Origin of the sequence: Acinetobacter sp. YH12255 (assembly GCF_013417355.1) — a bacterium.
GTDB classification, from domain to species: domain Bacteria; phylum Pseudomonadota; class Gammaproteobacteria; order Pseudomonadales; family Moraxellaceae; genus Acinetobacter; species Acinetobacter pseudolwoffii.
Genome location: NZ_VPEC01000009.1, coordinates 1 through 56,637 on the forward strand (window position 1 = coordinate 1; position 56,637 = coordinate 56,637).

56 protein-coding genes, 2 tRNA genes, 1 other RNA gene and 5 pseudogenes (1 of these 64 only partly in view) are annotated in these 56,637 nt (G+C 42.9%); 36 read left to right on the forward strand and 28 right to left on the reverse strand.

Annotated elements, in window-relative coordinates; translation table 11 throughout:
* Positions 1-119: pseudogene (locus tag FTV30_RS05410) on the forward strand (IS30 family transposase); the annotation flags it as partial.
* On the opposite strand, the gene FTV30_RS05415 reads toward FTV30_RS05410, so the two are convergent.
* The 4 genes and pseudogenes from FTV30_RS05415 to FTV30_RS05430 form a co-directional block, all read right to left on the reverse strand.
* Positions 110-397, reverse strand: coding sequence for a hypothetical protein (locus tag FTV30_RS05415; RefSeq protein WP_257228904.1), 288 nt, complete (start codon positions 395-397; stop codon positions 110-112). The pseudogene FTV30_RS05410 and the gene FTV30_RS05415 overlap by 10 nt on opposite strands.
* A 546-nt stretch (positions 398-943) precedes the next feature.
* Positions 944-1,096 (reverse strand): annotated as a pseudogene (locus FTV30_RS05420) (band 7 protein); the annotation flags it as partial.
* 37 nt (positions 1,097-1,133) lie between these two features.
* A complete protein-coding gene (locus tag FTV30_RS05425) occupies positions 1,134-1,769 on the reverse strand; it encodes a YqiJ family protein (protein ID WP_005096292.1) in 636 nt (211 codons plus the stop codon).
* A 308-nt stretch (positions 1,770-2,077) separates the two neighbouring features.
* Positions 2,078-2,620, reverse strand: a complete 543-nt coding sequence (locus FTV30_RS05430) for a hypothetical protein (RefSeq protein ID WP_005096293.1) — start codon at positions 2,618-2,620, stop codon at positions 2,078-2,080.
* A 311-nt stretch (positions 2,621-2,931) separates the two neighbouring features.
* Here FTV30_RS05430 and cysD point away from each other — a divergent pair, with 311 nt between their 5' ends.
* From cysD to FTV30_RS05445, 3 genes are all read left to right on the forward strand, one after another.
* The gene (gene cysD, locus FTV30_RS05435) at positions 2,932-3,846 is read left to right on the forward strand and encodes a sulfate adenylyltransferase subunit CysD (RefSeq protein ID WP_005096294.1); all 915 of its coding nucleotides are present in this window, start codon (positions 2,932-2,934) and stop codon (positions 3,844-3,846) included.
* A 138-nt stretch (positions 3,847-3,984) separates the two neighbouring features.
* Positions 3,985-5,601 carry a sulfate adenylyltransferase subunit CysN gene (gene cysN / locus FTV30_RS05440; protein WP_180001156.1) on the forward strand — a complete coding sequence of 539 codons (1,617 nt, stop codon included), beginning with the start codon at positions 3,985-3,987 and terminating at the stop codon, positions 5,599-5,601.
* Positions 5,602-5,743: 142 nt separating this feature from the next.
* Positions 5,744-6,013, forward strand: coding sequence for a hypothetical protein (locus FTV30_RS05445; protein WP_005171942.1), 270 nt, complete (start codon positions 5,744-5,746; stop codon positions 6,011-6,013).
* Between the two features lie 76 nt (positions 6,014-6,089).
* Here FTV30_RS05445 and FTV30_RS05450 read toward each other — a convergent pair whose 3' ends face one another.
* Positions 6,090-6,434 (reverse strand): co-chaperone YbbN, encoded by a 345-nt coding sequence (locus FTV30_RS05450; RefSeq protein WP_005171940.1) that lies wholly within the window; start codon positions 6,432-6,434, stop codon positions 6,090-6,092.
* A 127-nt stretch (positions 6,435-6,561) separates the two neighbouring features.
* Between FTV30_RS05450 and FTV30_RS05455 the strand changes: the two genes are divergently transcribed.
* The 3 genes from FTV30_RS05455 to FTV30_RS05465 all read left to right on the forward strand — a co-directional run bounded on the left by FTV30_RS05455 (position 6,562) and on the right by FTV30_RS05465 (position 9,027).
* Positions 6,562-7,554 (forward strand): NAD(P)H-quinone oxidoreductase, encoded by a 993-nt coding sequence (locus tag FTV30_RS05455; protein WP_180001157.1) that lies wholly within the window; start codon positions 6,562-6,564, stop codon positions 7,552-7,554.
* A 213-nt stretch (positions 7,555-7,767) separates the two neighbouring features.
* Positions 7,768-7,971 carry a hypothetical protein gene (locus tag FTV30_RS05460; RefSeq protein ID WP_159516433.1) on the forward strand — a complete coding sequence of 68 codons (204 nt, stop codon included), beginning with the start codon at positions 7,768-7,770 and terminating at the stop codon, positions 7,969-7,971.
* A 153-nt stretch (positions 7,972-8,124) separates the two neighbouring features.
* Positions 8,125-9,027, forward strand: coding sequence for a YafY family protein (locus FTV30_RS05465; protein ID WP_180001158.1), 903 nt, complete (start codon positions 8,125-8,127; stop codon positions 9,025-9,027).
* 152 nt (positions 9,028-9,179) lie between these two features.
* Here the strand turns inward: FTV30_RS05465 and FTV30_RS05470 are convergent.
* Together FTV30_RS05470 and FTV30_RS05475 are read right to left on the reverse strand one after the other, a co-directional pair.
* A tRNA-Leu gene (locus tag FTV30_RS05470) sits at positions 9,180-9,265 on the reverse strand.
* 10 nt (positions 9,266-9,275) lie between these two features.
* Positions 9,276-9,349 (reverse strand) — tRNA-Cys (locus FTV30_RS05475).
* A gap of 153 nt (positions 9,350-9,502) precedes the next feature.
* On the opposite strand from FTV30_RS05475, the gene folD reads away from it, so the two are divergent.
* Together folD and FTV30_RS05485 are read left to right on the forward strand one after the other, a co-directional pair.
* Entirely contained in the window at positions 9,503-10,351 is an 849-nt protein-coding gene (gene folD, locus FTV30_RS05480) for a bifunctional methylenetetrahydrofolate dehydrogenase/methenyltetrahydrofolate cyclohydrolase FolD (protein WP_074383079.1), read from the forward strand.
* A gap of 167 nt (positions 10,352-10,518) precedes the next feature.
* Positions 10,519-11,187, forward strand: coding sequence for a methyltransferase (locus FTV30_RS05485; protein ID WP_180001159.1), 669 nt, complete (start codon positions 10,519-10,521; stop codon positions 11,185-11,187).
* A gap of 61 nt (positions 11,188-11,248) precedes the next feature.
* Here the strand turns inward: FTV30_RS05485 and FTV30_RS05490 are convergent, their stop codons facing one another.
* Positions 11,249-11,671 carry a hypothetical protein gene (locus tag FTV30_RS05490; protein WP_159138049.1) on the reverse strand — a complete coding sequence of 141 codons (423 nt, stop codon included), beginning with the start codon at positions 11,669-11,671 and terminating at the stop codon, positions 11,249-11,251.
* Between the two features lie 136 nt (positions 11,672-11,807).
* Positions 11,808-13,640: a phosphoenolpyruvate carboxykinase (GTP) gene (locus FTV30_RS05495; RefSeq protein ID WP_180001160.1), complete on the reverse strand. Its 1,833-nt coding sequence runs from the start codon at positions 13,638-13,640 to the stop codon at positions 11,808-11,810.
* Positions 13,641-14,055: 415 nt separating this feature from the next.
* On the opposite strand from FTV30_RS05495, the gene FTV30_RS05500 reads away from it, so the two are divergent.
* The 4 genes from FTV30_RS05500 to groL all read left to right on the forward strand — a co-directional run bounded on the left by FTV30_RS05500 (position 14,056) and on the right by groL (position 17,907).
* Positions 14,056-14,994, forward strand: coding sequence for a diacylglycerol kinase family protein (locus tag FTV30_RS05500; protein ID WP_180001161.1), 939 nt, complete (start codon positions 14,056-14,058; stop codon positions 14,992-14,994).
* Positions 14,975-15,751: a metallophosphoesterase gene (locus FTV30_RS05505; RefSeq protein ID WP_005096310.1), complete on the forward strand. Its 777-nt coding sequence runs from the start codon at positions 14,975-14,977 to the stop codon at positions 15,749-15,751. The genes FTV30_RS05500 and FTV30_RS05505 overlap by 20 nt, the downstream gene beginning before the upstream one ends.
* Positions 15,752-15,918: 167 nt before the next feature.
* Entirely contained in the window at positions 15,919-16,206 is a 288-nt protein-coding gene (gene groES / locus FTV30_RS05510; protein WP_005096311.1) for a co-chaperone GroES, read from the forward strand.
* Between the two features lie 66 nt (positions 16,207-16,272).
* A complete protein-coding gene (groL, locus tag FTV30_RS05515) occupies positions 16,273-17,907 on the forward strand; it encodes a chaperonin GroEL (RefSeq protein ID WP_005096312.1) in 1,635 nt (544 codons plus the stop codon).
* A 67-nt stretch (positions 17,908-17,974) separates the two neighbouring features.
* Here the strand turns inward: groL and FTV30_RS05520 are convergent, their stop codons facing one another.
* Positions 17,975-18,469, reverse strand: a complete 495-nt coding sequence (locus tag FTV30_RS05520) for a copper resistance protein NlpE (RefSeq protein WP_005096313.1) — start codon at positions 18,467-18,469, stop codon at positions 17,975-17,977.
* A 228-nt stretch (positions 18,470-18,697) separates the two neighbouring features.
* Between FTV30_RS05520 and FTV30_RS05525 the strand changes: the two are divergent.
* A pseudogene (locus FTV30_RS05525) lies at positions 18,698-19,853 on the forward strand (LuxR C-terminal-related transcriptional regulator).
* Between the two features lie 38 nt (positions 19,854-19,891).
* Here FTV30_RS05525 and FTV30_RS05530 read toward each other — a convergent pair.
* Positions 19,892-21,055 (reverse strand): lipocalin family protein, encoded by a 1,164-nt coding sequence (locus FTV30_RS05530; RefSeq protein ID WP_180001162.1) that lies wholly within the window; start codon positions 21,053-21,055, stop codon positions 19,892-19,894.
* A gap of 362 nt (positions 21,056-21,417) precedes the next feature.
* Here FTV30_RS05530 and FTV30_RS05535 point away from each other — a divergent pair, with 362 nt between their 5' ends.
* Positions 21,418-21,966, forward strand: coding sequence for a 1-acyl-sn-glycerol-3-phosphate acyltransferase (locus FTV30_RS05535; RefSeq protein WP_171294118.1), 549 nt, complete (start codon positions 21,418-21,420; stop codon positions 21,964-21,966).
* Positions 21,967-22,044: 78 nt separating this feature from the next.
* On the opposite strand, the gene FTV30_RS05540 is transcribed toward FTV30_RS05535, so the two are convergent.
* The 3 genes and pseudogenes from FTV30_RS05540 to FTV30_RS05550 form a co-directional block, all read right to left on the reverse strand.
* Complete coding sequence (locus FTV30_RS05540; protein WP_159516441.1) at positions 22,045-22,365, reverse strand: hypothetical protein; 321 nt, start codon at positions 22,363-22,365, stop codon at positions 22,045-22,047.
* 134 nt (positions 22,366-22,499) lie between these two features.
* Positions 22,500-23,261, reverse strand: a pseudogene (locus tag FTV30_RS05545) (3-oxoacyl-ACP reductase).
* Positions 23,262-23,360: 99 nt separating this feature from the next.
* Complete coding sequence (locus FTV30_RS05550) at positions 23,361-24,095, reverse strand: sulfite exporter TauE/SafE family protein (RefSeq protein ID WP_180001163.1); 735 nt, start codon at positions 24,093-24,095, stop codon at positions 23,361-23,363.
* A 245-nt stretch (positions 24,096-24,340) separates the two neighbouring features.
* On the opposite strand from FTV30_RS05550, the gene FTV30_RS05555 reads away from it, so the two are divergent.
* Complete coding sequence (locus tag FTV30_RS05555; RefSeq protein ID WP_005171910.1) at positions 24,341-24,559, forward strand: hypothetical protein; 219 nt, start codon at positions 24,341-24,343, stop codon at positions 24,557-24,559.
* A 92-nt stretch (positions 24,560-24,651) separates the two neighbouring features.
* On the opposite strand, the gene rsmD is transcribed toward FTV30_RS05555, so the two are convergent.
* Positions 24,652-25,209, reverse strand: coding sequence for a 16S rRNA (guanine(966)-N(2))-methyltransferase RsmD (gene rsmD, locus FTV30_RS05560; protein WP_005096323.1), 558 nt, complete (start codon positions 25,207-25,209; stop codon positions 24,652-24,654).
* A 1-nt stretch (position 25,210) separates the two neighbouring features.
* Entirely contained in the window at positions 25,211-27,262 is a 2,052-nt protein-coding gene (gene mrdA, locus FTV30_RS05565) for a penicillin-binding protein 2 (protein WP_005171906.1), read from the reverse strand.
* Between the two features lie 238 nt (positions 27,263-27,500).
* On the opposite strand from mrdA, the gene FTV30_RS05570 reads away from it, so the two are divergent.
* The 4 genes from FTV30_RS05570 (at position 27,501) to FTV30_RS05585 (ending at position 30,438) form a co-directional block, all read left to right on the forward strand.
* On the forward strand, positions 27,501-28,019 hold the full coding sequence (locus tag FTV30_RS05570; protein WP_180001164.1) for a hypothetical protein: 519 nt from the start codon (positions 27,501-27,503) through the stop codon (positions 28,017-28,019).
* Positions 28,020-28,084: 65 nt separating this feature from the next.
* Positions 28,085-29,401, forward strand: coding sequence for a hypothetical protein (locus FTV30_RS05575; protein WP_180001165.1), 1,317 nt, complete (start codon positions 28,085-28,087; stop codon positions 29,399-29,401).
* 75 nt (positions 29,402-29,476) lie between these two features.
* Positions 29,477-30,136, forward strand: a complete 660-nt coding sequence (adk, locus tag FTV30_RS05580) for an adenylate kinase (RefSeq protein ID WP_005096329.1) — start codon at positions 29,477-29,479, stop codon at positions 30,134-30,136.
* Positions 30,137-30,222: 86 nt separating this feature from the next.
* Positions 30,223-30,438: a hypothetical protein gene (locus FTV30_RS05585; protein ID WP_100534398.1), complete on the forward strand. Its 216-nt coding sequence runs from the start codon at positions 30,223-30,225 to the stop codon at positions 30,436-30,438.
* Positions 30,439-30,555: 117 nt separating this feature from the next.
* Here FTV30_RS05585 and nth read toward each other — a convergent pair whose 3' ends face one another.
* Together nth and FTV30_RS05595 are read right to left on the reverse strand one after the other, a co-directional pair.
* A complete protein-coding gene (gene nth / locus FTV30_RS05590) occupies positions 30,556-31,269 on the reverse strand; it encodes an endonuclease III (protein ID WP_100328794.1) in 714 nt (237 codons plus the stop codon).
* 4 nt (positions 31,270-31,273) lie between these two features.
* Entirely contained in the window at positions 31,274-32,065 is a 792-nt protein-coding gene (locus FTV30_RS05595; RefSeq protein ID WP_100328793.1) for an RnfABCDGE type electron transport complex subunit B, read from the reverse strand.
* A 347-nt stretch (positions 32,066-32,412) separates the two neighbouring features.
* On the opposite strand from FTV30_RS05595, the gene gdhA reads away from it, so the two are divergent.
* Entirely contained in the window at positions 32,413-33,756 is a 1,344-nt protein-coding gene (gdhA, locus tag FTV30_RS05600) for an NADP-specific glutamate dehydrogenase (RefSeq protein WP_074383062.1), read from the forward strand.
* A 64-nt stretch (positions 33,757-33,820) separates the two neighbouring features.
* Here gdhA and FTV30_RS05605 read toward each other — a convergent pair whose 3' ends face one another.
* From FTV30_RS05605 to rlmH, 3 genes are all read right to left on the reverse strand, one after another.
* Positions 33,821-34,594, reverse strand: coding sequence for an META and DUF4377 domain-containing protein (locus FTV30_RS05605; RefSeq protein ID WP_034609074.1), 774 nt, complete (start codon positions 34,592-34,594; stop codon positions 33,821-33,823).
* A 132-nt stretch (positions 34,595-34,726) separates the two neighbouring features.
* Positions 34,727-35,503, reverse strand: a complete 777-nt coding sequence (locus FTV30_RS05610) for a class III extradiol ring-cleavage dioxygenase (RefSeq protein ID WP_005096339.1) — start codon at positions 35,501-35,503, stop codon at positions 34,727-34,729.
* 110 nt (positions 35,504-35,613) lie between these two features.
* The gene (rlmH, locus tag FTV30_RS05615) at positions 35,614-36,096 is read right to left on the reverse strand and encodes a 23S rRNA (pseudouridine(1915)-N(3))-methyltransferase RlmH (RefSeq protein ID WP_005096341.1); all 483 of its coding nucleotides are present in this window, start codon (positions 36,094-36,096) and stop codon (positions 35,614-35,616) included.
* A gap of 151 nt (positions 36,097-36,247) precedes the next feature.
* Between rlmH and FTV30_RS05620 the strand changes: the two genes are divergently transcribed.
* On the forward strand, positions 36,248-37,195 hold the full coding sequence (locus FTV30_RS05620) for a M28 family peptidase (RefSeq protein ID WP_180001166.1): 948 nt from the start codon (positions 36,248-36,250) through the stop codon (positions 37,193-37,195).
* 60 nt (positions 37,196-37,255) lie between these two features.
* On the opposite strand, the gene lon is transcribed toward FTV30_RS05620, so the two are convergent.
* Both lon and FTV30_RS05630 read right to left on the reverse strand, forming a co-directional pair.
* Complete coding sequence (gene lon / locus FTV30_RS05625; protein ID WP_100328791.1) at positions 37,256-39,682, reverse strand: endopeptidase La; 2,427 nt, start codon at positions 39,680-39,682, stop codon at positions 37,256-37,258.
* Positions 39,683-39,828: 146 nt separating this feature from the next.
* The gene (locus FTV30_RS05630; protein ID WP_005171883.1) at positions 39,829-40,410 is read right to left on the reverse strand and encodes a 5-formyltetrahydrofolate cyclo-ligase; all 582 of its coding nucleotides are present in this window, start codon (positions 40,408-40,410) and stop codon (positions 39,829-39,831) included.
* A 419-nt stretch (positions 40,411-40,829) separates the two neighbouring features.
* On the opposite strand from FTV30_RS05630, the gene FTV30_RS05635 reads away from it, so the two are divergent.
* The 3 genes from FTV30_RS05635 to FTV30_RS05645 all read left to right on the forward strand — a co-directional run bounded on the left by FTV30_RS05635 (position 40,830) and on the right by FTV30_RS05645 (position 43,560).
* The gene (locus FTV30_RS05635) at positions 40,830-41,312 is read left to right on the forward strand and encodes a VOC family protein (RefSeq protein WP_171063357.1); all 483 of its coding nucleotides are present in this window, start codon (positions 40,830-40,832) and stop codon (positions 41,310-41,312) included.
* A 499-nt stretch (positions 41,313-41,811) separates the two neighbouring features.
* Positions 41,812-43,089, forward strand: a complete 1,278-nt coding sequence (locus FTV30_RS05640) for a sorbosone dehydrogenase family protein (RefSeq protein WP_227523622.1) — start codon at positions 41,812-41,814, stop codon at positions 43,087-43,089.
* Between the two features lie 309 nt (positions 43,090-43,398).
* Positions 43,399-43,560, forward strand: a complete 162-nt coding sequence (locus FTV30_RS05645) for a YqaE/Pmp3 family membrane protein (RefSeq protein WP_005096350.1) — start codon at positions 43,399-43,401, stop codon at positions 43,558-43,560.
* A 189-nt stretch (positions 43,561-43,749) separates the two neighbouring features.
* Here the strand turns inward: FTV30_RS05645 and ssrS are convergent.
* The 3 genes from ssrS to FTV30_RS05660 form a co-directional block, all read right to left on the reverse strand.
* Positions 43,750-43,930, reverse strand: a non-coding RNA gene (gene ssrS / locus FTV30_RS05650) — 6S RNA.
* Positions 43,931-44,027: 97 nt separating this feature from the next.
* The gene (locus FTV30_RS05655; RefSeq protein ID WP_004279505.1) at positions 44,028-44,315 is read right to left on the reverse strand and encodes a cell division protein ZapA; all 288 of its coding nucleotides are present in this window, start codon (positions 44,313-44,315) and stop codon (positions 44,028-44,030) included.
* On the reverse strand, positions 44,312-44,869 hold the full coding sequence (locus FTV30_RS05660; RefSeq protein ID WP_005096351.1) for a hypothetical protein: 558 nt from the start codon (positions 44,867-44,869) through the stop codon (positions 44,312-44,314). The genes FTV30_RS05655 and FTV30_RS05660 overlap by 4 nt, the downstream gene beginning before the upstream one ends.
* A gap of 64 nt (positions 44,870-44,933) precedes the next feature.
* Between FTV30_RS05660 and FTV30_RS05665 the strand changes: the two genes are divergently transcribed.
* The 7 genes and pseudogenes from FTV30_RS05665 to FTV30_RS05695 all read left to right on the forward strand — a co-directional run bounded on the left by FTV30_RS05665 (position 44,934) and on the right by FTV30_RS05695 (position 51,944).
* Positions 44,934-45,566, forward strand: a complete 633-nt coding sequence (locus FTV30_RS05665) for a UPF0149 family protein (RefSeq protein WP_005096352.1) — start codon at positions 44,934-44,936, stop codon at positions 45,564-45,566.
* Positions 45,567-45,694: 128 nt separating this feature from the next.
* A complete protein-coding gene (gene pepP / locus FTV30_RS05670) occupies positions 45,695-47,029 on the forward strand; it encodes a Xaa-Pro aminopeptidase (RefSeq protein ID WP_005096353.1) in 1,335 nt (444 codons plus the stop codon).
* A 292-nt stretch (positions 47,030-47,321) separates the two neighbouring features.
* Positions 47,322-47,560, forward strand: a pseudogene (locus FTV30_RS05675) (DUF378 domain-containing protein).
* 478 nt (positions 47,561-48,038) lie between these two features.
* A complete protein-coding gene (yddG, locus tag FTV30_RS05680; RefSeq protein WP_074383056.1) occupies positions 48,039-48,944 on the forward strand; it encodes an aromatic amino acid DMT transporter YddG in 906 nt (301 codons plus the stop codon).
* 117 nt (positions 48,945-49,061) lie between these two features.
* Positions 49,062-50,270 (forward strand): FAD-dependent monooxygenase, encoded by a 1,209-nt coding sequence (locus FTV30_RS05685; protein WP_180001167.1) that lies wholly within the window; start codon positions 49,062-49,064, stop codon positions 50,268-50,270.
* Positions 50,267-51,514, forward strand: a complete 1,248-nt coding sequence (locus tag FTV30_RS05690; RefSeq protein ID WP_180001168.1) for an FAD-dependent monooxygenase — start codon at positions 50,267-50,269, stop codon at positions 51,512-51,514. Before FTV30_RS05685 ends, FTV30_RS05690 begins: the two co-directional genes overlap by 4 nt.
* Before the next feature lie 175 nt (positions 51,515-51,689).
* Entirely contained in the window at positions 51,690-51,944 is a 255-nt protein-coding gene (locus FTV30_RS05695; protein ID WP_005171865.1) for a hypothetical protein, read from the forward strand.
* A gap of 89 nt (positions 51,945-52,033) precedes the next feature.
* Here the strand turns inward: FTV30_RS05695 and rsmI are convergent, their stop codons facing one another.
* On the reverse strand, positions 52,034-52,876 hold the full coding sequence (gene rsmI / locus FTV30_RS05700) for a 16S rRNA (cytidine(1402)-2'-O)-methyltransferase (RefSeq protein ID WP_100355256.1): 843 nt from the start codon (positions 52,874-52,876) through the stop codon (positions 52,034-52,036).
* Between the two features lie 10 nt (positions 52,877-52,886).
* Between rsmI and FTV30_RS05705 the strand changes: the two genes are divergently transcribed.
* The 4 genes from FTV30_RS05705 (at position 52,887) to FTV30_RS05720 (ending at position 55,972) form a co-directional block, all read left to right on the forward strand.
* On the forward strand, positions 52,887-53,846 hold the full coding sequence (locus FTV30_RS05705) for a penicillin-binding protein activator (RefSeq protein WP_180001169.1): 960 nt from the start codon (positions 52,887-52,889) through the stop codon (positions 53,844-53,846).
* Between the two features lie 15 nt (positions 53,847-53,861).
* Positions 53,862-54,275: a YraN family protein gene (locus tag FTV30_RS05710; protein WP_005096365.1), complete on the forward strand. Its 414-nt coding sequence runs from the start codon at positions 53,862-53,864 to the stop codon at positions 54,273-54,275.
* A gap of 133 nt (positions 54,276-54,408) precedes the next feature.
* Positions 54,409-55,095, forward strand: a complete 687-nt coding sequence (locus tag FTV30_RS05715; protein WP_005096366.1) for a BON domain-containing protein — start codon at positions 54,409-54,411, stop codon at positions 55,093-55,095.
* Positions 55,085-55,972, forward strand: coding sequence for an alpha/beta hydrolase (locus tag FTV30_RS05720; RefSeq protein ID WP_074383052.1), 888 nt, complete (start codon positions 55,085-55,087; stop codon positions 55,970-55,972). The genes FTV30_RS05715 and FTV30_RS05720 overlap by 11 nt, the downstream gene beginning before the upstream one ends.
* A gap of 103 nt (positions 55,973-56,075) precedes the next feature.
* Here FTV30_RS05720 and nudC read toward each other — a convergent pair whose 3' ends face one another.
* Positions 56,076-56,637: the 3' portion of an NAD(+) diphosphatase gene (gene nudC, locus FTV30_RS05725; RefSeq protein ID WP_005096369.1), read on the reverse strand. It continues 215 nt past the right edge of the window; the window shows 562 of its 777 coding nt (coding positions 216-777); its start codon lies off the right edge, out of view; its stop codon occupies positions 56,076-56,078.

Consider the following 56,637-nt stretch of genomic DNA (forward strand, 5'->3'; position numbering starts at 1 on the left):
TTGCCATGTCACTGAATACTCGCCCTAGAAAAGCGTTAGATTGGCTTACACCATTAGAGAAATTTGCTCAGCTTGTTGATTATCATAAGGCTTTTGAAACTGTCGCACCTCATGTTTGAATTCGCCAGGTTATTAAGCTATTTAATCTTAACTTTGTTATCTCTTTTTTTCTTTGTCTTTTATTAGGAGCGAAATCATTAAAGCGAAACTTTTCAATTAGGAATAAATTGAACTCAATACTTGTTTCAATATTGTCTAAATTTATAAGTTGGGGAAAGTTTGAATAATCTTCATGTTCAGGTCTTTGTTCTGACAAGATTTTAATATCGTCAGAACCCAATATTTCATACTGACAATCTTTTAAGAATATATTTAGAGAAATAGCCTTTGTTTTCATGAATTTAACATTACTTCTTTAAAGCATATCTCACATTTTAGATGTTTTAATAGCAATGTCAAATCGGAAGTGTTATGTTATATTTGTTAATTAATGTGCAAATTCAATAACTAATATACTTCTCCCATAAGTTCTCTGGCTTTATCATAAGCATCTGTATAAATCGCCCTCATGTTCCAAAGAATATTCTTAAAGGCGATCGAGTAGGACGTAAGCTACTAAAGACCAGAATTCGATTTGTCTACCAAGTCAAAGATGATTAAATTTTATCTTGCTCATTACTATTTGAATCCGAGCTGACAATCTAGTTTACGATGAAGCAAAAGTGGATTAAAGACCAAAAAATGGGAGCTATAAGCCCCCATTTTTAGCTTAGCATTATATGAACACAGCAATTCTAAAGGGTCTAAGTAAAATAGGAATATGCAACTGTTGCATTGAACTTTCTTGTTTTATGGATTTAATTGCTTTTAGTTGAATTTTAGGAGTTAACACTTTTTATACTATTTTGATATGACATTTTACTTAACACTATTGATATGACCTTATCACTTTTTCACCACCCCAACCGGTACGCACAAAGGAGATTTCTTTACTGGACCGGCGGTATAGGCGCGCAATGATGAGACCGAAGGTCACCAGTGCTGCAAAAACAATTCCAGAAATAATTAAAATATTATATAAATCAAAAGTTAACATTGTTATAAAGTCTCAGTTTGGTTCTGGCTGAATAAAATTAGAGTGCAGTGGCTTGAAAGCCATTTTTGGTTTTATGGGTCAGTACGACATTCTGACCTTGATTTAAAATTTGATTGGTTTCTGGTTCGACTAAAACATAATGGGTCTGGCCATGCTGATCCCGGACTTTGGCTTGTGCAGGAGAGTTGACTTTGGCATCACCCAGAATAATGATTGCGGTACGCCCAATAAGCTCGTCACTATAAATGGCAGAAGTTTCATCTTGAGGCATAAGCTTGCTGGCAGCCATGGCAAGCCAGCGCACTATCGGCATACACAGAAACAGACAGGCTGGGGAAATTAGCCATACATTGAAGAGCTGGCTGGTCAGGCGTTCAAATATTCCCTGAATCAATAAGCCACTCAGGCCATAACTGGTCAGAAAAATGATGAGCCAGATAAATAAAGGCAGACGTCCCAGATATAACCAGTCAAATACTTTGGTGAAAAAGCCGGGATGTTGATCTGGATTAATTTCTGGTTGCAGGGGGTCTTCAGGCAAAAACTGTTCTAACATATTCTGCGAGCCGCCACCGAGCAGCAGTAATATGCATTCCAGTGCAGCAAACATCAGCATCAGACTCAGGCTGATACTAAATACGATATTTGACGGATGAGTAAACAGTTCCCACATTTTTTATCTCTATAATTATGTTTTAGGAAAAGTGTAAGGAAGCCTCTGATGCTATAACGATAGCAGTAATTATTAATTTTGTATGCAAAAAAATAACAAAAAACCTTATAAACAAGGATTGAATATATTATGTATTTAATAATTATTGAACTATTAAAGTTAATAGTAAACTATAAGTTTATTTAGGATCTGCTAAAAAATTAATTATTTTCAATATGTTGTGTAAATTTTAAGGTTGTGTGGATTGGTTTTTCTGAGAAATATAGAAATACTGTGCCTTAGTATCTCTATATTTCTTTCTTAAAGACTTAGAGTAAGGCAGTCTGAATCCGGACTTTCATATCCAGAGTCTGTTGCAGAATATAGTTTTTTATCCATGTGATCTGTTCACCCATCGGGTTCACCTTGATCGCAGTATCCAGAAAATGCAGATCCGGCTGACTGAAAAGTTGCTGTCCCAAAGTCTGCTCCAGCATCTGGCTATTGCTGGTTAAAGGCAATGCCACCAGATAGAATGCTTTAGGGTAATTGTAAAATGCATAGAGTAAGTTAAAGGCTTTTTGATCACCTTTAAGATTACCCGCACCGATTTCATAAGCTGCATTCTGGTTGCTATACGTCACACCCAATAAGAATTCCCAATGACCTTCTTGCAAACGCAGACCAAACTGTAATCCGATCTGGTCGGCAGTCAATTCATGTTGCAAATAGATATTTAAAGGCTTGCCGTCTTCACTGAAAGGTTCTTGTAAGACTAAAATGTGTTGTTGATGCTGATAAATGTAACCTGCAAGCTCTGCTTGTTCCAGGCGAGTTTTTAGAGTGGAGAGATCAAAAGCGCTATAAGCCATAAGCAAAATATATCAAAGGGAGAATTTAGCCTACTCTATTAATTTTTCAGCATCTTGGAAACCACTACTTTAGATTATTTATCTATGCTTTTATGGATGAATTTAAAAATTAGTACAGCAAAAATAGTCAGATGTGGTGACGTTCATTATTGATTCATAAAAACTGATATTTGTTATTAGTGAATTTTTATATGAGCTTTTGATATATCAATATCATAAAACAAGCAATGGCTAAGATAAGTAAATCACTATAATGAATATAAATTTTCAAAAGTGTCATAAGTACACGTTTTTCTAAGCTGGTGTTGTCCATGTCGTTAAATGAGGAAAGACTTACTCATCTCAAACAGCTTGAAGCTGAGAGTATTCATATTATCCGTGAAGTAGCAGCTGAATTTGAAAATCCAGTCATGCTTTATTCCATTGGTAAAGATTCAGCAGTCATGCTGCATCTTGCACTGAAAGCATTTTATCCAGCCAAACTTCCATTCCCGCTACTGCATGTAGACACGGGTTGGAAATTTAAAGACATGATTGCTTTCCGTGACAACATGGCAAAAAAACATGGTTTTGATTTGATCGTGCATCAAAACAAAGAAGGAGTCGAGGCAGGCATCAATCCTTTCGATCATGGTAGTTCAAAATATACTGACATCATGAAGACCCAGGGTTTAAAACAAGCCTTAAATAAATACAAGTTTGATGCTGCTTTTGGTGGTGCGCGCCGTGATGAAGAAAAATCTCGTGCCAAAGAACGTGTCTATTCATTCCGTGATGATAAACATCGTTGGGATCCCAAAAACCAACGCCCTGAACTTTGGAACCTTTACAACGGTAAAGTAAATCAAGGTGAAAGTATTCGTGTATTCCCGTTATCAAACTGGACCGAGTTGGATATCTGGCAATACATCTATTTGGAAAGCATTCCACTTGTGCCACTTTACCTGGCTGCAGAACGTCCTGTGGTTGAGCGTAGCGGTACACTTATTATGGTGGATGACGAACGTATGCCTTTAAAAGAAGGTGAAGTTCCACAAATGAAATCGGTACGTTTCCGTACTTTAGGTTGTTATCCATTAACAGGTGCAGTTGAATCAACTGCAGATACCTTGCCGGAAATTATCCAAGAAATGCTCTTGGCAACCAGCTCTGAGCGTCAGGGTCGTATGATTGACCATGATGAAGCAGGCTCGATGGAGAAGAAGAAGCAGGAAGGCTACTTCTAATTTAATCTCCCCCTAAAAATCTCCCCAAACCCCTCTTTGAGAAAGAGGGGCTTAAAAGTGGAGGAAGTCTCCCTTTTATACAGGGAGATTTAGAGGGATTAAAAACCGATTTCTAAAGAATATGTGGAGCTTTGGGCAATGTCTCATCAATCAGAACTGATTAGCCAAGATATTTTGGGCTATTTGAAACAACATGAAAATAAAGACCTGTTGCGTTTCCTGACTTGCGGTAACGTAGATGATGGTAAATCGACTCTAATTGGTCGACTGCTTTACGATTCAAAATTGATTTATGAAGATCAATTGCAAGCCGTCACCCGTGACTCGAAAAAAGTCGGTACCACAGGCGATGCACCTGACTTGGCACTTCTGGTAGATGGTCTGCAGGCAGAACGTGAGCAGGGCATTACCATTGATGTCGCCTATCGTTATTTCTCGACTGAAAAGCGTAAGTTCATCATTGCCGATACTCCGGGACATGAGCAGTACACCCGTAACATGGCAACAGGTGCATCGACCTGCGACCTTGCGATTATCTTGATTGATGCGCGTTATGGTGTGCAAACTCAAACCCGTCGTCATACCTTTATTGCAAGCTTACTTGGTATTAAAAATATTGTTGTTGCGATCAACAAGATGGACCTGGTGGACTTCTCTGAAGCCCGCTTCAATGAAATTCAGGCAGAATATGCAGCATTCGTTGCGCAGTTGGGCGATCGCAAACCATCGAACATCATCTTTACGCCAATTTCTGCATTGAATGGCGATAACGTGGTGAACAAGTCCGCCAATACGCCGTGGTACACCGGTGAAACGTTAATGGGTACGCTTGAGTCGGTAGAAATTAACCGTACTTCGGCAAAAGCAGATTTTCGTTTCCCAGTGCAATATGTCAACCGTCCAAACCTCGATTTCCGTGGTTTCTGCGGCACGATCGCACTTGGTGATATCAACGTTGGCGATACCGTAACGGCTTTACCATCAGGTAAATCATCAACAGTAAAAGAAATCGTTACTTTTGATGGCAACCTTGAACGTGCTGTTGCAGGTCAAGCTGTGACTTTAACGCTCAACGATGAAATTGATATTTCACGTGGTAACGTATTAATTCGTGCCGATCAAGCGGTTCCAAATATTTCTCGTTCAGTTCAAGCGACTGTGGTGTGGATGGCAGATCAAGCGCTGGTGATTGGCAAGCTGTACAACATTAAGATTGGTACACAGACTGTTCCTGCAAAAGTGACAGCGATTCATTACCGTACCAACGTCAACACACTGGAGAAAGTTCAGGTCGAAAATCTTGAGCTGAATGCGATTGCCAATGTGACTGTTGAATTTGATGCGCCCGTGGTCTTTGACCGTTATCAAGACAGCCGTTATACCGGTTCATTTATCTTTATTGATCGTTTAAATAACGTGACGATTGGTGCAGGTATGGTGGAAGAATCAGTTGAATGGTCTGCACATGATGAGCCCGTGACTGCTGAAGTGCGTGCTGCGCGTTTGGGGCAAAAACCTGCTGCGCTGACTGTCTCGGCAAAAGCTTTGGAAAATGCTCAGGCACTTGAAAGTTTATTGATTCAGCAAGGCATCGTGGCAATTGTCAGAGCGGGTCTTGATGTTACACAAGTTGCATTGCTTCGTGAAACAGGTGTGGTGGTGATTACCGATACTGCTGAAGGTACGGACACCACTTTAATTATGGAAGCAGTCGAAGAGCTTGCTGATAAAATTGTAGAATTGGTTCGATTATAAGACTGAGTCGATTTAAAAAACCCGCTGTAAAGCGGGTTTTTTATTTGGATGCTTTTAAGTATGTAAGTAATGTGCAGCCGTGTGAATGTTGAACTTTCACTTAAATTTCTTCTCGATATAATACAAATATTGAGGGGTGTTTATGAAAAAAATATTTATTTTAATCGGGTTGTGTTTGGCTTTTGGGGTGGACGCTAAACAGGCGACCAGTACAGATGCAATTAAGCAAAAAATTATCCAGCAGTCGATTGATCGTTATCCGGGGAATTGTCCATGTCCTTACAATACGGCCAGTAATGGCAGTCGCTGTGGTAAACGTAGTGCATATAATCGGGCGGGTGGGCATGCACCTTTGTGTTATCCGGAAGATGTCAGTGATCGGATGGTCAAAGAGTATAAAAGCCGTGGTTAATTACCAAGTCCGGATTTTACCGAGGGGTAAAAACGAAATTTTCTCTACAGTTTATCTTCAGATATGTATGCTTCAATTATTCAGAAAAATCAGTTAGGGATTGAGATAGAATCGTCTTTATCTCCGTTAGACTTTTTGCGCCAGCAATCCTTTTAATGATTGTGCCATTTTTAAAAATCAGCGTAGAAGGTAGACCATAAACATGATAGCGCAAGGTTAATACTGGAGATTGGTCGATATTTACTTTGCCAAATTTGATTTCGGGCTTGCTTTCAGCATATTGCGCTGCCAGTTCATTAAAGACCGGAAAATTCTGAATACAAGGCTTACACCATTCGGCATAAAAGCGAATGACTGCAAAACCTTCGAACCATTCAAAATTACTATAATTATTTTCGTTATACTCAATGATCTCGCTCATATCCATCTCCTATCAATTTTTTGAATAGTGACTTGATTATACATAAGTCCGACTTGGCTTCATTCCTCAGCTTAACTATGTTCAAATAAAGCCAAGTATCTTGAATATTCAATAAGCAGGGAAATATATGTCACAAGCAAGCATGCAACAGGTCATTATTACAGAACCGGGCGATATCGATAAATTAGCTTATGAAACGGTTGCAATCCCCGAAGCCAAAGCAGATGAAGTTCTGGTGAAAGTCCATGCTTTCGGAATTAACCGTCCAGATATTTTGCAACGTCAAGGTTTGTATCCAATGCCAAAAGGCGTAACACCAGTCCCGGGTCTTGAAGTCGCGGGTGAAGTGATTGCAGTCGGTACTGAGGTAAGCCAGTTTAAAGTTGGTGATAAAGTCTGTGGCCTGACCAATGGTGGCGGTTATGCAGAATATTGTGTCGTACCAGAAAGCCAGACCTTGAATATTCCGGAAGGTGTAAGCTTTACACAGGCGGCAGCCATTCCTGAAACCTTTTTTACCGTGTGGGCCAATGTGTTCCAGATGGGGCAGGCCAAAGCAGGCGAAACCGTGCTGATTCATGGCGGGAGCAGCGGCATTGGCACTACTGCTTTAATGTTATGTAAAGCACTCGGAATCAAAAGCTTTGCGACTGTCGGTACGGATGACAAGGTTGCAGCTATTTCAGAGTTAACTTATGCGATTAACTATAAAACGCAAGACTTTGAGCAAGTGATTAATGAAGCAACTGACAATGGCGGAGTCGATGTCATTCTGGATATGGTGGGTGGGCCATATTTAGAGCGGAACCTGAATTTGCTGCGTCGTGATGGACGTCTGGTGTATATCGCCTTTTTGGGCGGTCGTAAAGCCAAAGAGGTTAATTTAGGTCCTATCATGATGAAACGTCTGACCATTACGGGTTCGACCATGCGTGCACGTACTAGGGCTGAAAAAGCTGAAATTGCACAAGGTCTCAAAGAACAAGTGGCACCGTTATGGGCGAAAGGTGAATGTCTGCCTATGATTTATAAAACTTTCAAGTTTGATCAAATCCAAGATGCACATGCCGCAATGGATACGGGAGAACATGTGGGTAAAGTTGTGGTTGAAATTATTTAATACGAGATAAATGATTTAAAAAAGCCAGTAATTTTACTGGCTTTTTTAATTTTGAGTAAAATCTTATTACAAATAAATATATAAAATTTTGAATAAAAATTAAAAAATGTTAACTGTTCGACACAACCTGTCAAGAATGCCACGTAAATTGCATCTATCGATAATTCCGACTAATTGGTTCAACATTCACATGAATGTGAGAGGGAAAATAAGATGAAAATTATTCCAATAGTATATAGTTCAAAACATAGTTTAAAAGCATTGCATCGTATTCATAAAATGATTATTCGCGGAAGCATGAGTTGGGCAGAGTTACATAAAATGTATCGAGCGATGCTGCATCTGGAACGTTATATGGAAAGATTAACGCTCCAGAATCGTCCTTTAAGCAAGAAAGCATCCAGAAAATCCAAATAAGGTCTTGTATTTTTGGGATGAATAAAGGGTCAAGATCTGAGGTAAAAGAATATCTTAGACTTTATCCTAATATGATTCACTTATTGGTATTTAGTATAATCATTAAGTATCTAGCGATAAATAAGTACATGTGAATGTATTAAGTGGGGATTTATGAAGCGCCCAGCTTCAATACATGAGCGTCTTGCAGAGCGTTTAGCCAGAATTTTGACCAAATTAAATGTCGGATATCAACTCCGGGCTGCAGAGCTAGCTGCAGAATTTCAGGTCAGTAGCCGCACCATTGAACGTGATTTTGACCGATTAAACTCTTATCTGCCTTTACGCCAAGATCAACAGAAACGATATTATCTGGATCCCTCTTATTTGGGGCGGTTCAAGTTGCAGGATATTCAGACCTTTGCCCAGCTTTCCGGGATCAGTGAGCTGTATCCCGCACTAGATATGTCCTTTTTACGTGAATTGCTGGATGATCGCGCCAATCTGGTTTTTTCTGCCAAAGGCTATCATTTTGAAGATGCCAAACAGTTTGCCGAGCATTTCAAGCTGCTGGCAGGTGCAATCTATAAACGTCAGCAGATTGAATTACTTTATGCCGATCAATTGCGGATCATTCAGCCTTATCGTTTGATTCACCATCATGGCATCTGGTATCTGGCGGGGGTAGATCACGACAAGCTGCGCACCTATCGCTTGAGCCAGTTGCAACAGCTCAACCTGGTTTCTGAGGAGGAGAGCTTTGAGCATGATCCTGAAGTGCTGAAAATGTTGGCAGATGAAGACAGCATCTGGTTTGGGCGGCAAAAACAGCAGGTTTTAATCAAGGTGCAACCTGAAGTTGCGGTATTTTTTAAAGAACGCCATTTATTTCCAGAACAGCAGATCGAGCAGGAAACCGAGGCTGGAGAGTTGTTCATCAGTTGCCAGATCCGTCACGAAATGCAGTTATTGCCTTTGGTGCGTTACTGGTTGCCTTATGTGAAAATTATTGAGCCGATTCATTTTCAGCAGAAACTGGAACAGGATTTGCAGGGATATTTGCGCACTGCTGGATGATATTGAGAAAGTAGAGCAGGGTAGCTTAATTAATGATCATGCTTTAAATGGAAATTTAATTTACTTATTTTTTTGATTTACTAAATTACAGGCATAAAAAAACCAGCTTTCGCTGGGTTCTTTATTTGCACCATCTTTCTATAGTAGAAGAATGGTGCCCGAGGCCAGACTCGAACTGGCACGCTTTGTGGGCGGGGGATTTTAAATCCCCTGTGTCTACCGATTTCACCACTCGGGCTTTAACAAGATGGAGGCGGAGGTCGGAATCGAACCGGCGTCCACGGAGTTGCAGTCCGCTGCATGACCACTCTGCCACCCCGCCGCGTCTTGTTGATGCGTATATTATCAAGCTCAGAAAAAAAAACAATAGTGTATTCATCTGTATGCGCATAAAAACATCATCTGGCGGAAAATATTTAAATTATTCATGTAGAATGTGCAAAATTGATTCATATCAACACTTGGGAGAAGTGCCGTGGCATTAGTTCTAGACGGTCGTGCATTGGCGAAGCAAATTGAAGCTGACTTGTTTACTCGCGTAGAAGCGCTGAAAGCAAAATCAGGTCGTACTCCAATTCTTGCGACGATTTTGGTAGGTGACGATGGCGCATCTGCAACTTATGTTCGCATGAAAGGTAATGCCTGCCGCCGTGTTGGTATGGATTCACTCAAAGTGGAACTTCCTAAAGAAACCACCACTGAAGAATTATTGGCTGAAATTGAAAAGTTAAATGCCAATCCAGATGTGCACGGGATTCTGCTTCAACACCCGGTTCCGGCTCAAATTGATGAACGTGCCTGTTTTGATGCAATTTCGCTTGAAAAAGACGTAGATGGTGTGACTTGTCTGGGCTACGGTCGTATGGCAATGGGCGAAGCAGCCTATGGTTCAGCGACGCCTGCTGGGATTATGACCATTTTGAAAGAAAACAACATCGAAATCGCTGGTAAACATGCGGTGGTTGTAGGTCGTTCTGCAATTTTGGGTAAACCAATGGCTGCGATGCTGCTAGAAGCGAATGCAACCGTAACCATTTGCCATTCACGTACTCAAGATCTTGCAAGCTTTGTTAAGCAAGCTGACATTATTGTCGGTGCAGTAGGTAAAGCTGAACTGATTCAAAAAGACTGGATCAAATCAGGCGCGGTGGTTGTTGATGCTGGTTTCCATCCACGTGATGGCGGTGGTGTAGGTGATATTCAATTGGTTGGCATCGAAGAAATTGCTTCTGCTTACACACCAGTTCCGGGCGGCGTAGGTCCAATGACCATCACCACTTTGATTCGTCAAACTGTTGAAGCTGCTGAGAAGGCTTTGGGTTAATTCCTACAGTGTTCCTTCTCCCTCAGGGAGAAGGCTAGGATGAGGGAGATTTTTTATAAATAATCCTCTCCCTAGCCCTCTCCTTTAATAAAGGAGAGGGAACTTTCTTTATTAATTCGGGTTTCGTGTTTGAAACTAAAATTCTGAATATTCAAAAATAAAAACCAATGAGCTGTACTTTCCAATTCCCTAAAGCCCCTGAGCATCTACTAAAAGCCTTGCATAATGTGATTCCATACTGTGAGCTGCATGCACAGCAATTGCCGGATACACCCATTTCCCTGTGGCTGATTCCGCCAGTATTTCCAACAGATAAACTGGATGATGAAGTGATTCGTCGCATCTGGAATGATACACCATACTGGATCTTTTGTTGGGCGTCTGGCTTGTCTATGGCGCAGTGGCTGCTGGCTGAACCACAGCATGTCAAAGACAAGGTGGTACTGGATTTTGGTGCGGGTTCGGGTGTAGTGGCGATCGCAGCGAAAATGGCAGGCGCAAAACGGGTGATTTGCTGTGATATCGACCAGATCAGTCTGGATGCATGTCGTGCCAATGCAGAGCTGAATAGTGTCGAGCTTGAATATTTGGATGATCTGTATAAGGCAGAGCAGCTAGATATTCTGTTAGCCGCAGATGTGCTCTATGATCAATGCAACCGTTTCTTCCTGGATGAATTTTTAAAATTCGCACCTGAAGTATGGGTAGCAGACAGTCGAGTCAAAAATTTTAGTCATCCAAAGTATATAAAGCTGGATGAACGTAGCGCGACGACCTGGCCAGACCTGGATGAATCACCAGAATTTCGTAATGTCAGTTTTTATAAAACACTTTGAATTTGAAAAATAAAAAGGGCAATAAGCCCTTTTTATTGTGTTGCTTTGAATATATCGGATATTAAGAACAAGTATAACGAATGACACGCATCGTGGTTGGGCGGGCGTCTAAGGCTTCGCGTGCACCGAGATTCTCGCTATTATATAGATCTGGGGTATTGCTTAAGCTGATTTGCGTGCGGCTATTACCTAATTGGCGGCCATATTGTTCCTGCTCCGCAAGTGGATTAGAAATTTCATTAGTGCTTAAAATCTGAATATTATAGGTTTTTGAACCGCCCAAAGTCTGTTGACAGGCTGCCTGCAATTTTCTTTCATCCTGATTAGGCCGTCCTGAAAGCGTATAGCTCAAGGTTGCTGTATTGCCTGAACGTTCCAGAATTTCATAGCCACTTTTTCCGTTGAACTGATGTGGTGCAGTCTGACACGCACTCAACATGAAGCTGCTTGCAGCCAGAGCTAAAATGACTGTTGTTCTTTTCATATTTATATTTCCTAAAGTCTTGCGCTAATTATGCCATAGTTTGCTTCAACTGCTGCTCTGGTCAATTGTGATCAATTGTTTATCCATTTAATAAAAAAGGCCGCTTACGCGACCTCTTTTAATTTTAAATCAGCAATTATGCAGATTTTTTAACAGCTTCAATCAGTTCAGCTTGACGTTTTTTCAACGCTTCTGGCAGACGGTCACCAAGTTTATTGAACAATTCAGTGTGGCTTTCAAGTTCTTTGATCCATTGATCTTTGTCTTGAGAAGTTACAAGGTCAAATTGTTCTTTAGTGAAGTCAGAACCAGTCCAGTTCAACTGTTCATAAGTTGGTACACGGCCAATTGGAGTTTCAACAGCATCAGCACGACCTTCACAACGGTCAATGATCCACTCAAGAACACGCATGTTTTGACCGAAACCAGGCCATACGAAATTGCCTTCAGCATCACGACGGAACCAGTTCACGTTGTAGATACCAGGAAGCTTGTTGCCAGCAGCCGCAGCTTTTGCACCAACTTTTTCGCCCATTTCTAACCAATGAGAGAAGTAGTCAGCCATGTTGTAACCAGCAAATGGGAGCATCGCAAATGGGTCGCGACGTACAACACCTTGTTGTCCAACAGCAGCAGCAGTTGTTTCAGAGCCCATAGTTGCAGCTTTATAAACGCCATCAACCCAGTCGAATGCTTCTGAAATTAGAGGCACTGTGTCTGCACGACGACCGCCGAAAATGAACGCAGAAATTGGAACACCTGCTGGATTTTCCCAGTCAGCGTCGATAGAAGGGCATTGACCAGCACCAACAGTGAAGCGAGCATTTGGATGCGCAGCTTTTTCTTCGCCAGTGTGTGGTTGACCTTTCCAGTTAGTTAGATTAGCAGGTGCTTCTTTAGTCAGACCTTCCCACCAAACTTCACCGTTGTCAGTCACAGCAACGTTGGTATAGATCACGTCTTTGTGAAGCGTTGCCATACAGTTCGGGTTGGTCTTGGTATTTGTACCAGGCGCTACACCGAAGAAACCAGCTTCAGGGTTGATTGCATATAGACGACCATCTTCACCTGGTTTGATCCAAGCAATATCATCACCTACAGTTTCAATTTTCCAACCTTCGTAACCCGCTGGTGGAATCAGCATTGCGAAGTTTGTTTTACCACAAGCAGATGGGAATGCAGCTGCGATGTAGTGTTTTTCGCCTTGTGGGTTAGTCACGCCAAGGATCAGCATGTGTTCAGCTAACCAGCCTTGTTGACGACCCATATAAGATGCAATACGTAATGCTAGGCATTTTTTACCAAGCAATGCATTACCGCCGTAACCAGAACCGTAAGACCAGATTTCACGAGTTTCTGGGTAATGCACGATGTATTTTTCAGGGTTGCAAGGCCATGCAACGTCCTTTTGACCTTCTTCTAATGGAGCGCCCACAGTGTGTACACATGGAACGAATTCGCCATCAGTACCTAGAACGTCATAAACCGCTTTACCCATACGTGCCATTTTAGACATGCTTACAGCAACGTAAGGAGAATCTGTTAATTCGATACCGATGTGTGCAATATGAGAACCTAAAGGACCCATAGAGAAAGGCACAACGTACAAAGTACGACCTTTCATAGAACCATCAAACAAACCGTTGAGGCGAGCGCGCATTTCAGCAGGTGCTTCCCAGTTGTTGGTTGCGCCAGCGTCTTCTTTGTTTTCAGAGCAAATGTAAGTACGACCTTCAACACGAGCAACGTCAGAAGGATCAGAATTCGCAAGATAAGAACCAGGATGAGTTTCTTGATTCAGTGCTTGCATTGTGCCGTTAGCGATCATCAAGTCGATATAACGTTGATATTCTTCTGCGCTACCGTCACACCATTCAATTTTTGCTGGTTTTGTTAATTTAGCAATCTCTTCCACCCAAGCAATAAGCTTAGGGTGACGAACGAATTCTGGTGCGTTCACTTGGGTCATGGTGAGGCCTATCTCAAATGTGTACAAAAAGGATGTACAAAGTACAATCCGAGCAATAAAAATGTTGCCCGGATGATATATGAAAAAAAGTGGCTGTATTAAAGCATAAAATGATAAAAAAAATAAGACCAAAGAAGCACTAGATTTCTTTTGGCATATAATGCTATTTTATTTGTAAATATAATGAAAACAATAAGATAAAACTAAATATTTGAATTACCTTGGTTATTTATTTTAATTATGGTTGGTATTTATTTTAAAAATTATTAATAAAATCAATTTATTAATTTTATAGCACGTCTCATATTCGTTATTGATTAAATAAATGGTTGCCATTTGAATTTTACATAAAGCTACTGTTAATTGTCTATGAATTGGACAAAATGCCAATAGGCTTCATAAAGTTGTGCGAAAAATGTCTAATCAATCTAAACCCTTATCGCTTATTTATAATCATAATGCTGGTTTTCGCATACAAGGGCCAGAAGGGATCTATGAACAATTGACTGAAATATTTTCAGCGCAAGGTTATCAGACTAAAGCTTATGAAATCAATGATTCACAGCAATTTGATCACGTTATGGCGGAGGTGTTGACACGACATTTAGCGTCGGATGAAGCAGGCATCGTGGTGGCAGCAGGTGGGGATGGTACTTTAAATACAGTCGCCAAACATTTATTGAATACGCAAATTTCTGTTGGAATTTTACCCTTGGGTACCTTTAATTATGTAGCCAGATTATTAGATATTCCCTTGGATTTAATTGAAGCCGCTAAAGTGATTGCCACGGGACAATCTAAACGTATCAATGTAGCCCAAATTAATCAGGATATTTATCTGAATAATGCCAGTTTGGGTCTGTATCCCTTATTTATCAAAAAACGTGAAGATTATAACCGGCGGTTTGGTCGATTGCCGTTACATGCCTATACTTCCGCACTGGATGTGCTGATTCGCGACCGTAAGGAACTGAAACTGGAAATCTGGGTAGATCACAAGAAATATCCGCTAAAAACACCGCTGATCTTTTTTGGCAACAATCCCTTGCAACTGGCAGATATGAAAATGCAGATTGCCAAAGCAGCAGAGCAGGGTAAAGTCGCAGGAGTGGTGGTTTCTAAAAGTGATAAGCTAACTTTATTTAAGCTTGTGTATCAGTTGGTTCGTGGCAAGATTGATCAGGCTTCGGATGTTTACAGTTTTGCTGCCGATCAAGTCCGTATCGAATCTAGATCCAAGAAATTGATGGTGGCGATTGATGGCGAAATCGTAGAAATGGCACCGCCCCTCAATATTTCTGTTTTAAAAAACAGCCTGAGTGTAAGGGTGTCGCATGATCCTGCATCTGTCTGATCTGCATTTTGGGACAGAAAAACCCGAGTGTTTAGAGGCAATTCGACAGTTCTGTCAGACTCATCCTCTGGAAGCGGTCGTCGTCAGTGGTGATCTGACCCAACGCGCACGTTTAAGCCAGTTTTTGGCCTGTAAACGGTTTTTAGATCAGCTTGAGACACCTTATCTGGTAATTCCGGGTAATCATGATATTCCGCTCTATCATTTATGGAATCGGCTGTTCAATCCATTTACCCGTTATCAGCTTTTTTTTGGTGAACTTGAACCCACACTTGAAACAGACAACTTTTATCTGGTGGGGGTGAACTCAATCCGGCGCCGCTATCACACCAAAGGGCATTTATCGCTTGAGCAGATTCAGCGTATTGATCGGAAATTAGGCCAAGCGCCTTCTTCCAAATTAAAAATTATTGTCAGCCATCAACCGTTCTATGTGCCTTTTCAAAATAAGCGCGGTTTTAAGGATAGTCCATTGATGGCCAAAATTGCTTTAGAAGCTTGGGCAGCACATGGCCTGTTTGCAGTCTTGCATGGACATCTGCATCAACCTGCGGTTTATGATTTGAACCTGATCTTTGAGTTAGGGGCAGATCATCCTGTTTATGATGTACATGCAGGTACTTCAGCCTCGCATCGGCTACATAAAAAAGAGCCAAATAGTTTTAATCTGATTGATGCATCAGGAAAAATTTCCCAGTATTTATTCGATGACGTGACCCAGTCCTTTCTGTTAAAGCCTGATATGTTGAATAAATAGACGAAAAATCAGTATTCGTTAAAAAAAAGCAATTTTTTTTCATTTTTGCCCTTGAAGCGTTTTATTCCATCTCCATAAAAGTGACATCAAAAATTTTTGATGATGACCCATGGAATAATTAAGTCGTCATCAGTGACCTAAAAAGACTTAGTCTGATGGAGTTAAATATGAGCAACATTCGTCCATTACATGACCGCGTTGTTATTCGTCGTGTTGAAGAAGAAACTAAAACAGCTGGCGGTATTTTACTTCCTGGTTCTGCTGCAGAAAAACCAGCTCAAGGTGAAATCATTGCTGTAGGTAATGGTCAAATCACTGACAATGGTGTACGTGCACTAGATGTAAAAGTTGGCGATAAAGTATTGTTCGGTACGTATGCGGGTACAACTGTGAAAGTTGACGGCGAAGAACTTCTTATTATGAAAGAATCTGATATTTTAGCGGTATTTGCTTAATTTCCGTTTAAAGTCGTCTTATGTTCATCAGAATTTAAAAGATATTAAAAGTATTTGGAGTCAAAAATGTCAGCTAAAGACGTAAAATTTGGTGATTCAGCGCGCAGCAAAATGATTGCTGGTGTGAACATCCTTGCAGATGCAGTGAAAGTAACACTAGGTCCTAAAGGCCGTAACGTTGTGATCGACCGTTCTTTCGGTGCGCCGCACATCACCAAAGATGGTGTAACGGTTGCCAAAGAAATCACCCTAAAAGATAAATTCGAAAATATGGGTGCTCAGCTGGTTCGTGAAGTGTCTTCTAAAACCAATGACATCGCAGGTGATGGTACAACCACTGCAACTGTATTGGCTCAAGCAATTTTGAACGAAGGCATCAAGTCAGTGACAGCGGGTATGAACCCAATGGACCTGAAACGCGGTATTGATATTGCAGTTAAATCTTTGGTTGCTGAAATTAAAGCAACTGCTCAACCTGCGTCTGATTCTAAAGCGATTGAACAAGTCGGTTCGATCTCTGCAAACTCTGACACCACTGTAGGTAAACTGATTGCGCAAGCAATGGAAAAAGTGGGCAAAGAAGGCGTCATCACTGTAGAAGAAGGTTCAGGCTTTGAAGATTCTCTAGATGTGGTAGAGGGTATGCAGTTTGACCGCGGTTACATCTCGCCATACTTCGCAAACAAGCAAGACACACTAACTGCGGAGCTTGAAAATCCGTTCATTCTTCTGGTTGACAAAAAAATCAGCAACATTCGTGAGTTGATCACAGTGCTTGAAGCAGTTGCGAAAACAGGTAAACCGCTTTTGATCATCGCTGAAGATGTTGAAGGCGAAGCGTTGGCAACTTTGGTTGTCAACAACATGCGCGGCATCATCAAAGTATGTGCAGTAAAAGCGCCTGGTTTTGGTGATCGTCGTAAAGCGATGCTGCAAGACATCGCGATCTTGACTGGCGGTACGGTGATTTCTGAAGAAATTGGCATGCAGCTAGATCAAACTGCACTTGAACATTTAGGTACTGCACATAAAGTGACTGTATCTAAAGAAAACACAGTGATTGTGGATGGTGCGGGTAATGCAGGTCAAATCTCTGAACGTGTTCAGCAAATCCGTGCGCAAATTGAAGAATCTACGTCTGAATATGACAAAGAAAAACTTCAAGAACGTGTTGCTAAATTGGCAGGCGGTGTTGCAGTGATCAAAATCGGTGCTGCGACTGAAGTTGAAATGAAAGAGAAGAAAGACCGTGTAGACGATGCCCTTCATGCAACGCGTGCTGCGGTTGAAGAAGGTGTGGTTGCAGGTGGTGGTGTTGCACTGGTACGTGCAGCGAAAGTATTGGATAACGTAACTGGCGCGAATGATGACCAAAATGTAGGTATCAACATTCTACGTCGTGCGATTGAAGCGCCGCTTCGTCAAATCGTATCGAATGCGGGTGATGAGCCTTCAGTGGTGATCAATGCTGTGAAAAATGGCGAAGGCAACTTCGGTTATAACGCGGCAACAGGTGTTTATGGCGATATGCTCGAAATGGGTATTCTTGACCCAGCAAAAGTAACGCGTTCTGCACTTGAGCATGCTGCTTCTGTTGCTGCATTAATGTTGACAACTGAATGTATGATTACGGATATTCCAGAAGACAAGCCTGCAATGCCTGATATGGGCGGCATGGGTGGTATGGGCGGCATGATGTAATTCATGTTGATCATCCGATCTTAAAAAAATCCCCGCAATAGCGGGGATTTTTTTATTCTTTACAAAATTATGATGAAGACTTTTTAACTAATTTATAATTTAAATTACTCTCAATTTTTTTACCTGATTCAACATCACGTGCTTCGATAAAATTTTCGCCAACAAAGAATTTACGGTTTTCAGCTTTGTTATCTAATGTGATGAGTGACGGATCCTGAGGATCAAAACTAAAACTGCCTTTGAGTTCAAATTCATTATTATTAGCTTTCCCTAAATATTCTTCACTCAGTTCATAAGTCTTATCTGAATTAAGCTGTAACTCGACTTTAATGCCTTCACAGTCGGCACAAGGAAATACACCTTCATATTCACCTGCCCAATCTAATGAGGTCTCTGCGCTATCAGCCCGAGTCAGATTGGTACCGGGGTTATTTTGCTCCGTCATCGCTGGGCTGGATGGTGCATTATGATTCATTGGCTCATTGTCATTCTGTTTTGAACATGCTGTCAACGTTGATGAAATAGCGACTGCCATCGCAGCGGTGAATATAAATTTCTTCATTGTTTTGATCCTATGGATTTATTTGTTAGCTAATTACATTAAAAGTAGTCAGTACAGATAAATAGGGCAATCTTGTTAAAGTTTGATTCATTAGGTGAATCAGGCCAGAGTTATTGATAAGTGAGCAGGACTTAAGAATTTTTAGTCAAGTTTAAAGTCACTTTATGCTGTTTCGTTAACTAATTCTGAACGCTATGATTAGAAAATAATGATAATGCGGAGGGGATAATGAAATTAGAACAAGAAAATAATCTGATTGCAAAAATTTATGATGCTGCTGTATTGCCATCTCTGTGGCTGGACGTGATCAAAGATATCGTGAGCTATACTAAAAGTAAGAGTGCAATTTTTACCGGTCTGGATCAGCTTAATCCAGGCTATGATTTTGTCTATACGCACAATATCCCGAATGAAAGTCTGGCCGCTTATCAAGATGAGCGTGTCAGAGTGATTGATATGAAACTGCATATGCCCTTATGGAATGCGATCGAGATGGGCGATGCACTGAGTCATAACTGTCAGCACTATGCAGAACAGCCGGGTACGGATCACTATGTTTTCTATGAGAAGTGTTTAAAGCCTGGCGGTGTATCTTATCTGGCAGGGGTATTGCTGGATCGGGGAAATTATCGTTGGGCGGTACTGGGTATTCATCGTGCACCTGAAGTACAGCCTTTTGAACAAGTTGAGCTGGATTTTCTAAGACGCATCAGTATTCATTTACGCCGGGCTTTGCAAATTCACCGGCAAATCAACTTGATTCAACAAGATAATTTAAGCTTGTATACCGTATTGGATAGTTTAAAAACCGGGATTGTACTGCTCGATCAAAACCTGTGTTTAAGTTATTCCAATCCTGTTGCGCAAAAGATGCTTGATCAGAGTTCATGTCTGGATCTCGATATACATAACCGTCTAAAAACCAATTATGCTCAGCAGGTACGTTTTGATCAGCTTCTGGAAAGTGCTTTGCTGGAAGATACGACCATTCAGACTGAAGTAGGTGGAGTCTTGGCGTTGAGTGATGGGGCAGGCTCACAATTCATGCTGACGGTGGTGCCATTTAAAAAATTAAGAAATATGCAACATTTACAGTCTGCTCAGCATCAGATTGCCTTATTTATGACAGAGAAAAAACCAGCATTATTCCCTGTCAAGAGCTTACCTACAACAGTGTTACCAGCTTTCCAAACGAGAGTTTGATTTATGCGAGTTGTTAATTAATGGTTATAAAATAGAAGATATTGCAGAACAGTGTGGCATTACGTTGAGTTCGGTACGGACGTATTTTAAAAATATTTATGAAAAAACCCAATGTTGTTCGCAAATCGAACTGATGCATTTATTGATGGGCTGTACCATTCATTTTGAGCATATTGATTAAACCGGCCTGAATTTCATATTCAAGCCGGTTTATATGGGTTATTTAACGCGTTGCAAGCTTACAGGACCTTCACCTTGCGGGTGGAGGACAAGGGTATTGCCAGAGATATTAATAGATGCAATCGTTTTGCTGCCATCCCAACTGTCTTGTAATCCGCCACACTCATTGGTGTCGAATAAGACTTCAGTGGTGGTGAGCGTGTTTGCCGACAAGGTGTATTTGCCATATTCAATGCCCGGCCAACCACAATCATCTCCGCCTTCAGTGTCTAGGAAGAAATAATAGTTATTGTCAAAGAAGGCAAACAGATGCGTATCGTTTAAACGCCAGCTACCGACCAGACCATTGGACTGTTGAATACGGCTTAAATAATAGGTCGCATTGGCGCCAGGTTCGTTCAGTACCAGACGCGTGCCATCAAAGTTTAATGTATAAAGTTTCTGATCTGCAGGATGTGAAAGCCCCCATTCGCCGTTAGTATCATGAAGGATTACAGGTTGGATTACGCTAGTCGTTGCATCCCACTTCAAGTGTCCTATTTCAATACCTGGTTCACCTGCATCATCTTTTTCCTCGGCTTCACCCAAGGCATAACGGCCATCTTCTAAGATGTGAAGCAATACCGCGCTACTGTCGGTACGGTTGATTTCCCAGGTGCCGGCAATATCTTTGTAGAAGGTCGCTTGAAAGTGTGCTTTAGCATCCTCTTCATTCACTAACTTTTCTTCAGGAATTACTGTTTTGACAATAGCTTCATTTTTAAAGTCATTATAAGGTTGGTCAAAATTAATACTCTGATTTTTTAAGGCATCTGTAGTGGCCGTACTAATTTGAAGTTTGTCATCGTTATCATCTCCATCTAAGGATTGTAAAAATACCAGTAAGTTAAGGCGAGCATTTTCAGTCTCAGCTAAATCCAAAGGGGTAACACGTTCTTTGGCTTCAATTTCATCACCGAGTTGAACATCACCAATATAAAATTTAACCGTTTCTCCTTCATTGAAGTTGAATTCACCATTGTCATTGGTAAAACCTGTAGCACCACTACTTGTGACATAGCGTACTCCAGAAATCACAGCATCCGTCAGCACCCCTGTCTGGGTTCCAATATTACTTGCAGGAGGTGTACTTGAGTTATCATCCGAACCGCCGCAGGCACTAAGTAACCCCGCTAAAGCAAGGCAAAGTAAAGTTTTTTTCATTAGAATCTTCCTGAAATTTATAATGTGGATTCAGTATAAAAAGACCCTCATATTTGCCATATCCCAAAATTAGGAGGTTAAGAGCTTTTTAATGTATGAATCCTTTATATTGGAAAGAAATTCCTATTTATATGGGGAAGCAATCTGAACTATCCGTAAATTGATGTATGAGATAAGTTGAAGGTGGAAAAAATAATCAACTATTCATTTAAAAATTCTAATTATACAAATATAGATTAATTGTTTATTTATTGATCATAGAGCACTATCTATATTTGCCGAGGTTGCTAAAATTCGCGCAGATTTGAATAGAACTGGTGCATAAGGTGTTTGAGAAGTTAGCAGAACAAAGTCTGAATATGATGGGTTGGGAAATTGATAATCACTGGCCACTAGATTTAGAGCAATGTGTCATGATTGCTGCTCCTCATACCAGTAACTGGGATGCACTCTATGCGCGTCTGGCTTTGAAAGCGTTAGGTGTGAATGTTCGCTTAACCATTAAAGACAGTTATATGAAATTTCCATTGGGGCCTTTTGTACGGGCGATGGGCGGAATCGGGATTGACCGTCGACCTAAGCAGCCGGGTGAACCGCGTCCGAGCATGGTACAGGTGATGACGGATTTATTTAAGACCCATCCCAAACTGGTCATGCTGGTCACACCAGAAGCAACGCGTGCCAAACAGGAACAGTGGAAAACCGGTTTTTATCATGTTGCCATCAATGCGGGTGTACCGATTGCTTTGGCTTATATGGACTATGCCAAGAAAAAAACTGGTGTAGGTAAAATTGTTTATCCGACAGGGGATTATGAAAAAGATATGGCGGAAATTATGGCATTTTATGCAGATATTCAGCCAAAATTCCCTGAATGTTTCAGTGTCGATCAGCGTTATTATCAGAATTAAAATTGCATTGTAAAAAAAGCAGGGTATTTTCCCTGCTTTTTTATTGCCTAAGAATTAAGAATATCAGACAAATACTACTTAGTTTTCAGAAGCGGGTAAAATTCCACCGAGGCTTTGACAGGCACTTTTATACAGCTCATATTGCTGTTGCACAACTTCCGATAAGGGAATATCAAATAACTTTTCACCTTGGTGATAATGCTCGATATACGCTTCGGCCTTGGATTTTGTGCTATAGAGCGAATGCTGATAATAATCGGTCATGCTGGTATGCGACATCTGTGACATCTCGATCTGGGAGCACTGGAAATTTTGCAGCAGCTGTTCCGATTTTTTCAGATCGCTAGACATACAACTTGCCAGCAATAAGGTACTGAGCAATGTCGTGATAAATTTCATAGAAAATAGACAAAAGGTTTTATGGGAACACCGTATTGTAGAAGTAAAACCCGGTCACAAAACCTTTTTAATCTACCAGATGGTCAAAAAATAGAACAATAGAATCTAAAAATCCCGGTCTATTCTCTGGTCAGTTAACCTTTAACCAAGCCACCATCCACAATCAGGTTTTGTCCGGTTACTGCACGTGAATAAGGCGATAAAAACATCAGGATTGCAGCAGCAAACTCTTCTGGTGTAATCACGCGGCGTAAAGGAGTTGATTGAGCAATCAGGTCAAAGACAATGTCAGGTGTGGCCTTACTGGCATCTGTGGTTTGTAACAGGCCACCAGAGAGCATATTCACATTGATGCCATATTGTCCCAAGTCCTGCGCCGTGGTGCGGGTAAAGGCCAATAATGCAGCTTTGGCGGTGGTATAGTCATGATAAGGAACCACCGGATTTTGCACCAGGTTTGTACCAATATTCACGATCCGGCCAAAACCCGCGTGCTTCATATCATCTAGTGCGGCTTGTGTGGTATTGAGGGCGGCCTGTACTGCACCACTGAATTGACGTGACATGGTCTCCCAAGTCAAATCTTCAACCTTAGGACGATCATCCCCATTAAATTCAAACTGAATCAGCGCATTATTGACGACCGCATGAATCGCTTCCCCGAAATGGTTTTTTGCCGCAGCAAATAAAGTCCGTACCTGATCAGCCTGAGTGACATCGGCCTGATAAATAAAGACCTGCTCGAAATACTGCTGCGCGAGCTATTCGGCGGTTTGCTGACTGCTATGATAATTGACGACGACGCGAGCACCTTCTGCCAATAGGGCTTGAGTAATCGCCAAGCCCAAGCCACGTGCTCCGCCGGTAACGAGAACAATCTGATCACGAATCTGCATAATGATGATCTATATTACGAAATATTGGCCCTAACATAGCAGTTATGTCAGCGGATTCAAGCCTGAGGCAAAGTAAACCAACTCTGCATGAGATTGGGCTTAAATGAATTGGGACGCTATAAGAAAACAGCCGGCGCTGAACAGCAAACTTAGGATAATACGTTTAAACAGCAGTTCAGAAATTTTATAGAAGAGTTTTGCCCCTAAAATGGCCGGAATACTGACAAAAACTATTAACACTGCCATATAGGGTAAATGACTTTGATCGATCATACCTTGCCATAGATAGGTACCGAGTGCGAAGACCTGAACTGCAAAATTAAAATGCCTCAAGATATAGCGTTGCTGGGCTTTCGGGAGTTGTTTCAACATCACCCATGCTGAAGGGACGGCTCCACAAAAACCACCAAGTCCGCCTAATATTCCACCCATCAATCCGATACTACTGTCGGCTATCTTTCCCGAGCGCTGAATGGTTTTGATTTGTGGATTGAGCAGCATCAGCGGAGACCAGAGCACCAGAAAAATGCCCAAAACCAGTTTAAATGTATCAGCTTGGATGATGTGCAACAGATAAGTACCCAGCGGCACGCCAATCAGACCAGCAATCAGATAAGGCAGCACCAACTGCCTGGATAAAACTAGCTGCTTTTTTTCCTGACTGAGTGAAATCACATGACTCCAGATCGAGGCAAATACCAGCAAGGGCGCGGCCAGTTGCGGAGGCAGCACCCAGACCCAGAAAGACATGGCGATCAGGGCAAAGGCAAAACCGGTCAGCCCCTGTACGAAACCAGCGACTATTGCACCAAGAATAAATAACAGCCAGGTCATAAAGGTAAGGTCAGAAGGAAAGGCAGCAGTATTCTAAAGATCAGGGAAAAAGCCAAGCTTTTAGTTAGCTGTATTTATGCAAATTAAAGTTCAAATGTGCGTAAAATATTAAAACGAAAATAAGGAATGAGTTTTTTATTCCTGCATAAAAAATGCATAAATCACTACAACAGAGCAACAATGAGTTCGTTTAGTCTCCATGAACTCGCCTGATACTGATAGGGTGCAGTAAAGAGATTAGGGACATGATTAAAAAAGCGATTTTACTTTCTGTATTGGCAGTGTCATTAACTGGTTGTGTGGTTGATCCATGGGATGATGGTTCTCGTGATCACCGGGATCGCAACGGACATTATGATCGAGACCACAAGGATCGTGACTGGAAAAATCGGGAGCATAGAGATCATCGGGATTGGAAGCGTGACAGAGGTGACAACCGTGATTGGCGCCGTGATCGTGACTAAAATGATTCTCGCATCTTTCAGTTTGACTATTATTGACAAAAAAGGATTCCGCGGTGGAATCCTTTTTTAATGGGTCTTAATTGTAACTTTATTTAAGAAACACTTTTTTGATAAAGCCCTGCACGCACTGTGCCGGCTTTGGTATTTTTAATGAGTCGCCATGACGCTGGTAATTTAAGCAACTGTAGATCACGGTCTGCTTCCACATAAATATAAGCATTATTTTTCACCAGATGATCCGCCTGTAATGCCAGCTCTTCCCATAAGTTCAGGCTATACGGTGGATCGAGAAAAACCAGATCAAATTGTGTTTGCAGGCTGGTTAAAGCTTGCTGCGCCGTTGCTATTTTCAATTGGGCGCGTGCTTTGGTGACTTGTAATAGTTCAAGATTCTGGGTCAGGAATTGTGCCTGAGTACGATCCGGTTCAATCATGACGACTGAGGCCGCACCACGCGATAAGGCTTCAAAAGCCAAGGCACCAGATCCTGCACAAATGTCCAAAACCTGTGCATTTTGTACGTCCCACATAAGCCAGTTAAACAGGGTTTCGCGTACTCGATCAGGCGTCGGGCGTAAACCCTCAATGCTGGCAAAAGGTAGTTGACGACGTTTCCAGTCACCCCCAATAATTCGAAGTTGGTTTTTCATTTTAGTCTCGTTCTACCGGTGTGGGAGCAGGAGGCGCTACAGCTGGAGCAGCTGCATTTGCAGATGGATTGGTGGCAGGATCTGGTGGCTGAATATTGGCTGGAGCTACAGTTGCTGCATCTTGACTCAACATGCCTGCACCACTTGGCAATTCAGCAGGCTTGATTCCGGCTGTCATCAGACCACCACTGAGCTGATGACCTTGCGGGCGTACCGGCTTCTTATCTTTATGCAGCAACCAGTAATCAAAAATCGGACGAGCCAGCACAGTGGCTGCACTACCGCCACGACCATTTTCCAGAATGACCGCAATCGCAATTTCAGGATTTTCAGCAGGTGCAAAACCGACAAACAGGCCATGATCCAGCTGACGGTCGGTCAATAAGGATTCATTATAACGCTTGCCTTGAGCAATACTCTTCACCTGAGCTGTACCAGTTTTACCTGCAATGGAATATTGTAAGCCACTTTTGATGCCTCGGCCTGTACCAGATTGAATCACGTCGACCATGGCATCACGCATCTTGATCCAGTCTTCTTCCTGACCATTAAAATCGATTTTGCCGTGGGTACCATTATGTACCTTGAACGTTTTGGCACCGCGACTTTCACGTAACACATGCGGAATGACTTTATTGCCATGGTTGGCGGTAATGGCCGTTGCCATGGCCAGTTGTAACGGCGTTGAAGTGAAAGCCCCCTGACCGATACTCACCGAAATAGTTTCACCTCGTAACCATTTGGCGTTACGGGTACGCATCTTCCATTCCGGGTTCGGGTACAGTCCTGAGCTTTCACTTGGTAAATCCACGCCGGTTTTTTCACCAAAACCAAACTGACGCATCCAGGTGTTCATTTTCTCAATGCCCATGCGGTAGGACATGACATAGAAATAAGTATCACAAGAAACGACCTGAGCTTTGTGCATGTTGACTGCGCCATGCCCGGATTTTTTATGGTCACGGAAGCGGTGACTATCGCCCGGCAGACTGAAATAGCCCGGATCAGAAATAGTGGTATCCCAGTCCACCAGACCATAATGCAGGCCGCCCAATGCAAACATCGGTTTAATGGTTGAACCAGGAGGATAAACCCCTTGCACGGCGCGGTTGTATAAAGGTTGATCCAGATTATCACGCAGATCACTATAATCTTTATGACTGATACCGGTCACAAACAGATTTGGATTGAAACTTGGGCTGGAAACCAGCGCCAGAATTTCCCCAGTTTTCGGATTCATCGCCACAATCGCACCACGGCGTCCAGCCAGTTGCTCTGAAGCCACCACCTGCAAACCATAATCCAGTGACAAGAACAGATCATTACCGCGCACCGGATCCTTACGGCCCAAATGCCGTAGCACATTACCAAAAGCATCCGCTTCTACCGATTCATTTCCTGGCACCCCATGCAGAAGTTCTTCATAGGATTTTTCTACCCCAATTTTCCCGATCAGGTTGGTCCCGGCATAAAGATCCTTGTCAATGGCTTTGAGTTCTTTGTCATTAATCCGGCCCACATAACCAATCACATGGGCAAACAGGTCGCCATGCGGATAATAGCGGGTCATCTGGGTTTCAATATTCACGCCCGGAAACTGATATTTGACCTCGCTAAAACGGGCAATATCATTTTCATTCAGGTTGAGCTTGATCGAAACCCGTTCGGTTCTACGTGCTGTTTTGATCCGGCTTTGGAAGCGTTCAATATCTTCTTCAGTCAGCTCCAGAATAGGCTTCAGACGTTCCAAAGTCTGGTCAATATCCTGCACATCGGCGCGGCTTAAAGTTGCGGTAAAAACCGGGTAGTTATCGGCCAGCAATACGCCGTTACGGTCATAAATATAACCGCGCGCTGGAGGCAGAGGTTGCAGACGAATCCGGTTTTGGTCAGAAGCGGTACTGAAGGTCTCGAAATTAAAGAGTTGTAAATAGGCATAGCGGCTAACCAGCAGCAGCATAAAAAAGATGACTATTCCAACAGAAATCCATACTCGACTACGATAGATGCGCTTTTCTTGTTGTGCATTTTTTAAAGGAAAGTGCTGCTTCATACGCGATCGACTTGAGACCTGAGGAAAGGAGGAAAGAATCAAAGTGGAATATTCTAACGCAACTGGACTTGATTTGATAATGAAAAACTGCCATTACGATCAGTTCCTTTAAGCTTTGACTTTGCAGACATGAAAATTGTAAAGTGCTGTATATAAGAGTTGTGATAATTCTGATACAGTAAAATCGAATAAAAATAGGACTATACCAAAAACTATAATTAAGGAAGATGGTGAAGGAATGAACAAGGTTTACCCTTTGTTGGCGTTTGCATTGTGGGCGAACGGGGCCTATGCACATGATCAAATCAATAATACTGCAGATAAAGTAGAAGCTACTCAGGCAAAAGCCTTTAATGTTGGGGCTGGTTTTACCCGGAAGCTGGTACATTTAAATACTGAATGGGTTAATCCTTATGGGATTGCTTATGTGAAAGGTGGGGTTTTTCTGGATGATGATCGAACGATAGGGGGACAAGTAGGCTTTCGTTATCCTGCACATCTGACCGGCAAGGATAAAAATGGGTATTATGTCGGAGGCTATGCGGGTCATATTGAAAGCAAACGCGTCGACAATGAATACAAGGCCCGCTTAGGTGCTGGAATTGATTTGGCCTATGTTTTGTTGAGTTCAGAGCGAATCAGCAGTTTTAGTGTCGGCATTGGTGCCGGAGAGAAATTTGAAGATCAAAATGGTCGTGTGGTGGCCGAAACTGAACCGCGACTACAATTTTCCTATACTTTAAGTATCGGTTTATAGACAAAATATTTGACCTTATAAATATGTGTATTCTGTGAACAAAAAATTAAATATGGAACTTATGCATGCTTGAGTACGTCAACGAATTGTGGCAAACCTTTGTGAATCGCCCGGATTTTTGGGCCGTGCTCAGCATTATTCCGGTGACCGCATTTGTAACGTGGGCTCACGTCTGGATGGCACTGAAAATGGTGTTTTATCCGATCAATTTTTGGGGTGTCCATCTCGGTCCTGTACCTGTCGGCTGGCAGGGGATCGTGCCACGCAAAGCTGGCCGTATTTCAGGCATTATTACCGATAACACTTTGTCTAAACTAGGTTCCATCCGCGAGTTTTTAGAGGCGATGGATCCAGATGATATGGCACGGATCATTGGTGAACAGGTCGGTTTCGAACTTGAACATCTGATTGATGAAGTGATGATGGATCGTAATGCAGTCCTTTGGGAAAACCTGCCTTTTGCCATCAAACGCAGAATTTATGCACAGGCACAAAAACAAATGCCGGCAATTTTGCGTGAATTGGTGACCGAGCTGACCATGAACGTCGAGTCACTTGTCGATATGCGTGAAATGGTGGTCAGCCAGATGGAAGGTGACCGTCGGTTAATGGTGCGTATGTTCCTGAAAGTGGGCCAAAAAGAAATCAATTTTATTTGGCATATCAGTGCACTCATCGGCATGTTCTTTGGTATTTTCCAGATGATTGTCTGGTTCGTGGTGCCGTGGCACTGGACTGTCCCGTTCTGGGCTGCCATCTGGGGCTTTTTGACCAACTGGATTGCAATCTGGATGGTATTCAACCCGCTCTATCCGCACCCGGTAAAGTACCCGCAATTCTTTAGCCGTACCACAAGTCGCCAGTTTCCATGGATTAAACCTGTCATTCCGCGTATTGGCACCTATAACATACAAGGCGCATTTATGAAACGTCAGGATGAAGTCTCTGATGTTTTCGCAAGTGTAGTCACAGAAGATCTGATTACGTTAAAATCGATCATGACCGAGATGATGTATGGCGGGAAAAAAGACAAAACCCGCCGCATTGTCAAACGTCATATTAATGAAATTATGGAAACACCCCTGGTTCGGACCTCTTTACAGCTGTCTTTAGGGCCAAAAGAGTATGCAAAACTCAAGACGGACTTGATCGATCGCTCGATTGAAATTACGATGGTGCCTGTATGCGACCCAGCATTTAATGCGAGCCGTGCACAGAAAATCTATCAAATGTTTAGAGACCGCATACGCGAGTTGACTCCGAAGGAGTTTCAGAATCTTTTACGTCCTGCATTTCAGGAAGATGAATGGATTCTGATTTTATTGGGTGGGGTAACCGGTTTTGTCGCGGGTTTAATCCATTTGTTTGTGGCTTTCTTATAATGAGATGCCGGGGGACACAATCGGGCGATTGTGGTCGTGGCGTCATACATATTGTTTAAATGAGGATGTTTATATATGCGCATTATCTTACTCGGACCACCTGGAGCAGGTAAAGGTACACAAGCTCAGTTGATCTGTAAGCGCTACAATATCCCACAAATTTCAACCGGTGATATGCTCCGTGCTGCAATTCGTGAAGGAACTGAATTAGGTCTACAAGCTAAAAGTGTCATGGACAATGGCGGTTTGGTTTCTGATGAGTTGATCATTGGTCTGGTCAAAGAGCGTATTGCGCAACCTGATTGTGTAAATGGCTGTATTTTTGATGGTTTCCCGCGTACCATTCCTCAAGCAGAAGCTTTAGAAAACGAAGGTATCAACATCGATCACGTGATTGAAATCGATGTTCCAGATGAAGAGATCGTACAACGTCTTTCTGGCCGTCGTCAGCACCCGGCATCTGGCCGTGTGTATCACATCGTTTACAACCCGCCAAAAGTGGAAGGTAAAGATGACGAAACGGGTGAAGATCTGGTTCAGCGTCCAGATGATCTGGAAGCGACAATTCGTAAACGTTTAGGTTCTTACCATACTGAAACTGAGCAACTGGTGGGCTTCTACCAAGGCCGTGCAGCATCAGGTGAAAATGCACCGACTTACAACAAGTTAAACGGTCTGCGTCCAATCGATCAGGTTCAGACTGAGCTTTTCGCGATTCTGGATCAAGCAAAATAATCGGCTAACGATGATTTTGACAATCGAAGAGCCCTAAGTCATATTAGGGCTCTTTTTTATTGCGTATTTGAACAGGTGCTGTGGCTATGAAATTTGGCGTGTTGGTGTTAATGATTATATTTCTGGCAGTGTTGGTGGGTCTGTTCTATATGAGTTTTAAAATACTGAATAAAGTACGTCAGGAAGAACGTGCAGAAAATGCAGCCAAGCATCCACAACGCCAATTGCACCCGAAATTGCAGGCGGAGCTTGAACAGCGCAAAAAAGAACAGGAACAGGCTGAACACGATCAGAATAAATAATTCGGCATGCTTTAGTGGAAGCTGAGTCCAGTTTTAAATAAAAGCGGTATGTTGAAAATTGTAGAAAAGGTGAGGTATTGATCACCTTTTTTTCGGTCTTAGTTTAGTTCTGCAATTCTATTCAGAAATAGCGATATTCTTCACTGCAATTGCGCGCGCTGCACCAAATTCAAAACGATCAGGCCAGTTACACACATCGGCGACCACACATTCATGACATTTCGGTTTACGGGCAATACAGCAATAACGGCCATGTAAAATCAGCCAATGATGAGAATCAATGATAAATTCTTTCGGAATCACTTTGACCAGTCGATGCTCAACTTCAAGCACATTTTTACCTGTAGCCAATCCGGTACGGTTACCAACCCGGAAAATATGTGTATCCACCGCCATGGTCGGTTGACCAAAGGCAGTATTCAGCACCACATTGGCCGTTTTGCGTCCCACACCCGGCAAGGCTTCCAGATCCGCACGATTATCCGGTACCACGCTGTTGTGCTTCTGAATCAGCATCTCACAGGCTTTAATTACGTTAACTGCTTTTGAGTTATATAAACCAATAGTCTTGATATATTCCTTTAAACCATCCACACCAAGCGCATAAATCGTTTCCGGTGTATTGGCGACTGGAAACAGTTTGTCCGTGGCCTTATTCACGCTGACATCGGTGGCTTGGGCAGACAGAGTCACGGCGACCAGTAATTCAAAGGGATTGGCATAATTCAGCTCGGTTTTCGGATTGGGGCGCTGTTCACGCAGGCGTTCAAAAAAGGTCTGAATCTGTTTTTTGGTCATGTTTTTTACAGGTTTTGTGCTCGCAGTGGTCATGTACTTATCCCTGTAAGGTCTGTAATTTTTCAGCTAATTCTGTCAGTTGCAGGCGTTTGCTGGCATCTTCACGAACCGAAAGCTGTTTTTCCAGCTTTTTAATTTGGGTGCGTAGTTTTGCCAGTTCAATCGTGGTTTTAGAATCTAGCGTAATCGGAGTATTCGCCGGCTTATTCACAACTTCAATCACAGGAAGCTGCTCATTTAAAGCAGAGAACTGGGCAAACAGGGCAGTATTGATTTCTGCACGGACGACTGGGCCCTTGCGGTCAGTACGGCGTTTTTCTTCACGCTGGATATGCGCATAATAGCGCTGACGTAAATCGTCCTGCTCAGCAATACGCTGTGCTTCAGTCGGCAAAGGCTGTGGGTCTTCGACCAGATCGATACAGTCAACCGGACACGGTGGAATGCACAGTTCGCAGCCAGTACACAGATCGGTCAGAATTGTATGCATCAGTTTGCCGGCGCCAATAATCGCATCGACCGGGCAGGCGCTAATACATTTGGTACAGCCTATACATTCATCTTCACGAATTACGGCTTTGATGCGCTGCGGGCGACCGTCGGCTTGAATGGGCCAGACACTTTCTTCTGCCACAAGTTCAGGACGATTTAATAATGCAGCCAAAGCATCGGCAACAGGCTGTCCGCCTGGCACACATTTATTGGCATTTTCACCCTCAGCAATCGACTGGGCATAAGGTAAACATCCGTCACGATGACCACAGAGTCCACATTGGGTTTGAGGGAGTAAAGCATCAATCGATTGGACCAGAGAAATTGGCGAATTCATGAATAACCAGAGCTGCTCATGCTGAGCTTTGCAGTAAGTGAAACAAAATATGTCGAGTTATGCATTTTAACATATTTTTAAACTCCTAAGTCGTGCGCAATTAAGGGTCAAGTTATGCCTTATTATTAAGCATAAATCTGAATCTAAGCCTTGATTCAATTGGCATTTCCTGACATAGAAAAAATATTCATAATCAATATAAATATTTGTTATCAAATTAATTTTAAAGTATTTTCAAAAAAAGTATTGTAGATTAGTTACAAAAGATATTTAATATTTTGCGCCAAAATTTAACATTGATTGTAAATTTGACCAATTTTGATCCATTTTCTGCTGAGGATTAAGCGTTGAAATACAACACACTTAATGAGTTCCTAGATTACGTAAAATCACGTGATGCACACCAACCAGAATTTCTTCAAGCTGTCGAAGAAGTGATGACCAGTTTGTGGCCATTCATTCAAAAGAATCCACAATACGCAGCACATGGTTTGCTAGAACGTCTAGTTGAGCCAGAACGTGCGATCCAGTTCCGAGTTTCTTGGGTAGATGACCAAGGTCAAACTCAGGTAAACCGTGCGTTCCGCGTACAATACAACTCAGCGATCGGTCCATTTAAAGGTGGTATGCGTTTCCACCCTTCCGTGAATCTTTCAATCCTAAAATTCTTAGGCTTTGAGCAAACATTTAAAAATGCTTTAACCACACTTCCTATGGGTGGTGGTAAAGGCGGTTCTGATTTTGACCCTAAAGGCAAATCAGAAGGCGAAATCATGCGTTTCTGCCAAGCTTTAATGATCGAGCTATATCGTCACCTAGGTGCGAACACAGATATCCCTGCAGGTGATATTGGTGTGGGCGGTCGTGAAGTGGGCTATATGGCCGGCATGATGAAAAAATTAAGTAACGACACTGCATGTGTATTCACCGGTAAAGGTTTAACCTTCGGTGGTTCATTGGCGCGTCCGGAAGCAACGGGTTACGGTACTGTGTATTTCGCTGAGGAAATGCTCAAGTCTCGTGGCGAAAGCTTCAAAGACAAAGTTGTCGCAATTTCAGGTTCTGGTAACGTTGCGCAATATGCTGCTGACAAAGCGTTGTATCTGGGCGCGAAAGTGGTTTCACTTTCTGACTCTGCGGGTACGGTTCACGTCAAAGACGGTTTCACTGAAGCATTGCTTGCTGAAGTGATGGAACTTAAAAACGTAAAACGGGGTCGTATTTCAGAATTTGCCTCTAAACATGGTTTTGAATATCTGGAAGGACAACGTCCTTGGGGTATTCCATGTGATATCGCACTGCCATGCGCGACTCAAAACGAACTGGATGCGGAGGATGCTGAAAAGCTTCTCGCAAATGGCGTGATCTGTGTCGCTGAAGGTGCAAACATGCCTTCAACCTTGGCTGCTGTAGAGAAATTCATTGAAGCGAAAACGCTTTATGCGCCAGGTAAAGCATCAAATGCAGGTGGTGTTGCCACTTCTGGTCTGGAAATGTCGCAAAATGCATTGCGTTTAGGCTGGACCTTTGAGGAAGTTGATGAGCGTTTACATGCGATCATGAAAGAAATTCACCGTAACTGCGTAAAATTCGGTACCAAAGAAGACGGTACTGTGAACTATGTAGACGGTGCCAACATTGCAGGCTTCGTAAAAGTGGCTGATGCAATGCTTGCTCAAGGTGTATTCTAAGTCTGATTGAGTGTCGCTTTAAAAAAACCGAGGCCATAGCCTCGGTTTTTTATGGATAGATATTTTATAATGAACCTTTCACGGCTTCGCGCTCGACTGCCATGTCATAAATATAAGCATATTTAGATTGATCTGCCGCAGGGTTCTTAATTTCAAAACGTTTTAGCCGAATAATCTGGCGTTCATTCGGTGAATGCTGAAAACCTTCAATCTGGTCATAGAATAATGTCCAGTCCTTATCGACCTGGGTCTTCAGACCGTTTTGATCATATTTAACCTGTTTAACTTGCAAGCAGCTTTGCTGAGCCACACCGGTACATGATTTTGTATCTGGGGAAATTTCCAGAAAAATTGTTTCAGCTTGCCCCTGATATCTGGTTTCCGGAGTCATTTTCCCGGTAAATTCATATTTTTGACCATCGGCAGCGGAAAGCGTTAGGGTCGGCTGGTCAAGGTTCGTGGTATTGAGCGCAAAAGGAATTGCACGTTTTTGTAAAAGCTGGCTGACAAAGCGTTCCTGTTGCATCAGTGCGGTATCGCAGGCCATTTCGGTTCCTATGACTTCGCTGGTGCTGATAATATTATCTTTCACTGACCAGTTTGTACTGAGTCCATTACAGCCCGTCACGGCACTCAGGCGGCCTTGAGCATCGAAACTGAGCACGATTGGCCGTTCCAGCCCGCGATCTAGTTGCCAGTGGTAGGCAGAAAGAAGCTGATTTGCACTTTTTTGTTGTAGGGTAGCCACTGTACGATCTCCAGCCTGCTGGATATCACCCGACTGACAGGCTGCAAAAGTTAAAGGTAATAATGCCAGTACAATAAATTTTAATTTCATGGATTTATAATAAAGAACAAAGAATTGAAATGATAACGGATGCATTTCTAAAAGATATGGATACATATCGCAGATTTTGGTTGCAAAATGTATCCAAATTTAAAAGTTAAAATTTTGAGTTTTCAATCAAGATTAATCGAAGCGGTAGACATCCATGCCGAGAGAACCCATGCTAAAACTGCTATGCACCAGACTAAAGCGGCTTCCGGTCCCCATCGCAAAGAAGATCGGGGCAAAATGCTCCAGTGTTGGATGATTACGCGCCATGTGTGGAATATTGGACCAGTCCAGTATCGCATCATAATCGCTATGGGCCAGTTTATGGACGACAAAATTGCGGAAATCTGATGCCCATACCGGTACATCAGCCGCCGTTCCATCCCAAGACAGTTCACGTAGGTTATGCGTGATACTGCCTGAACCAATCAGCAGGATTTGCTGCTCACGTAGCGGTGCCAGACTTTGACCAATTTTATAGATTTCATCGGCACTCATCGACATGGGCAAGGAAATTTCAACCACTGGAATATCCGCATCCGGATACATATGCAGCAGCGGCATCCATACGCCATGATCACGTGGACGAGTACTATTGGCATGTGCAGCAAAACCGGCATTGGCCAGCAAACCCAAGATCTGCTCGGCCAGTTCAGGATTTCCTGGTGCAGGATAGCGTAATTGATACAGCTCTGGCGGAAAACCACGGAAATCATGCCAGGTCTCTGGTCGAATACCGCTACTGACTTCCAGTGCCTCACTTTCCCAGTGCGCTGACATGATAATAATCGCTTCCGGGCGTGGCAGGTTTTCGCTTAAACGATGCAAGGCAGGACCCACTTGCTCAGGATTCAGCGCTAGCATAGGAGAGCCATGAGAAATAAATAAGCCGGGCAACGTTTGTAAGTTCATAAGTCAAACCACATCTAGAAGATGTCTCAATAATGCATTAAAAATAACGAAAAAAGCAGGGGGAATTATTCAACAAAACGTTGCATAAAAAGAACGCTTCAGCAACGTCATTAACCTGCACGATGGTAGGGATGATTATGGTTAATGGTCATTGCACGGTACAGTTGTTCAATCAGCATCACCCGAACCATGGGATGGGGGAGTGTGAGCTTAGAGAGAGACCAATGCCATGCAGCAGCTTTACGTACTGCTTCCGAATGACCATCTGGCCCGCCAATCGCCAGTACCACATCATTGCCTTCCAGCATCCAGCCTTTCATGGTTTCAGCCAGTTTTTCGGTACTGAACTCACGTCCACCCACTTCTAGCGCAATCAGGATTTCGTTCTGCTTGAGTGCATTTAAAATGCTGTCACCCTCAATATTTCGATATTTCAGGATATCCGCTTCAGAATCATTTTTGCCGCGCTTGGCCATGGGCAGTTCAATAATCTGGGTCTGTACAAAGGGCTGAATACGTTTGAAATAATCTTCAAAACCAGTCAGCACCCATGCTGGCATTTTTTGACCAATGGTCAGGATACGGATTTTCATACAGACAGATCAATAATTGGATACTTCATTATAACGATCAAACAACACGAAGTTGAGTCAGGAAACAAATTGAAATTGAAATGAAGGATTTAGTGCTGCTTTAATGTCCTGAGTTCAAGTCTCCGCTTGATAAAGGAATGGATAATAATAAATGCGGACTAAGGTCATCATAAAAGGATGTTGTACTTTGCTGCTGTTGGTCACCGGTCTAATCGGCTCAAGTTTCAGTGCTGCCAATACCAACACACGCGCTCAAATTTCTCATCTGGAATTGTTTTTCAGCCAGATCATGAGTGTCGATGAATTTCGAAATTACAAGAATGTTAAAGAACTGAACCGAGTGTCTGCATGGATTAAAGGACAGATGCAGCGTTTTGGCATTCCCTGTCAGTTTCAGGTCTATGTAGTTAATAGCCTAAGCTATCGAAATGTCATTTGCCATTTAAATGCTCAGGCCAAAACCAAAATGGTCATGGGCACGCATTATGATGTCTTTAGTGATCGATATGGTGCTGACAATAATGCCTCGGGAGTGGCAGGTTTACTGGAAACCGCAAGATTATTGGCCTTGCAAAAATCCAAGCTCAAACATGAGATCGAATTTGCTTTTTATACCTTGGAAGAGCCGCCTTTTTTCAAGACAGAGCATATGGGCAGCTATATTCATGCCAAGTCGCTCAAGAAAAAAAAGCAGAAGCTGAAAGGTGTGGTGATTCTGGATTCAATTGGCTATTTTGATGAAAATCTGGTGCAGACTTATCCGGTGGGGTTGAAATGGATTTATCCAGATCATGGGAACTTTATTGCCGCGATTGGTCATTTGACCTCGACTGGCATGACCGGAGATTATTGTACTGCCATGCAAAGTCTTAACCGTCTGGAATGTCAACGTTTTATCAGTCCAACTTTTGCTCAGGATATGAATTTTTCTGGTTATCTGAATTATGCCAAATTCAATTATTCGACCATGTTAATTACCGATACGGCGCATTATCGTAACCCTTATTATAATACTGAGCTGGACACCTTGGATAAACTGGATCTGAAAAAGATGACCTATGTGATTGATGGGCTGGTAGAGATGGCCTTGCAACCTTAATCAATTTCTTTACACAATAAAAAACCCTGCCGGAGCAGGGTTTTGGCAAATCAGCTCATCTTAATGACGGGCTGCTTTCGCTTCTTCTTTGGTTTTTACAATCGGTGCTTTCACCAAGGCTTTTGGCAAAGAGATGAGGGCCAGCGGTAAAATCTCATCAATCGATTTCACGGCTTTAATCTCTAAACCATCTTTTACATTTTCAGGAATTTCCGCCAAATCACGTACGTTTTCCTGTGGAATGAAGACCAGCTTGATGCCACCACGATGGGCTGCAAGAAGTTTCTCTTTCAAACCGCCAATACGTAATGCACGACCACCCAGACTGGTTTCACCTGTCATCGCGATATCCGGACGAATCGGAATCCCGGTAAATGCAGATACCAATGCAGTGGTCAATGCCAAACCTGCGGATGGACCATCTTTCGGTGTCGCACCTTCCGGTAAATGCACGTGCACATCGGTTTCTTCAAAGCGGGACGCTTCGATGCCAAGCTCATCTGCACGGGTACGCACCACAGTCATGGCAGCGGTAATTGATTCTTTCATGACATCGCCAAGAGAACCGGTGGTAATGAACTTGCCTTTACCTGGAACGGCTGCAACCTCAATGGTCAGCAATTCGCCACCCACCGAAGTCCAGGCCAGACCATTGACACGGCCGATTTGTGCTTCTTCTTCCGCCATACCATAGTCAAATTTATGTGCGCCCAAGTAATCTGGAAGATTGCCTGCTGTCACTTCAATCTGAAGGTTTTTGGCTTTTTTGCTCACCGCTTCTTTGACCACTTTACGTGCAATTTTGGATACTTCACGCTCAAGGCTACGTACACCGGCTTCACGGGTATAACGGCGCACGATGTCACGAATCGCTTCTTCATGCACAGTTAACTCTTTAGCACGCAGGCCATTATTTTTAATGGCTTTTGGTACCAGATAACGATCTGCAATATTGACTTTTTCTTCTTCGGTATAACCCGGAAGACGGATCACTTCCATACGATCCAGCAAGGCTTCAGGAATGTTCATGCTGTTTGCGGTACAGATAAACATTACTTCAGACAGATCCAGATCTAGATCCAGGTAGTGATCACTGAACTTGTTGTTCTGTGATGGATCGAGGACTTCGAGCATCGCAGACGCCGGATCACCACGGTAATCTTGCGCCATCTTGTCGATTTCATCGAGCAGGAACAACGGGTTTTTCACCCCAACTTTAGTCAATGACTGCACGATTTTACCTGGCATCGCACCGATATAGGTACGACGATGACCACGAATCTCGGCTTCGTCACGTACACCACCAAGGGCCATACGTACAAATTCACGACCAGTTGCTTTAGCAATCGACTCACCCAGTGAGGTTTTACCAACACCCGGAGGACCGACTAAACATAGAATTGGGCCACGCAATTTTTTCACACGCGACTGAACCGCAAGATATTCCACAATACGATCTTTGACATCGTCCAGACCATAGTGGTCTGCATCCAGAATTTCCTGTGCTTTGTTCAGGTTAATGCTGACTTTGCTGGCTTTATTCCACGGTGTATCCAGAATCACTTCCAGATAGTTGCGAACAACTGCTGCTTCACTTGAGGCAGGCTGCATCGCTTTGAGTTTACGGAATTCGTTTTCAGCTTTCTTGCGTACATGCTCAGGCAGATCTGCTTCAGCAAGACGTTTTTCAATTTCAGCGACATCATCTTCCGCGCCGCCGTTCATGTCGGAAAGCTCGCGCTGAATGACTTTCATTTTTTCATTCAGGAAGTATTCGCGCTGGTTCTTTTCCATCTGACGTTTAACAGAGTCATGCAGGGTTTGCTCAATCTGCTGTTCTTCAGATTGTTGCAATAGATAAGTCATCAGCTCAGTTAAATGCGCTTCGAATTCATCATGTTCCAGGAATTTTTGTTTGACATCAATATTCAATGGAACACGGGTCGCCACGAAGAATAATAACTGTAACAGGTCTTCAATTTTGTTGGCTGCGGTAATCAGTTCACGCGCATTACGTAGCTTCGCTTCTGCATATTGAGCAAAAAGCGCACGTAATTCTTGCAAGCGCACGGCTTGAGTGTCTTCATCCACCGTAACGGTCATTGGGCTGAGTTCATGTTCTGCTGTCAGATACTCATTTTCGTCAATGATGGTTTTCAGTTTGGCTCGGTGCAGTCCTTCAATCAGGACTTTGATACAGTTTTCATCATTTTCGTGATTCACAACTTGCACAATCTTCGCGACAGTACCGTATTGATATAAATTGTCGTGATCAATTTCTTCTGTAAGCGAATCTTTTTGCGCAACTACAAATACTAGATTGTCACTGTTACGAGCCACATCAACTGCATTGATCGATTTTTCACGACCGACAAACAGCGCAATTTGCATATGCGGATAAACCACCACATCACGCAGCGCCAAAAGGGGTAGTACACTTGGAACCTGAGGCTCTAAGGTTTCTTGATTCATAATAATTTCAGACATGAGCACTCCTAATGAGTGACAACGGTGTTGCCATGTTTTAATAGTGATGGGTAATTTAAAAAATACAAGGGGCGTTAAGATTAAATTGTATGAAAAATGACTAATTATGTGATTTTAAAGTAGTTCACAACAGGGAAATTGAGAAATTAGCGTTTGAAAGCTAAAAAAACTGTCGGGGTAATAAGAGCATCCAAGGGTTGGTCCCATTTTTCCCGTTTTAAGGACTGGCTAAGCAGTTGAAAGTCATGCGCCAGTCCCAGACGGAATGGAAGCCCGGGCGCAGAAGCCAGGGTTCGATCATAAAAACCGCCACCCATCCCAATGCGTGTCCCTGAATGATCACAGGCCAGCAGCGGCATGATCAATAAATCCAGCTTAGAAACATGAGTACCACGTGTCGTCATGGGCTCCCGCATTCCCAGCCGATGATAGGCAAAGCGCTTGTTGCGATATTGATGCTGGCTGATTCGGATCCAGACCAGCTGTTGATTCATGTCGCAAATCGCAGGCAGATAGACCTGTTTGCCCAGTTTAAAGCAGCGTTCAATAATGGTGTGGGTATGAATCTCACCAAAAGCATGCAGATAAATGCCGATGTGCTTGGCATGAATAAATTGCGGGCTACGTATAAGGCGATTTAAAACTTTTTGTGCAGCTTGCCTTTGCTCAAATTTAGAAAGATGACGACGTGTTTTACGCAGGTATCTTCTTAATTCTTGAATGGTCATAGGGCAAAAGCAGATCTGACAAAAGTGTGCTCTAGTCTAAGTGGGAATTCGGGAAAAGTAAAAAATAATTGTGATCTTGATTCTCATATGACGAGGTAGCAACTTGGTTAAGTTCAGCAAATTTCATAATGAATCTCATCTCTAAAAACTTGATTAAAATTGGTCAATTAAAGGCATTGAATTATTGGCTGCTTAAAATGTCATAATTTTTTTATTTTCTGTGAAGCATGCGTTTTTAAGTCATCATTTTGATGATCATGAAACAGATTTTGATTAATAAAGGTACAAATCTAAAATCGATTTTTTGTGTTTTTGAGTGAATTATAGATAAGGGATCAGATCTCTGATTAACCCAATAGATCTAACACATTGTGCCTAGGCAGAGCGCGTAAGACCTAAATCAATGGAGATTGAACATGATGAATATTGCGAAGAACACCATCTGCCTCTGGTATGATAACGACGCTGAAGCTGCTGCACGATTTTATGCCGAGACATTTCCTGACTCCTCAATTGGCGCGATCAACCTTGCACCCGGAGACTATCCTTCTGGAAAAGAAGGCGATGTCATCACCGTTGACTTTAGGGTGCTGGGTATTAGCTGCATTGGACTAAATGGTGGCCCGGCATTCCAGCATAACGAAGCATTCTCATTTCAGGTGGCAACTGAAGATCAGGAAGAAACCGACCGATACTGGAATGCAATTGTTGGCAATGGCGGTCAGGAAAGCGAGTGTGGCTGGTGTAAAGACAAGTGGGGCATTTCCTGGCAGATTACGCCAATTGTGCTTATTCAGGCAGTGACCAGTTCTGACCGTGCCGCCGCCAAACGTGCCTTTGATGCAATGATGACCATGAAGAAAATTGACATCTCCGCGATTGAAGCGGCATTTCGTGGTTGAGAGCCACGGATCTTATCTTTCATTCCAGTGGATCTGGCTGTGTAGCACAATCTTACCCAGCTGTTTGGAGGACTTCCCTTAATTGTTTTTTGAAGTATTTCAGACGAATATCCGACTCTCTTATTCATAGATTCTCTAGGTTTAGGATCATTCAGGTCTGATTTGCACGTAGAAGCTCATCAAAAGATGGGCTTTTATTTTGAACAGTATATGAAACCTTAAAACGGAGCTGTGCTTGGATGAACTACAACAATCCCTGAGTCGAATGACTGATCAGAATTCTTTTAGCTCTTGTGCATCATGCTGCTACGACAAAAAAACAAATCTACTTCAAAACTGATAACCAATTCATAACCAGAAAAAACATCAAGCCACTAGTGGCATCTCTAATTGTTTTTTAAAGTAAGTCGATGACGATAAAAAATAACAAGAGATAAAAATGCCTATTCAGCCGGTTCACTTTTTTTTGCCTGGTGCAGGCTTGGCACTTCTGCTGGCGATGACGGCTTGTACTATGCCATCCAAGTCGCCAATTGCTGACAGTTATGGTTCCCAGCCACAGTTACCCAAACCAAAATCCAGCTTGCTGCCTACAGTCAATATTGCACCTGCCAAAGGTTGGCCTGAGGGCAAAATGCCCACTCCGGCTACAGGTTTAAAAGTTCAGGCATTTGCCAAAGGGTTGCAGCATCCGCGCTGGATCTATGTATTGCCAAATGGTGATGTGCTGGTGGCCGAAACCGATGCACCACCTAAGCCTGATGATAGCAAAGGAATTAAAGGCAAAATCATGAAATGGGTAATGCAGCGAGCCGGCTCATCGCATCCGAGTGCTAACCGCATTAGTCTGCTTCGTGACAATAATGGTGATGGAGTCGCTGAACAAAAAACTGTATTTTTACAGAATCTCAACTCTCCATTTGGCATGGTACTGGTCGGCAATATGTTGTATGTGGCCAATACTGATGCCCTGATGCGCTTTCCTTATCAAGCAGGTGCTACTCAAATTACTGCAACCGGCACCAAAGTACTGGATTTACCGGCGGGTCGTTTAAACCATCACTGGACCAAAAATGTCATTGCCAATCCTACGGGCAGCAAACTCTATATTACGGTAGGTTCCAACAGTAACGTAGCTGAAAATGGCTTGGATCAAGAAGAAGGTCGGGCATTGATCATGGAATTTGACCTGGCCAATACTCAAGCACGACCTTTTGCAACCGGACTTCGTAATCCGAATGGTATGGACTGGCAACCACAGAGTGGCAAACTCTGGACGGTAGTCAATGAGCGTGATGAGCTCGGCAATGATCTGGTTCCAGATTATCTCACCTCGGTTAAAGACGGTGCTTTTTATGGCTGGCCCTATAGTTATTATGGCCAACATGTAGATACACGGGTCAAGCCGCAAAACCCTGCACGGGTGGCACGGGCAATTCCACCAGACTATGCTTTGGGTAATCATACAGCATCATTGGGCTTAAGTTTTTATACAGCAGATCTAATGCCTCATTATCGAAATGGTGCACTAATTGGCCAGCATGGCTCATGGAACCGCAAACCGCATAGTGGCTATAAAGTGATTTTTGTTCCCTTTCAAAATGGCCAGCCTTTCGGTCAGCCTCAAGATGTCTTAACCGGATTTTTAAGCGAGCAGGGCAAAGCATTTGGGCGCCCTGTTGGTGTAACCGTAGATTCTGCAGGCGCCATTTTAGTAGCTGATGATGTCGGTGACGTGATTTGGCGGGTATCACCCTTGAATACGGCTGCCAAGTAGCAATCAGTTTTCACCTAAACAGCCCAAAGATGAGGGGTTTCAGTCGAGTGAAAAGCTGCTGGGCAGCGCGAGTGAAAGCAAGGTCTTTTTCATAAAAACGTCAAGATGATAATTGAAAATATAAGTTCGCTAAGCTGATTTAAAATAATTTTTAAGCTGCATTTAAGCTAACTGAATTAGGCTTTTGAGATGTTTTTTAGAATGATACAGTATGCATATTTTTTTTGATAACACTAAAAAGAGCGAACACAGAGTCCAGTAAAAACTGGATATTAAAATTGCAAACACGAACACAAGAGGGTATTTAAAATGAAGTTGATGATTGCCTTTATTTTCCCCTGGTCCTTATTTATGACCATTCACAAACCGGTTGAAGCAACAATATGTCTCATGCTGCAGATTTCAATTTTAGGCTGGATTCCTGCCGCAATCTGGGCCATGTTTATTTTAGATCGAGATCAAATAACTTGAAAATTCAATGTGTATTTAAAAGAAAGTTAAAGCGATTTTCTTGTTAAGCATTTTATAGGCCTACCAGATAATGGTATGAATAAAATGAACTTTGAGAAATGACCGAGATAAATACTGAAATATAAAACTGAGAGAAAGTTTAGAAAGGATTTTAAGAGAATTATAAGTATATTTTAAGCAAAAAATTAAAGTACTCCGAAGATGCCGCTGCATGTCGTTACCCTGAACCCGATGAGTTCAAGGTGGACGCGACGCATACTTGCTGGGTTTCCTGCACGAAGGCAGGCATACACTCTAAATATGCAGAACGCATCCGGAGATATAAGTATCGGCAGGGATATAGACCCACTGGCGAACACCTCAGAGATAAGTTAATTATAAACGATAATGTCGGTGTGGCAACTCTATGCTGTTCATGAACTGTAAACAGTTCAGCCAAATGGCCGAAGTTTAAACAGAATATGAGATTATTCTGTTAGTTCCTCAACTTCTTCTAAAATGGTTTGTAACAAACGCTCGCAATGCGCATATTGTTGCAGTGATCTGTTCATGTTCAAGACTTCCTGCATCAGCTCAAGTGCCACCATGATAATCAGCTTGCTGGGTTCCATGCGTGGTGCTTTACGACGAAATTCATCGTATTTATCATTCAATAACTGTGCCGCGCGCTCTAATTCTTCCTGCTTGTCAGGAGTAGAGGCCAAACGGAAACTATGCCCCAATACTCTGAGATCAATTGCAATTTGTTCACTCATGATGAGGCTTCCTCAGTTACTTCAGTCGGATGGGCCAGTTGTTGGATTTCTTGTGCATGATGATCCTGCGCAGTGCCGAGAATTGCCAGACGTTGAATAATCGCCTCAACTTTGGCTTTGGCATTTTCATTTTTCTGGGTTAAACGCTCAGATTCCTGATTGAGGCGCTGAATTTCCTGTTGGGCTTGACGCTGTTCGATCAGCATCTTTTCCTTCAAAACCCGCAGTTCATTTCGTTCAGCCAGAATTTCCTGAAAACGGTTTTTCAGATCGGTACAGCTTTTTTCCAGACGGCCATAACGGTCTGCCAGTGCAGTTGCATCATTATTGAGCAGTTGAAACTGGGCACGAGAATCTGTCAGCTGTTCGGTCAGGTGTTCATTTTCTTGTTGTTTTTGCGCAATCACGCTGTTCTTTTGTTCAATTTGCTGTTGATGTTGCACCATGGAAGAGTCTTGCTCTTCGCGCAAACTGGAATTCTCACTTTCAAGCCGTGCGAGTCGCGTTTTTAACACGCCAATCTGCACTTGTAGACGCTGTAATTCTTCTAACATATCGAGGTCGCACAGTGTTGCAAACAGAGGTAATATATAAGCAGTATAGAGATTGGATAAACGAATGCAAGACGATATTTCAGGTTGGACCGAATGGCACCGCAATTTTTCTTCAATTGAGGAAATTTCTAGCCCGAGTGAACTGCATGGTTTGCTGACCGGGATTGTTTGTGTCACCCAGGCACCGAGCAGTGAAGAATGGTTACAGATTTTAGAAACACTGGATGTGCCTGAACTGGATGCCGAAGCATTAGAACTGTTGACTGGCGAAGCTGAAGATGTTTTCCATGCATTGTCTGAAGATGAACTGGATTATTTACCTTTGCTTCCAGATGATGAGCATGTGCTCTCAGAACGTGTGCAGGCATTGGCGGACTGGTGCGCAGGCGTGGTGTTAGGTTTTGGTCTGGCTTCTGGTCATATTCGTCAGGACGAAGTAGAACTGATTGAACATTTACAAGATGTTGCAGCGGTTGAATTTGAAGACTCAGACGATGATGCCGAAGGTGAAGAAAGCTATCAGGAATTGTATGAATTTGTGCGCCTGATTCCAGTGAGCCTGTCTTTGGGACGTAAGAAAGTGGAGGTTGAGGAAACGCCACTCTTGCAGCAATTGACACAAAAAGTGCAGCCTCAGGTTTCTGCTACAGAGGCGCAAAGCGTGGTCGAAATTTTCTCGCCTAAACGTCCAAGCTAACTAAATAGTTAGCTATGTCATCACACTGCTTGAAATCAGGCATATATTTTGCTGTTTCATTAGAATATATGTTCTGTTTTCAAGAGAAAATTTCAATAAAAGCATGAATTGACAAGAAGTAAGGTGTAATGAAGAAATTAACACAAGCTGATTTTCAGGAACGTCGCAGTATTCTCGCAGGGGAAATTGGTTTACGCAGTATTGCGATTATCGCGACCAGTCCGGTGGCGATGCGTAACCGTGATGCAGATTATAAATACCGTGCAGACAGTAGTTTCTTCTATTTAACCGGATTTTCAGAACCTGAAGCTGTGGCTGTGATTGAAACCTTTGACACTGAAGAAGAAGGCTATAGCTATAGTTTATTCTGCCGGGAACGTAACCGGGAAATGGAAATCTGGAATGGCTATCGTGCAGGGATTGATGGGGCGATGCAGGATTATGATGCAGATGAAGCCTATCCGATTGATCTGCTAGATGAAGGAATTCTGGAAAAATTACAAAATAAAGACCAGTTATTTTATCGCATTGGCCACAACGCGGATTTTGATGCACGTGTAGCGAAATGGATTGCGACTGCAAGTGGTGAAAGCCGGCGTGGTACGTCTGCACCTGCTCAAGTGATTCAGCTGGATCGTATTATTGACGAAATGCGTCTGCATAAAGATGACAATGAAATTGAACTGATGCAAATTGCTTCAGATATTTCGGCAGATGCACATACTCAAGCGATGCGAGCAGTACGTCCGGGCATGATGGAATATGCACTCGAAGCCGAGCTGAATTATATTTTCGGCAAGAATGGCGGTGTTCCGGCCTATAACAGTATTGTCGGTGGCGGTGAAAATGCCTGCATCCTGCACTACGTAGAAAATGATAAAGCGCTGAAAGATGGTGATTTGGTGTTGATTGATGCCGCGGCTGAATATCAGCTTTATGCTTCAGATATTACCCGTACCTTTCCAGTGAATGGTAAATTCAGTCCGGAACAGAAAGCCTTGTATAACGTGGTACTGGATGCCCAAATCGCTGCGATCAATGCCGTGCAAATTGGCAACTCCTATAAAGAACCGCACAATGTTGCTGTGCGCATCCTGGTGCAAGGTCTGCTTGATCTTGGCTTGATGCAAGGTGATATCGACGACATTATAGAAAAAGAAGCTTTCCGCCAGTTCTACATGCATGGCACGGGTCACTGGCTTGGTATGGATGTGCATGATGTTGGCGCGTATAAGGTCGATGGTGAATGGCGTCCGTATGAAGAAGGCATGGTGGTCACCGTTGAGCCGGGTGTATATATTGCACCTGATGATGAAACTGTGGATGCAAAATGGCGTGGCATTGGCATCCGGATTGAAGATGATGTCGTGGCCACTGCAAATGGCCCGTTGGTGTTAACCGCGAAAGTCGTGAAAACGGTAGAAGACATTGAAGCATTAATGGCGAAAGCACAGGCTGCTTAATTTTAGAGACATGAAAAGCCGATCCTTAGATCGGCTTTTTTTATGACTGCTCTAATAGATTTGAAGCCAGATCTTTTGAGAGATTGCGCAACGATAGTAAAAAAGATTTCAATTACATTTATCACGAACAAGTCAAATAAAACTCACCCAGTTAAAATTTGCAGCTTAAAAATTGACAGGAATTCAACACAGAAAATCGGTTTTTAGCATCAAAGCTACATATTAAATGCGCTTTGCTTCTCATACTTTCTCTGATCCTTAAATAAACTTAAAGAACAGCAGGAGAAGACTTATGAGACTAAATACGATTGACTGATTGCTTACGCTTTAACAATTATTGGTGGCATCAATTGGGGTTTAATTGGTGCATTCGACTTTAATTTGGTTGCTGCAATCTTTGGTGATATGACTGCGCTTTCTCGAATTGTTTATGTACTGGTTGGTTTGTCGGTATTGTACCTGATCTATACCGGTACGAAATTAGGAAAAACAGTGCATCACACTGAGCCGCATAGCCGAGTGGTGCGTTAATACGCCAACGATTAATCTATATGACTTACATCCCTACAAGGTTGATTTTAAATAATTAAAATTCGGCTTGAGTGGATGGAATAGTTATCAATAAAACGGAGCTGAGGCTCCGTTTTTATTATGGTGATTTGAGCTAGATGACTGGCTGACAGAGACGGCATTTTGGGTGTTTGGATAGCTATAAAATAGCGGAGTTATGAGGAAAAAACGTCCATAAACAAATGATTTTTTTACCTCCAAGCTGTAGATCTTAGTTCTCCTTAAAAGCTAAGCGACGATTTAAAAAAATAAATGTTGTGCCAATTTTAGTCATACAAAACTATAAATTTAGCTGAAAGTTACAGTTCTTATCTAAAATTTAAGTCTGCATTATTTACTATCATTCTGATTCATTGCATGATCTGAATGAGTCGAAAAATTAATCTTTAAAACTACAAAAGCATATATCTGAATATCTTTGATTCTGAGTAAATAGCCCATGCTCTTAAACGCTCTACCGGTATTTAATCGAAATGTCGCGACTTTAATTGGTCTTTCTGCGGTCATCTTCTGGAGTACGAATGTTGGCTTAATTCGTAGTGTCAGTGAGAGTTTTGGAGCGGTCGCAGGTGCTGCCCTGATTTACAGTGTGGCATCCATTATTTTATTTTTTACCATCGGTCTACCCAAGCTTTCTACTATTCCAAAGCCTTATTTATGGTGGGGAAGTCTTTTATTTGTTGCTTATGAATTATGTTTTGCCCTTTCTATTGGTTATGCTCAAAATAGTCGGCAAGCCATTGAAGTAGGGATGATTAATTATCTATGGCCGACTTTTACCTTATTATTTGCAATCATTTTTAACAACGTTAAAGCCAATCTCTTAATTCTTCCTGGTTGCCTATTGGCCTTGGTTGGAATTTGTTGGGTTTTAGGCGGAGATACCGGCTTTGATCTCTTACAAATATGGAGCAATTTGAAAGCTAATCCTCTTAGTTATGGTTTAGCTTTTGCTGCAGCGGTTTTGTGGGCTGCATATTGTTCCGTGACCGTAAAAACTTCTCAAGGTAAAAACTTGGTCACGATATTCTTTGCCCTTGCTGCGGTTGTGCTCTGGATCAAATATTTCCTGATGAATGGAGCAGCGCTTAATTTTACTTATGATAATACCGTCACTTTGATTATGGCAGCCGGAGCTTTAGGTTTGGGATATGGTGCCTGGAATATTGGAATTATTTCTGGAAACATGACATTAATGGCGGGTGCTTCCTATTTTACTCCGGTGTTATCTGCTTTATTTGCAGCATTATTGCTGAGTACGTCTTTGTCTTTTGGTTTTTGGCAGGGTGTGGCAATGGTTACGGCTGGAGCAATTCTGTGCTGGTTGGCCACCCGGAAACAATAAACATCAGAGGCGAGACACGCTATTTCATTATAAAAAAGAATTTTTTTGAGCTAATATAAAATCCATCATGATTATAAGTATCTATTGACTTAGATACGACATTGAAAGGATTACAGCATGCAACAAGAAGTCATCATTGTCGGTGGTGGTATGGTGGGCTTAAGCCTCGCACTGATGTTGGCGAAAACCAATATTGCAGTCAAACTTTTGGAAGCCATCAAATATCCAGATTATGATGATGAACATCTTGCCCCGTATCATTCCAGTTTTGATGCGCGTAACAGTGCCTTGTCGCGCCGTAGTGTACAGATCTATCAGGAACTCGGCCTTTGGGGTGCACTACAGCAACATGCCACACCAATTCTGGAAGTCAATATTACCGAACAAGGCAGCTTTGGTAAGGCATGCCTAAAAGCAGAACAGGAAAAAGTCGAAAGTTTCGGTCAGGTGATTGAAAATGCCTGGCTCGGCCGTGTGCTGCTGACCCAAGTGAAACAACAGCCGCTGATTGAACTGATTGATGGTGTACAAGTCACATCGCTGACCCAAGATGCCGATTGTGCTTATATTCAGGCGCAGCGTGGTGAATCTGAGCTGACTTTACAATCTAAACTGGTCATTGCCGCAGACGGTCGTGATTCTTTCTGCCGTAAAGCATTGGGCATTGGTACTTCAGAACACGATTATAATCAGGTCGCGATCGTGACTACAGTACAAACCTCGAAGCCCCATGGTCATGTCGGTTTTGAGCGTTTCAGTCATTTAGGCCCTTTGGCATTATTGCCATTGCCGGGTGAATATCGCCGTTCCGTTGTCTGGCCGGTAAAAAAAGGCACAGAAGGTGAATGGTTGGGCGATGAAAATGATCAGCATTTTCTTGATGCCTTGCAGGACACTTATGGTGATCGTGCCGGAAAATTCCAGAAAACCGGTCGCCGTTTTAGCTTCCCATTGTCTCAAGTCCTGGCAGAAAAACAGGCCGTTGGCCGTGTGGTATTGATGGGCAATGCTGCACATACCATCCATCCTGTAGCCGGACAGGGCTTTAACCTGTGTATGCGCGATGCTTATGTGCTTAATCGCTATTTGGCAGAGCAGCTTGAGCAGGGTGCTGATTTAGGTGATGCAGCCATGCTACAGGACTACGAAAAATCACGCCTGAAAGATCAGCAGCGGGTCATTAAATTCTGTGATTCAGTGGTACGCGGTTTTAGTAACCAGAATCCATTCCTCAAACTGATGCGTAACACAGGCTTAATCTGCTTTGAAAATATTCCAGGCATTAAACCTTTGGTTGCAAATTATGCCATGGGATTAAAAGCATGAGCTTAAATCAAAATAACGAAATCTTGGATGTGGTCATTATTGGCGGTGGACTGGTCGGTGGACTGACTGCACTTCTGCTGGCGCAAGGTGGTGTGCAGCCTACAGTTTTAGACGCTGCCCCAATTTTAGATGCAGATAAGGCATTAGGTGTGGCGAATCCACGTGTTTTGGCGCTGAGTCAGGCAACCATTCACCTATTAAAAATAGTCGGTGTATGGGAAAAACTAGCACGTCAGCAGCCTTATACCGGTATGCAGGTCTGGAATAAAAATGGCTATGGTGATATTAATTTCGGCCAGCCTTCAGAAAAAACACCCTCAGTAGAACAAGCCTTAGGTTCGATGGTGGAACCGAGTATCCTGAATCTGGCTATTCAGCAAAAGATGCTTGACGCTGTACAGGATTACCGTACCGAAGTTAAAGTCAGCCGGGTAGAACGTGGAGTCGGTGTCTGGATCATTCATCTGGCCGATGGCACACAGCTTAAAACCAAGCTGGTGATTGGTGCAGATGGTGCCAACTCCTTTGTCCGTGAGCAAGCTTTCATCGATATTGATGTACTGGACTATAAACAGGCCGGGATCAGCTGTGCGATTCAAACTGTACAGCCCCATCAGCATATGGCGCGCCAGATTTTTCTGGAAACTGGCCCTCTGGCTTTTTTACCGATGGCCAGCTTAAAAAAAGAAGAGCAGGGACATTGGCAATCCATCGTCTGGACTTTGCCGGATGATTATGCTGAAGAATATGCAGGGTTGTCAGATGCTGAATTTACACAGCTATTGACCCGTGAAAGTCATCATATGCTCGGTAAGGTCGTACAAGCGACACCACGTGCGACTTTTCCATTAAAAGCACGTGCCGCCCAACACTATGTTCAAGATGGTCTGGCTTTGATTGGTGATGCTGCCCATGTGATTCATCCGCTGGCAGGTCAAGGGGTGAATATTGGCTGTCTGGATGCTGCCGTGCTCTGTGATGTATTGCTGCATGATCAGTCACGTGGTGTTTGGGCACATGAGCAAAGCCTGAAGCGTTATGAGCACCGCCGTAAAGGACAAAACGATGCCATGATGCACAGCATGTCTGCGATTGGCTGGATGGAAACGACTTCATTTTTCCCGATGGTTTGGGCACGTAATTTCGGTCTGAAACAGGTAGAAAATCAGCCAATGTTAAAAGATGCATTTATGGCACAGGCCAATGGTCTGAGTTTACTTAAAGACACACGCTATGCAGCTTAGGGTTGAAATGTAAATTTTTTAAACAAACATCCATAAAGAGTAACGATTTTGTTTAAAAAAAATACGATTTTTTAATATTTGGTACTAGGCGAATGCCACATAGATTGCTAAATTTCACTTAATTCGACACCTGGCTTTAAATACAAAGCGAGCGCTCATTTTGGGGGAGATGCAAATGACAGACATGAATGATTATGACGACGACGTTGAAGATTCAATCGTTGACGATGATGAAGCAAAAGCAGCTGAAAAAGGCGCAACAGAGAGTACAGAGGTCGTCAATGATAACGATCTTGCAGAAGCTGAAACTTTGACCGTGACTGCAAAGTTAAAGAAGCGTCAGGCACTTGAAGACGAAATTGCGGCTTTTCTCGCAAGTGGCGGCCGTATCGTTGAAGTACCGGCAGATGAGTCAGTAGCTAAAGAATAAGTCATTCCTTGACTTGGCTTTATAAAAAAACACCACATCAGTTGTGGTGTTTTTTTTTGCAAAAATAAAAGTGATAGATAGCTAGAATATTAATCGTTGGCTGATGTCAGTTCTAAAGCACGTTGATAAGCCACTTTCTTTTTGATACCGCTTAAATCTGCTGCCAGTTGTGAAGCTGCTTTGACTGACAGATCCTGTAATAAGCGATTCAATAATTTATCCAGCTTTTCCTGATCCAGATCTTTTTCTTCGGTTGCTCCGCCAATCACCAGAACAATTTCACCTTTTTGCTGATTATGATCATTAGCAATGAATTCGACCAGTTCACCTAAAGTCATTTTCTTGATGGTTTCAAAAGTCTTGGTAATTTCACGCGCGAAGCCAACAGGACGGTCTGCTCCAAATATGCTCGCCATATCTTTAACGCATTCCAGAATCCGGTGCGGTGCTTCATAGAAAATCAGGGTCTGGGTTTCATCTTTGAGTTTTTCCAGATTCAGCAGGCGCTGACTTTGTCTGGATGGCAGAAAGCCTTCAAAACTGAAACGGTCACTTGGCAAGCCGACCGCACTTAAGGCCGCAATCGCAGCACAAGCACCGGGCACAGGAATAACACGGATATTATGCGCTTGAGCAGCCCGAACAAATTTAAAACCAGGATCGCTAATCAGGGGCGTGCCAGCATCACTGATCAGGGCCATATCTTCGCCATTGAGCAGACGCTGGATCAGCTGCTCAATTTTGTTGCTTTCATTATGTTCATGACATGCAGTCAAAGGTGTTTGAATATTAAAGTGTTTAAGCAACTGTGCCGAAGTTCGTGTATCCTCAGCAGCAATCAGACTCACCGACTTCAACACCTGAATTGCACGATAACTAATATCATCTAAGTGCCCGATTGGAGTCGCAACAACAAATAACTGAGCACTCATAGGTTTCTCCATGTGGAATAAATTGAATAATAAAAAATGGAAGATGAAAAATAAAATATTAGGCTTGTGTTTAGTCAGCTGCATCAGCAGCGTTCAAGCAGAAGTGTTGATCATTCTACCCGAATCCGGGCCTTTGGCGCGAGCTGCATCGAGTATCAAACAGGGTTTTCTCAGTGCCTATACCGCTTCAGGACACAAGATTCCGCTGAAATGGGTCAATGCCAATCAGAAAAATATCTCCCAGCTACTTAAACAGCATGTCAATAAAAAGACCAGAATGGTGGTGGGGCCATTGGCACGTAGCGACGTGGAACAACTGCTGAACAGCAAACCCAAAGTACGTACCCTCAGCCTGAATGAAGTGGCTGATGTCTCTCCCAATGTCTGGCAGTTCAGTCTATCCAAGAAAGATGATGCCGCTGCCTTAAAAGCACTTTTATTCAAAGACGGGATTCGGCAACTGCTGATTTTACGCCAGCCGGGCAGTGAAGCGGAGCATGAACTGTTGTTGATGTCCTTGCTGAGCCAGAGTGATCTGAAATTTAAAATCGTAGATAAACCACCACGATTTTTAATGCCCAAGCAGGGATTATTGTTTCTGGGCAATGCAGAATGGATGGCTGTCATGCCTGAATTAAATCGTTCACGGATGTATACCGTAGCCAATGCCATGAGCGAACAGCACAAGCTGCCACAAGGGATCAAGTTTTGTGATGTTCCAGTGCTTTACTTAGCGGATTGGCCGGATGTGCTGCAAGCTTATGCCAAGGAACCGGTTAATCTGTCTTATCAGCGCCTGATTGCTTGTGGCGGCGATGCCTGGCACATCACCCAGCAGTATTTATCTCAGCCGCGGCTGCAAACGATTGAATTTCAGGGCAGAACCGGCCGGATTCAGATCACTGAACACGGTGTCCAGCGTACTCCGCAATGTTTTCAGTACAGTGGCACAGGTGTAAAGCTGCTCTAACAGGGAAAGAGAATAATGCGACAGCAATTAGGTACATGGGCAGAACAGCAAGCCGCCCAACTGATGCAGCAGCAGGGATTTCAATTGCTTACAGCCAATTATCACAGCCGTTATGGTGAACTGGATCTGATTCTGGTACGTGAACAGGAGCTGATCTTTGTTGAAGTCAAAGCTCGTGCACACACCGGATATGCGCAAGCGATCGAGTCGGTGTCGAAAGCAAAACAGGGCAAGATGCTCAAGACGGCAATGTGCTTTATTCAGAAAAATCCACAATTTGCACACTATTACTATCGTTTTGACGTGATTTGTTTTGATTTTAAACAGCAATTTGCAAAAACCCTACAGCATGACTTTTCGCAATACCCTTATGATCTGGAATGGATTGAAAATGCTTTTACTTTTGATCAAGAGTTTATTAATCTGTGAATAAAATAAGGTCTAAAGATGCTTATATTTGCCTCAAGATCATTGTAAAGTTCAAGCAGAGTTGCCATGATCTGAGCTTAAAGACAGATTATTAGATTGAAAAAGACGTAATAAAATGAAGGAGTCTTGCTGAGTGGTTAAGCGTATTGCAATAACAATGCTGTGTGTCGCAAGTTTATCAGGTTGTGCCAGTTTTATTTCTAGCGGCACAGGTACGGCTCCTGTAGGAACTGAGAGTGGGGCGCGTACCTTGGGGCAGGTGTTTATTGATTCCTCGATTGTCCGTACTGCAAAAATTAATCTTTATAAACTAGATTCGCGCTTCAAACAGGCTCGGGTCAATATTGAAAGTTTTCATGGCAATGTCTTGCTGACCGGTCAGGTGCCCGATGCACATCTCAAGCAGCTGGCAGAAGACAATGTCAAATCCATGAGCGATGTCAAAGCGGTACATAATTTTATTACTGTAGGCAACCAGATCAGCTATAGCACCATCATGCAGGATACTGCGGTCACAGCGAATACCCGTGGCCTGATCATGAAAGCCACTGTGGTTGCGGACAGTAAAGTACATGTGCATACTGAAGATGGCGTGCTGTATGTGATGGGACGTTTGAACAGCGCAGAAATTGCTGACCTGAATCAGGTATTGCAGCAAGTGGGCAATGTCACCAAAATTGTGACCCTGATTGACAATGTTGAACAGTCTTCAAATCTGAGCAGTCAGAACTTTGCAGCACCTGCTTATGCACAGCCCGGTATTGAACAGACGCCGGTTGCGATAGATCCTGATACGGTTGAACCAACCGATGCTCCATAAGGTCGGTCATTTTAAAAACCAATTGTCGAATCAGATTCTGGAAGTCCAGCAACGCTATAAAGCATTTAGACTCTATGATTTTGGCAGTTATGCGTTGAATCGTTTAACGCCTAAACAGGGTTACACGATCGAAACTCAGCTGGCTTATGGTCTAAAATCACGGCAACGCTTTGATCTGTTCCGTAGCCAGCAGCCTTTGCCCCATCGCCCCCTGATTGTTTTTGTACATGGCGGCGCGTGGTTGCATGGCGATAAAAAGGACTATCAGTTCATTGGTGAGGCCTTTGCCAAAGAAGGCTATGATGTGGTGGTGATGAATTATCATCTGGCACCACAACATATTTTCCCAGCCTATATTCATGATCTGCATTTATTATTGAACCACTTGCAGCAGTCTGCCGGCCGGTTAGATATCTGTGCTGAAAACCTGGTTTTGATGGGACATTCGGCCGGGGCATTCAATGTCATGTCTGCACTGTATCATCCGCAATCTGCCAACATTGACCACAGTCTAATCCGTGCGATTATTGGTCTGGCGGGGCCTTATCATTTTGATTATAAGAATGATCCGATTTGTGCTGATGCTTTTGATCAGGCGGTGCCATATCAGCAGGTCATGCCTTATTATTTTGTTAAAAATAGCCCAACCCGGCATTATTTGTTTATTGCCGAGAAGGACAACATCGTTGGCCATTTTAATAGTCAGGATCTAGATCGGGTATTGCGAGAAAAGGGCAATCATAGCCATTTGATTCATATTCCGAAACTTGGCCATATTACAATCGTAGGTTCATTATCTAGTTTGTTCAGTCGCTATTTCCAGACCAAAGCGCAGGTGCTTTGGGCACTCGAGGATGCATTTAGATCTCGAGACTGATAGCGGGATTTAACCCAGTAATAAGGCATAAAAAAGAATCCAGGAGATTATCTCCCTTGGATTCTTTTTTTATTGGTTCAGCCAAACTTGAGCTCAATAAGAGCTAGAGCCAGGTCTTGGTATCGTCTGCGACAGCCGTACCTTGAGTCACATGCATAATCATGGCATGGGCAATACTGCCCTTGAACGGAATTTCAGGCAGCTGATCGAATTTAAAGAATCGCGCATCGCTAATTTCTTCTTGCTGTAATTCGATTTCACCCGCGGCATATTCAGCCTTGAAGGCAATCATCAGATTGCTTGGAAACGGCCAGGGCTGGCTAGCCAGATACTGAATATTCTTGAGCTCTAAACCGACTTCTTCCAGCGTTTCACGACGTACTGCCTCTTCCAGCGTTTCGCCAACTTCAACAAAACCGGCAATCAGGCCATACATCTGGCTTTTGGTATTACGCGCGTTTTTGGCCAGCAAAATTTCGTCTTCACCCCGGGTAATGACAGTAATGACACAAGGCTGAACCCGTGGATACTGACGATAGTTGCAGGATGGGCAGAGCATCGCATGTTCAAGCGGATGTGCTTCGGTGGCTGTACCGCAATGACTACAAAATTTGTGATTCCGGCGCCATTCTAAAAGCTGTACCGCACGGCTGGCCTGTTCGAAT

Excerpts from the sequence above, each read along its gene's own strand:
- FTV30_RS05415 (WP_257228904.1), bottom strand. The coding sequence starts at position 397 with ATGAAAACAAAGGCTATTTCTCTAAATATATTCTTAAAAGATTGTCAG.
- FTV30_RS05425 (WP_005096292.1), bottom strand. The coding sequence starts at position 1,769 with ATGTGGGAACTGTTTACTCATCCGTCAAATATCGTATTTAGTATCAGC.
- FTV30_RS05430 (WP_005096293.1), bottom strand. The coding sequence starts at position 2,620 with ATGGCTTATAGCGCTTTTGATCTCTCCACTCTAAAAACTCGCCTGGAA.
- cysD (WP_005096294.1), top strand. The coding sequence starts at position 2,932 with ATGTCGTTAAATGAGGAAAGACTTACTCATCTCAAACAGCTTGAAGCT.
- cysN (WP_180001156.1), top strand. The coding sequence starts at position 3,985 with ATGTCTCATCAATCAGAACTGATTAGCCAAGATATTTTGGGCTATTTG.
- FTV30_RS05445 (WP_005171942.1), top strand. The coding sequence starts at position 5,744 with ATGAAAAAAATATTTATTTTAATCGGGTTGTGTTTGGCTTTTGGGGTG.
- FTV30_RS05450 (WP_005171940.1), bottom strand. The coding sequence starts at position 6,434 with ATGAGCGAGATCATTGAGTATAACGAAAATAATTATAGTAATTTTGAA.
- FTV30_RS05455 (WP_180001157.1), top strand. The coding sequence starts at position 6,562 with ATGTCACAAGCAAGCATGCAACAGGTCATTATTACAGAACCGGGCGAT.
- FTV30_RS05460 (WP_159516433.1), top strand. The coding sequence starts at position 7,768 with ATGAAAATTATTCCAATAGTATATAGTTCAAAACATAGTTTAAAAGCA.
- FTV30_RS05465 (WP_180001158.1), top strand. The coding sequence starts at position 8,125 with ATGAAGCGCCCAGCTTCAATACATGAGCGTCTTGCAGAGCGTTTAGCC.
- FTV30_RS05485 (WP_180001159.1), top strand. The coding sequence starts at position 10,519 with ATGAGCTGTACTTTCCAATTCCCTAAAGCCCCTGAGCATCTACTAAAA.
- FTV30_RS05490 (WP_159138049.1), bottom strand. The coding sequence starts at position 11,671 with ATGAAAAGAACAACAGTCATTTTAGCTCTGGCTGCAAGCAGCTTCATG.
- FTV30_RS05495 (WP_180001160.1), bottom strand. The coding sequence starts at position 13,640 with ATGACCCAAGTGAACGCACCAGAATTCGTTCGTCACCCTAAGCTTATT.
- FTV30_RS05500 (WP_180001161.1), top strand. The coding sequence starts at position 14,056 with ATGTCTAATCAATCTAAACCCTTATCGCTTATTTATAATCATAATGCT.
- FTV30_RS05505 (WP_005096310.1), top strand. The coding sequence starts at position 14,975 with ATGATCCTGCATCTGTCTGATCTGCATTTTGGGACAGAAAAACCCGAG.
- groES (WP_005096311.1), top strand. The coding sequence starts at position 15,919 with ATGAGCAACATTCGTCCATTACATGACCGCGTTGTTATTCGTCGTGTT.
- groL (WP_005096312.1), top strand. The coding sequence starts at position 16,273 with ATGTCAGCTAAAGACGTAAAATTTGGTGATTCAGCGCGCAGCAAAATG.
- FTV30_RS05520 (WP_005096313.1), bottom strand. The coding sequence starts at position 18,469 with ATGAAGAAATTTATATTCACCGCTGCGATGGCAGTCGCTATTTCATCA.
- FTV30_RS05530 (WP_180001162.1), bottom strand. The coding sequence starts at position 21,055 with ATGAAAAAAACTTTACTTTGCCTTGCTTTAGCGGGGTTACTTAGTGCC.
- FTV30_RS05535 (WP_171294118.1), top strand. The coding sequence starts at position 21,418 with ATGGGTTGGGAAATTGATAATCACTGGCCACTAGATTTAGAGCAATGT.
- FTV30_RS05540 (WP_159516441.1), bottom strand. The coding sequence starts at position 22,365 with ATGAAATTTATCACGACATTGCTCAGTACCTTATTGCTGGCAAGTTGT.
- FTV30_RS05550 (WP_180001163.1), bottom strand. The coding sequence starts at position 24,095 with ATGACCTGGCTGTTATTTATTCTTGGTGCAATAGTCGCTGGTTTCGTA.
- FTV30_RS05555 (WP_005171910.1), top strand. The coding sequence starts at position 24,341 with ATGATTAAAAAAGCGATTTTACTTTCTGTATTGGCAGTGTCATTAACT.
- rsmD (WP_005096323.1), bottom strand. The coding sequence starts at position 25,209 with ATGAAAAACCAACTTCGAATTATTGGGGGTGACTGGAAACGTCGTCAA.
- mrdA (WP_005171906.1), bottom strand. The coding sequence starts at position 27,262 with ATGAAGCAGCACTTTCCTTTAAAAAATGCACAACAAGAAAAGCGCATC.
- FTV30_RS05570 (WP_180001164.1), top strand. The coding sequence starts at position 27,501 with ATGAACAAGGTTTACCCTTTGTTGGCGTTTGCATTGTGGGCGAACGGG.
- FTV30_RS05575 (WP_180001165.1), top strand. The coding sequence starts at position 28,085 with ATGCTTGAGTACGTCAACGAATTGTGGCAAACCTTTGTGAATCGCCCG.
- adk (WP_005096329.1), top strand. The coding sequence starts at position 29,477 with ATGCGCATTATCTTACTCGGACCACCTGGAGCAGGTAAAGGTACACAA.
- FTV30_RS05585 (WP_100534398.1), top strand. The coding sequence starts at position 30,223 with ATGAAATTTGGCGTGTTGGTGTTAATGATTATATTTCTGGCAGTGTTG.
- nth (WP_100328794.1), bottom strand. The coding sequence starts at position 31,269 with ATGACCACTGCGAGCACAAAACCTGTAAAAAACATGACCAAAAAACAG.
- FTV30_RS05595 (WP_100328793.1), bottom strand. The coding sequence starts at position 32,065 with ATGAATTCGCCAATTTCTCTGGTCCAATCGATTGATGCTTTACTCCCT.
- FTV30_RS05605 (WP_034609074.1), bottom strand. The coding sequence starts at position 34,594 with ATGAAATTAAAATTTATTGTACTGGCATTATTACCTTTAACTTTTGCA.
- FTV30_RS05610 (WP_005096339.1), bottom strand. The coding sequence starts at position 35,503 with ATGAACTTACAAACGTTGCCCGGCTTATTTATTTCTCATGGCTCTCCT.
- rlmH (WP_005096341.1), bottom strand. The coding sequence starts at position 36,096 with ATGAAAATCCGTATCCTGACCATTGGTCAAAAAATGCCAGCATGGGTG.
- FTV30_RS05620 (WP_180001166.1), top strand. The coding sequence starts at position 36,248 with ATGCGGACTAAGGTCATCATAAAAGGATGTTGTACTTTGCTGCTGTTG.
- lon (WP_100328791.1), bottom strand. The coding sequence starts at position 39,682 with ATGTCTGAAATTATTATGAATCAAGAAACCTTAGAGCCTCAGGTTCCA.
- FTV30_RS05630 (WP_005171883.1), bottom strand. The coding sequence starts at position 40,410 with ATGACCATTCAAGAATTAAGAAGATACCTGCGTAAAACACGTCGTCAT.
- FTV30_RS05635 (WP_171063357.1), top strand. The coding sequence starts at position 40,830 with ATGAATATTGCGAAGAACACCATCTGCCTCTGGTATGATAACGACGCT.
- FTV30_RS05640 (WP_227523622.1), top strand. The coding sequence starts at position 41,812 with ATGACGGCTTGTACTATGCCATCCAAGTCGCCAATTGCTGACAGTTAT.
- FTV30_RS05645 (WP_005096350.1), top strand. The coding sequence starts at position 43,399 with ATGAAGTTGATGATTGCCTTTATTTTCCCCTGGTCCTTATTTATGACC.
- FTV30_RS05655 (WP_004279505.1), bottom strand. The coding sequence starts at position 44,315 with ATGAGTGAACAAATTGCAATTGATCTCAGAGTATTGGGGCATAGTTTC.
- FTV30_RS05660 (WP_005096351.1), bottom strand. The coding sequence starts at position 44,869 with ATGTTAGAAGAATTACAGCGTCTACAAGTGCAGATTGGCGTGTTAAAA.
- FTV30_RS05665 (WP_005096352.1), top strand. The coding sequence starts at position 44,934 with ATGCAAGACGATATTTCAGGTTGGACCGAATGGCACCGCAATTTTTCT.
- pepP (WP_005096353.1), top strand. The coding sequence starts at position 45,695 with ATGAAGAAATTAACACAAGCTGATTTTCAGGAACGTCGCAGTATTCTC.
- yddG (WP_074383056.1), top strand. The coding sequence starts at position 48,039 with ATGCTCTTAAACGCTCTACCGGTATTTAATCGAAATGTCGCGACTTTA.
- FTV30_RS05685 (WP_180001167.1), top strand. The coding sequence starts at position 49,062 with ATGCAACAAGAAGTCATCATTGTCGGTGGTGGTATGGTGGGCTTAAGC.
- FTV30_RS05690 (WP_180001168.1), top strand. The coding sequence starts at position 50,267 with ATGAGCTTAAATCAAAATAACGAAATCTTGGATGTGGTCATTATTGGC.
- FTV30_RS05695 (WP_005171865.1), top strand. The coding sequence starts at position 51,690 with ATGACAGACATGAATGATTATGACGACGACGTTGAAGATTCAATCGTT.
- rsmI (WP_100355256.1), bottom strand. The coding sequence starts at position 52,876 with ATGAGTGCTCAGTTATTTGTTGTTGCGACTCCAATCGGGCACTTAGAT.
- FTV30_RS05705 (WP_180001169.1), top strand. The coding sequence starts at position 52,887 with ATGTGGAATAAATTGAATAATAAAAAATGGAAGATGAAAAATAAAATA.
- FTV30_RS05710 (WP_005096365.1), top strand. The coding sequence starts at position 53,862 with ATGCGACAGCAATTAGGTACATGGGCAGAACAGCAAGCCGCCCAACTG.
- FTV30_RS05720 (WP_074383052.1), top strand. The coding sequence starts at position 55,085 with ATGCTCCATAAGGTCGGTCATTTTAAAAACCAATTGTCGAATCAGATT.